This is a genomic window from Marilutibacter spongiae, assembly GCF_014145325.1.
Lineage (GTDB): Bacteria > Pseudomonadota > Gammaproteobacteria > Xanthomonadales > Xanthomonadaceae > Marilutibacter > Marilutibacter spongiae.
Genome location: NZ_JACHTF010000006.1, coordinates 54,596 through 110,514 on the forward strand (window position 1 = coordinate 54,596; position 55,919 = coordinate 110,514).

General features: G+C 70.2%; 52 protein-coding genes (1 of these 52 cut by a window edge). 29 read left to right on the plus strand and 23 right to left on the minus strand.

Going from position 1 to position 55,919, the window contains the following annotated elements; all coding sequences use genetic code 11:
• The 8 genes from H4F98_RS06790 to H4F98_RS06825 all read right to left on the minus strand — a co-directional run.
• Positions 1-201, minus strand: partial view of a Rieske (2Fe-2S) protein gene (locus H4F98_RS06790; RefSeq protein WP_182686138.1) — the 5' portion only. It extends 120 nt beyond the left edge of the window; the window shows 201 of its 321 coding nt (coding positions 1-201); its start codon is at positions 199-201; its stop codon lies off the left edge, out of view.
• A gap of 68 nt (positions 202-269) precedes the next feature.
• Complete coding sequence (locus H4F98_RS06795) at positions 270-803, minus strand: GNAT family N-acetyltransferase (protein ID WP_182686141.1); 534 nt, start codon at positions 801-803, stop codon at positions 270-272.
• Positions 800-2,044, minus strand: coding sequence for a cysteine desulfurase (locus H4F98_RS06800; RefSeq protein WP_182686143.1), 1,245 nt, complete (start codon positions 2,042-2,044; stop codon positions 800-802). The genes H4F98_RS06795 and H4F98_RS06800 overlap by 4 nt, the downstream gene beginning before the upstream one ends.
• Positions 2,041-3,342 (minus strand): Fe-S cluster assembly protein SufD, encoded by a 1,302-nt coding sequence (sufD, locus tag H4F98_RS06805; protein WP_182686145.1) that lies wholly within the window; start codon positions 3,340-3,342, stop codon positions 2,041-2,043. Before sufD ends, H4F98_RS06800 begins: the two co-directional genes overlap by 4 nt.
• 1 nt (position 3,343) lies before the next feature.
• Positions 3,344-4,108: a Fe-S cluster assembly ATPase SufC gene (gene sufC, locus H4F98_RS06810; protein WP_182686147.1), complete on the minus strand. Its 765-nt coding sequence runs from the start codon at positions 4,106-4,108 to the stop codon at positions 3,344-3,346.
• A 152-nt stretch (positions 4,109-4,260) separates the two neighbouring features.
• Complete coding sequence (gene sufB, locus H4F98_RS06815; RefSeq protein ID WP_182686149.1) at positions 4,261-5,733, minus strand: Fe-S cluster assembly protein SufB; 1,473 nt, start codon at positions 5,731-5,733, stop codon at positions 4,261-4,263.
• A 16-nt stretch (positions 5,734-5,749) separates the two neighbouring features.
• Entirely contained in the window at positions 5,750-6,220 is a 471-nt protein-coding gene (locus tag H4F98_RS06820) for an SUF system Fe-S cluster assembly regulator (protein WP_182686151.1), read from the minus strand.
• A gap of 116 nt (positions 6,221-6,336) precedes the next feature.
• The gene (locus H4F98_RS06825; RefSeq protein WP_182686153.1) at positions 6,337-6,921 is read right to left on the minus strand and encodes a cytochrome C; all 585 of its coding nucleotides are present in this window, start codon (positions 6,919-6,921) and stop codon (positions 6,337-6,339) included.
• Between the two features lie 121 nt (positions 6,922-7,042).
• Here H4F98_RS06825 and H4F98_RS06830 point away from each other — a divergent pair, with 121 nt between their 5' ends.
• The 4 genes from H4F98_RS06830 (at position 7,043) to H4F98_RS06845 (ending at position 12,096) form a co-directional block, all read left to right on the plus strand.
• Positions 7,043-7,531, plus strand: coding sequence for an SET domain-containing protein (locus H4F98_RS06830; RefSeq protein ID WP_182686155.1), 489 nt, complete (start codon positions 7,043-7,045; stop codon positions 7,529-7,531).
• Positions 7,532-7,724: 193 nt separating this feature from the next.
• Positions 7,725-8,525 carry a 3-hydroxybutyrate dehydrogenase gene (locus tag H4F98_RS06835; protein WP_182686157.1) on the plus strand — a complete coding sequence of 267 codons (801 nt, stop codon included), beginning with the start codon at positions 7,725-7,727 and terminating at the stop codon, positions 8,523-8,525.
• Positions 8,526-8,539: 14 nt separating this feature from the next.
• Positions 8,540-9,712 carry a DUF3734 domain-containing protein gene (locus H4F98_RS06840; protein ID WP_182686159.1) on the plus strand — a complete coding sequence of 391 codons (1,173 nt, stop codon included), beginning with the start codon at positions 8,540-8,542 and terminating at the stop codon, positions 9,710-9,712.
• Positions 9,713-9,861: 149 nt separating this feature from the next.
• Entirely contained in the window at positions 9,862-12,096 is a 2,235-nt protein-coding gene (locus H4F98_RS06845) for a DUF5916 domain-containing protein (protein WP_182686160.1), read from the plus strand.
• On the opposite strand, the gene H4F98_RS06850 is transcribed toward H4F98_RS06845, so the two are convergent.
• The 3 genes from H4F98_RS06850 to fusA form a co-directional block, all read right to left on the minus strand.
• Positions 12,093-12,554: a putative toxin-antitoxin system toxin component, PIN family gene (locus tag H4F98_RS06850; protein ID WP_182686161.1), complete on the minus strand. Its 462-nt coding sequence runs from the start codon at positions 12,552-12,554 to the stop codon at positions 12,093-12,095. The genes H4F98_RS06845 and H4F98_RS06850 overlap by 4 nt on opposite strands.
• A gap of 34 nt (positions 12,555-12,588) precedes the next feature.
• A complete protein-coding gene (locus tag H4F98_RS06855) occupies positions 12,589-12,921 on the minus strand; it encodes a helix-hairpin-helix domain-containing protein (RefSeq protein WP_182686162.1) in 333 nt (110 codons plus the stop codon).
• A gap of 123 nt (positions 12,922-13,044) precedes the next feature.
• Positions 13,045-15,108 (minus strand): elongation factor G, encoded by a 2,064-nt coding sequence (gene fusA / locus H4F98_RS06860; protein WP_182686163.1) that lies wholly within the window; start codon positions 15,106-15,108, stop codon positions 13,045-13,047.
• A gap of 345 nt (positions 15,109-15,453) precedes the next feature.
• On the opposite strand from fusA, the gene H4F98_RS06865 reads away from it, so the two are divergent.
• Together H4F98_RS06865 and H4F98_RS06870 are read left to right on the plus strand one after the other, a co-directional pair.
• A complete protein-coding gene (locus H4F98_RS06865) occupies positions 15,454-15,906 on the plus strand; it encodes an OsmC family protein (RefSeq protein WP_182686164.1) in 453 nt (150 codons plus the stop codon).
• 11 nt (positions 15,907-15,917) lie between these two features.
• Positions 15,918-16,649: an alpha/beta hydrolase gene (locus tag H4F98_RS06870; RefSeq protein ID WP_182686165.1), complete on the plus strand. Its 732-nt coding sequence runs from the start codon at positions 15,918-15,920 to the stop codon at positions 16,647-16,649.
• Here H4F98_RS06870 and H4F98_RS06875 read toward each other — a convergent pair.
• Complete coding sequence (locus H4F98_RS06875; RefSeq protein WP_182686166.1) at positions 16,618-17,502, minus strand: PhzF family phenazine biosynthesis protein; 885 nt, start codon at positions 17,500-17,502, stop codon at positions 16,618-16,620. The genes H4F98_RS06870 and H4F98_RS06875 overlap by 32 nt on opposite strands.
• A 194-nt stretch (positions 17,503-17,696) precedes the next feature.
• Between H4F98_RS06875 and H4F98_RS06880 the strand changes: the two genes are divergently transcribed.
• The 4 genes from H4F98_RS06880 to H4F98_RS06890 all read left to right on the plus strand — a co-directional run bounded on the left by H4F98_RS06880 (position 17,697) and on the right by H4F98_RS06890 (position 23,979).
• Positions 17,697-20,279, plus strand: a complete 2,583-nt coding sequence (locus tag H4F98_RS06880; RefSeq protein ID WP_343064740.1) for a bifunctional aspartate kinase/diaminopimelate decarboxylase — start codon at positions 17,697-17,699, stop codon at positions 20,277-20,279.
• The gene (murL, locus tag H4F98_RS16835; RefSeq protein WP_246372956.1) at positions 20,276-21,679 is read left to right on the plus strand and encodes a UDP-N-acetyl-alpha-D-muramoyl-L-alanyl-L-glutamate epimerase; all 1,404 of its coding nucleotides are present in this window, start codon (positions 20,276-20,278) and stop codon (positions 21,677-21,679) included. Before H4F98_RS06880 ends, murL begins: the two co-directional genes overlap by 4 nt.
• Positions 21,660-23,102, plus strand: a complete 1,443-nt coding sequence (murD, locus tag H4F98_RS06885; protein WP_343064741.1) for a UDP-N-acetylmuramoyl-L-alanine--D-glutamate ligase — start codon at positions 21,660-21,662, stop codon at positions 23,100-23,102. The genes murL and murD overlap by 20 nt, the downstream gene beginning before the upstream one ends.
• Before the next feature lie 79 nt (positions 23,103-23,181).
• A complete protein-coding gene (locus H4F98_RS06890) occupies positions 23,182-23,979 on the plus strand; it encodes a dienelactone hydrolase family protein (RefSeq protein ID WP_182686171.1) in 798 nt (265 codons plus the stop codon).
• Between the two features lie 10 nt (positions 23,980-23,989).
• Here H4F98_RS06890 and H4F98_RS06895 read toward each other — a convergent pair whose 3' ends face one another.
• Complete coding sequence (locus tag H4F98_RS06895; RefSeq protein WP_182686173.1) at positions 23,990-24,985, minus strand: polyprenyl synthetase family protein; 996 nt, start codon at positions 24,983-24,985, stop codon at positions 23,990-23,992.
• Between the two features lie 241 nt (positions 24,986-25,226).
• Between H4F98_RS06895 and ssb the strand changes: the two genes are divergently transcribed.
• The 6 genes from ssb to H4F98_RS06925 all read left to right on the plus strand — a co-directional run bounded on the left by ssb (position 25,227) and on the right by H4F98_RS06925 (position 31,333).
• The gene (gene ssb / locus H4F98_RS06900; RefSeq protein ID WP_182686174.1) at positions 25,227-25,724 is read left to right on the plus strand and encodes a single-stranded DNA-binding protein; all 498 of its coding nucleotides are present in this window, start codon (positions 25,227-25,229) and stop codon (positions 25,722-25,724) included.
• A gap of 68 nt (positions 25,725-25,792) precedes the next feature.
• Positions 25,793-26,845, plus strand: coding sequence for a dTDP-glucose 4,6-dehydratase (rfbB, locus tag H4F98_RS06905; RefSeq protein WP_182686176.1), 1,053 nt, complete (start codon positions 25,793-25,795; stop codon positions 26,843-26,845).
• A gap of 12 nt (positions 26,846-26,857) precedes the next feature.
• Entirely contained in the window at positions 26,858-27,742 is an 885-nt protein-coding gene (rfbA, locus tag H4F98_RS06910; protein WP_182686178.1) for a glucose-1-phosphate thymidylyltransferase RfbA, read from the plus strand.
• A complete protein-coding gene (rfbC, locus tag H4F98_RS06915) occupies positions 27,739-28,296 on the plus strand; it encodes a dTDP-4-dehydrorhamnose 3,5-epimerase (RefSeq protein ID WP_182686181.1) in 558 nt (185 codons plus the stop codon). Before rfbA ends, rfbC begins: the two co-directional genes overlap by 4 nt.
• Positions 28,293-29,192: a dTDP-4-dehydrorhamnose reductase gene (rfbD, locus tag H4F98_RS06920; protein ID WP_182686183.1), complete on the plus strand. Its 900-nt coding sequence runs from the start codon at positions 28,293-28,295 to the stop codon at positions 29,190-29,192. Before rfbC ends, rfbD begins: the two co-directional genes overlap by 4 nt.
• Positions 29,193-29,344: 152 nt before the next feature.
• Positions 29,345-31,333, plus strand: a complete 1,989-nt coding sequence (locus H4F98_RS06925) for an alpha/beta hydrolase family protein (protein WP_182686185.1) — start codon at positions 29,345-29,347, stop codon at positions 31,331-31,333.
• 84 nt (positions 31,334-31,417) lie between these two features.
• Here H4F98_RS06925 and H4F98_RS06930 read toward each other — a convergent pair whose 3' ends face one another.
• Positions 31,418-33,145, minus strand: coding sequence for a peptide MFS transporter (locus H4F98_RS06930; protein WP_343064742.1), 1,728 nt, complete (start codon positions 33,143-33,145; stop codon positions 31,418-31,420).
• Between the two features lie 201 nt (positions 33,146-33,346).
• Between H4F98_RS06930 and H4F98_RS06935 the strand changes: the two genes are divergently transcribed.
• The 5 genes from H4F98_RS06935 to H4F98_RS06955 all read left to right on the plus strand — a co-directional run bounded on the left by H4F98_RS06935 (position 33,347) and on the right by H4F98_RS06955 (position 39,983).
• Entirely contained in the window at positions 33,347-35,419 is a 2,073-nt protein-coding gene (locus tag H4F98_RS06935) for a S9 family peptidase (RefSeq protein ID WP_182686189.1), read from the plus strand.
• A gap of 164 nt (positions 35,420-35,583) precedes the next feature.
• Entirely contained in the window at positions 35,584-36,846 is a 1,263-nt protein-coding gene (locus H4F98_RS06940) for a DUF819 family protein (RefSeq protein WP_182686191.1), read from the plus strand.
• A 159-nt stretch (positions 36,847-37,005) separates the two neighbouring features.
• A complete protein-coding gene (locus tag H4F98_RS06945; protein WP_182686193.1) occupies positions 37,006-38,682 on the plus strand; it encodes a carbon starvation CstA family protein in 1,677 nt (558 codons plus the stop codon).
• 1 nt (position 38,683) lies between these two features.
• Positions 38,684-38,962, plus strand: a complete 279-nt coding sequence (locus tag H4F98_RS06950; RefSeq protein ID WP_182686195.1) for a cory-CC-star protein — start codon at positions 38,684-38,686, stop codon at positions 38,960-38,962.
• A 10-nt stretch (positions 38,963-38,972) separates the two neighbouring features.
• Complete coding sequence (locus H4F98_RS06955) at positions 38,973-39,983, plus strand: ArsA family ATPase (RefSeq protein WP_182686197.1); 1,011 nt, start codon at positions 38,973-38,975, stop codon at positions 39,981-39,983.
• A gap of 21 nt (positions 39,984-40,004) precedes the next feature.
• Here the strand turns inward: H4F98_RS06955 and H4F98_RS06960 are convergent, their stop codons facing one another.
• The 6 genes from H4F98_RS06960 to H4F98_RS06985 all read right to left on the minus strand — a co-directional run bounded on the left by H4F98_RS06960 (position 40,005) and on the right by H4F98_RS06985 (position 45,009).
• Entirely contained in the window at positions 40,005-40,994 is a 990-nt protein-coding gene (locus tag H4F98_RS06960; protein ID WP_182686199.1) for a magnesium and cobalt transport protein CorA, read from the minus strand.
• A 40-nt stretch (positions 40,995-41,034) separates the two neighbouring features.
• A complete protein-coding gene (locus H4F98_RS06965) occupies positions 41,035-42,222 on the minus strand; it encodes a lipoprotein N-acyltransferase Lnb domain-containing protein (RefSeq protein WP_246372957.1) in 1,188 nt (395 codons plus the stop codon).
• Between the two features lie 25 nt (positions 42,223-42,247).
• Complete coding sequence (locus H4F98_RS06970; protein WP_182686204.1) at positions 42,248-43,132, minus strand: CorC family transporter; 885 nt, start codon at positions 43,130-43,132, stop codon at positions 42,248-42,250.
• 91 nt (positions 43,133-43,223) lie between these two features.
• Positions 43,224-43,706, minus strand: coding sequence for an rRNA maturation RNase YbeY (ybeY, locus tag H4F98_RS06975; protein ID WP_182686206.1), 483 nt, complete (start codon positions 43,704-43,706; stop codon positions 43,224-43,226).
• A gap of 9 nt (positions 43,707-43,715) precedes the next feature.
• The gene (locus H4F98_RS06980) at positions 43,716-44,711 is read right to left on the minus strand and encodes a PhoH family protein (protein WP_182686208.1); all 996 of its coding nucleotides are present in this window, start codon (positions 44,709-44,711) and stop codon (positions 43,716-43,718) included.
• 76 nt (positions 44,712-44,787) lie between these two features.
• Positions 44,788-45,009: a hypothetical protein gene (locus H4F98_RS06985; RefSeq protein ID WP_182686210.1), complete on the minus strand. Its 222-nt coding sequence runs from the start codon at positions 45,007-45,009 to the stop codon at positions 44,788-44,790.
• Between the two features lie 135 nt (positions 45,010-45,144).
• Between H4F98_RS06985 and H4F98_RS06990 the strand changes: the two genes are divergently transcribed.
• The 5 genes from H4F98_RS06990 to H4F98_RS07010 are packed head-to-tail and all read left to right on the plus strand — an operon-like array spanning position 45,145 to position 49,090.
• On the plus strand, positions 45,145-45,864 hold the full coding sequence (locus H4F98_RS06990) for a TetR/AcrR family transcriptional regulator (RefSeq protein ID WP_182686212.1): 720 nt from the start codon (positions 45,145-45,147) through the stop codon (positions 45,862-45,864).
• Positions 45,861-46,835 (plus strand): HlyD family secretion protein, encoded by a 975-nt coding sequence (locus H4F98_RS06995; RefSeq protein ID WP_182686214.1) that lies wholly within the window; start codon positions 45,861-45,863, stop codon positions 46,833-46,835. Before H4F98_RS06990 ends, H4F98_RS06995 begins: the two co-directional genes overlap by 4 nt.
• A complete protein-coding gene (locus H4F98_RS07000) occupies positions 46,832-46,999 on the plus strand; it encodes a hypothetical protein (RefSeq protein ID WP_182686216.1) in 168 nt (55 codons plus the stop codon). Before H4F98_RS06995 ends, H4F98_RS07000 begins: the two co-directional genes overlap by 4 nt.
• 40 nt (positions 47,000-47,039) lie before the next feature.
• Complete coding sequence (locus tag H4F98_RS07005; protein WP_182686414.1) at positions 47,040-47,993, plus strand: ATP-binding cassette domain-containing protein; 954 nt, start codon at positions 47,040-47,042, stop codon at positions 47,991-47,993.
• Positions 47,990-49,090, plus strand: coding sequence for an ABC transporter permease (locus tag H4F98_RS07010; protein ID WP_182686217.1), 1,101 nt, complete (start codon positions 47,990-47,992; stop codon positions 49,088-49,090). The genes H4F98_RS07005 and H4F98_RS07010 overlap by 4 nt, the downstream gene beginning before the upstream one ends.
• A 9-nt stretch (positions 49,091-49,099) precedes the next feature.
• Here the strand turns inward: H4F98_RS07010 and msrB are convergent, their stop codons facing one another.
• Positions 49,100-49,546, minus strand: coding sequence for a peptide-methionine (R)-S-oxide reductase MsrB (msrB, locus tag H4F98_RS07015; protein ID WP_182686218.1), 447 nt, complete (start codon positions 49,544-49,546; stop codon positions 49,100-49,102).
• Positions 49,547-49,634: 88 nt separating this feature from the next.
• On the opposite strand from msrB, the gene H4F98_RS07020 reads away from it, so the two are divergent.
• Both H4F98_RS07020 and H4F98_RS07025 read left to right on the plus strand, forming a co-directional pair.
• Positions 49,635-50,864 carry a bifunctional alpha/beta hydrolase/OsmC family protein gene (locus tag H4F98_RS07020; RefSeq protein ID WP_182686219.1) on the plus strand — a complete coding sequence of 410 codons (1,230 nt, stop codon included), beginning with the start codon at positions 49,635-49,637 and terminating at the stop codon, positions 50,862-50,864.
• 85 nt (positions 50,865-50,949) lie between these two features.
• Entirely contained in the window at positions 50,950-52,614 is a 1,665-nt protein-coding gene (locus H4F98_RS07025; RefSeq protein WP_182686220.1) for an amidohydrolase, read from the plus strand.
• 25 nt (positions 52,615-52,639) lie between these two features.
• On the opposite strand, the gene H4F98_RS07030 is transcribed toward H4F98_RS07025, so the two are convergent.
• Both H4F98_RS07030 and miaB read right to left on the minus strand, forming a co-directional pair.
• A complete protein-coding gene (locus tag H4F98_RS07030; protein ID WP_182686221.1) occupies positions 52,640-53,308 on the minus strand; it encodes a phosphatase PAP2 family protein in 669 nt (222 codons plus the stop codon).
• Positions 53,309-53,320: 12 nt separating this feature from the next.
• On the minus strand, positions 53,321-54,745 hold the full coding sequence (miaB, locus tag H4F98_RS07035; RefSeq protein WP_182686222.1) for a tRNA (N6-isopentenyl adenosine(37)-C2)-methylthiotransferase MiaB: 1,425 nt from the start codon (positions 54,743-54,745) through the stop codon (positions 53,321-53,323).
• A 142-nt stretch (positions 54,746-54,887) separates the two neighbouring features.
• On the opposite strand from miaB, the gene H4F98_RS07040 reads away from it, so the two are divergent.
• Positions 54,888-55,826 carry a lytic transglycosylase domain-containing protein gene (locus H4F98_RS07040; RefSeq protein WP_182686415.1) on the plus strand — a complete coding sequence of 313 codons (939 nt, stop codon included), beginning with the start codon at positions 54,888-54,890 and terminating at the stop codon, positions 55,824-55,826.
• Positions 55,827-55,919 lie beyond the last annotated feature (93 nt).

Consider the following 55,919-nt stretch of genomic DNA (forward strand, 5'->3'; position numbering starts at 1 on the left):
CAGCACGCACTCGATGGTCGCCGCCTCGCCGTCGAAGGGGCCGGCCGACAATTCGAAGTCCTCGTGCGAACACATGTCTTCGAGCGCGTAATAGTCGCCGTCGTAGTTGCACACGAAGATCGGCGTGTCGCCATCCCAGGCGACGGTGGACTCGCCGGGCAGCAGTTCCGAGGTGGCGCAGACGCGGATCCAGTCGCTCATGTGGACGTCCAGGGGGGCGTGGGTCGGGTCAGGATGGCGGCGCGCCGGGCGCTTGTCACCCCCGCCGATCACAAGGCCTTTTCGAGGACCTCGAAGCGCAGGTCGGGGCGAAGCGGGATGCCGAAGCGCTCGTCGCCGTACGGGAAGGGCTTCTTGACCCCGGTGCGGCGGTAGCCGCGGCGCTCGTACCACGCGATGAGCTCCTCGCGCACGTCGATGACCGTCATGCGCATCGCCGGCAGCCCCAGGGTCTCGCGCGCAACGCGTTCGGCTTCGGCCAGGACCACGCTGCCCAGGCCGCCGCCCTGGCGGATGGGGGCGACCGAGAACATGCCGAAGTAGCCGGCGCCATCGACGTCGGCGACGTGCGCGCAGGCTTCCATGGCACCGTCCACCTCGGCCACCAGGACGTGGCTGCGCTCGCGCTGGATGTCGGCATGCAGGACCAGCGGGTCGATGCGCTGGCCTTCGAGCAGGTCGGCCTCGGTCGTCCAGCCGGCGCGGCTGGCGGTGCCGCGGTAGCAGGAGGTGACCAGGGCGACGAGTGCGGGGATGTCCGCCTCGGTGGCGAAGCGGAAGCGGGGCGCGGTCGATGCGTTCATGCGAGCAGCTTGCGGACTTTTTCGATGGCGGCGACGAAGGCATCCACCTCGTCGTGGGTGTTGTAGAAGGCCAGGGACGCGCGGCAGGTGGCCGCGACGCCGAAATGCTGCATCAGCGGATGGGCGCAGTGGTGGCCCGAGCGGATCGCCATGCCCTCCAGGTCGAGCAGGGTCGCCAGGTCGTGCGCGTGCGCGCCCTCGACCAGGAAGCTGATCACGGCGGCCTTCTCGTTGGGCGCGCCGAAGATGCGCAGGCCTTCGATGCCCGAGAGCGCCTCGGTGGCATGGGCGAGGAGGGCCTGTTCGCGCGCTTCGATGTTCGCCATGCCCAGCGCCGAGAGGTAGTCGACGGCGGCGCCGAGGCCGACGAAACCGGCGATGTTGGGCGTGCCGGCCTCGAACTTGTGCGGCGCGTCGTTGAAGACGGTGCCTTCGAAGCGGACTTCCTTGATCATCTCGCCGCCGCCGAGGAAGGGCGGCATCGCCTCGAGGTGCTCACGACGCGCCCACAGCGCCCCCGTGCCCGTCGGGCCGCTCATCTTGTGGCCGGTGACGGCATAGAAGTCGCAACCGATCGCGGCGATGTCCAGCGGCCGGTGCGGCGCGGCCTGCGAACCGTCGACCAGGGTCGCGATGCCGCGCCTGCGCGCTTCGCGGCAGATCTCGCGGACCGGGTTCACGGTACCCAGCACGTTGGACACGTGGGTCAGCGCGAGCAGCTTCACCTCGGGCGTCAGCAGGCGGTACAGGGCGTCCAGGTCGAGGTCGCCGCGGGCGTCGAGCTCGGCGACCCTGATCGTCGCGCCGGTGCGTTCGGCCACCAGTTGCCAGGGCACGATGTTGGCGTGGTGCTCCATGCGGGTCAGCACGATCGCGTCGCCGGGCTTCAGGCGCGGAAGCGCCCAGGAATAGGCGACCAGGTTGATCGCGAACGTGGTGCCGCTGCACAGCACCAGTTCGTCGGCGCGCACGTTCAGGAACTTCGCCAGCTTGCCGCGCGCACCCTCGTAGGCCTCGGTCGCCTCGGTGCCGAGCGCGTGCACGGCGCGGCTGACGTTGGCGTTGTGGCGGCGGTAGAAGTCGTCGGTGGCCTCGATCACCGCCGAGGGCTTCTGCCCGGTGTTGGCGGAGTCGAAGTAGACCAGCGGCTTGCCGTGGACCCGGCGTTCGAGCACGGGGAAGTCGCGGCGGACCGCCGCCCAGTCGATGCCGGTGTGCGTGCTGGCCGTCGTGGCGTTCATGCGGCGTCCCCGTCGAGGCGCGCAAGCGCCGCATCGAGCCGTTCGGCAAGCGCGTCGCGCAGGCCGGCCTCCTCGATCACCGACAGGGTCTCGCGGCAGAACGCCGCCGTCAGCAGGGCGCGGGCCCGGTCGGCCGGCAGGCCGCGGCTGCGCAGGTAGAACAGTGCGGTGGGGTCGAGCTGGCCGACCGTCGCGCCATGCGCGGCCTGCACTTCGTCGGCATGGATCTCGAGTACCGGCTGGCTGTCGATCTCGGCGCCTTCGGACAGCAGCAGGTTCTTGTTCGACAGCATGGCCTCGGTGCCGTCCGCGCCCTCGCGGATCAGGATGCCGCCATGGAAGGCCGCCCTGGAGCGTCCCGTGCCCAGGCCGCGCCAGGTCAGTTCGCAACGGCTGTCGCGACCGCCGTGGTCGATCCCCAGCCGGGTATCCAGGTGGCGCCGGCCGGTCGCGAGCAGGACGCCGTTGGCGTGCGCGGTCGCGCCCTCGCCCTGCAGCGCGATGTTGAGTTCGTGGCGGGACAGCGAGGCGCCCAGCTCCAGGTCGATGCGCTCGTAGCGTGCCCCGCGCGCGAGCACGGCATCGGTACGGGCGAGCAGGGTCGCGCCGTCGTCCTCGTCCTGCACGCGGGCATGCGCGAGCGTGGCGTCGATGCCCAGGTGGACGTGGGCCAGGTGGTTGCACAGGTGGCGGTGGGCGCCTTCGCCGAGGTGGTGCTCGACCACGGCCAGGCGCGCGCCCTCGCGCAGCTCGACCAGGTGGCGCAGGTGGCTGGCGCGCTCGGCGCCGTCGGCGGTACCGACGAAGACCAGGTGGACCGGCGCGTCGACCGCGACGCCGGCATCGACGCGCAGCACAGCGCCCTCGACCGCCAGCGCGGCGTTGAGCCGGGCGAAGATCTCGTCGTCGCGCTCGAAGCGGCGGGCGAGGAAATTGGCGTCGCGCGGGTCGTCGGAGGCCAGCACCGCGGAAAGCGGCTGCAGGGTCGCGCCGGCGGGCAGGCCGCTGGCGTCGCTGTGCGCGGCGTCCAGCACGCCGTTGACGAATACCAGGCGCGGCGCGGGCAGCGCGGCGATCGCGGCGGGGTCGAAGGCGGCCGGCGATGCGGCGGGCGCGGCGAAGGCGCGACGCTCGAGCGCGCGCAGGGGCGTGTATTTCCAGGCTTCGACGCGGGCATGCGGAAGGCCCGCGCCGAGCGCGGCGTCGAGCGCGGCGCGGCGGCTCGCGCCCAGGCCCGCCCGGTCGCGGTCGGCCAGGGCGTCGAAGCTGTCGCGGAAGGAGTCGAGGAGCGCGCCCATGTCAGGCCGAGGCCTCCGGTGCGATCCGGTCCTTGATCCATGCGTAGCCGTGCTCTTCGAGTTCAAGCGCCAGCTCCGGGCCGCCGGTCTCGACGATGCGGCCGTCGGCCAGCACGTGGACCACGTCGGGCTTGATGTAATCGAGCAGGCGCTGGTAGTGGGTGATGACCAGGAAGGCGCGGTCCGGCGAGCGCAGCGCATTGACGCCTTCGGCGACGGTCTTGAGCGCATCGATGTCCAGGCCCGAATCGGTCTCGTCGAGGATCGCCAGCTTCGGTTCGAGCAGCGCCAGCTGGAAGATCTCGTTGCGCTTCTTTTCGCCGCCGGAGAAGCCTTCGTTGACGCCGCGATGGAGCAGCTCGTCCTTCAGGTGCAGCACCGCCAGCTTCTCGCGCACGCGCTTGAGGAACTGCATGGAGTCGAGTTCCTCCTCGCCGCGCGCCTTGCGCTGCGCGTTGAGGGCCGCGCGCAGGAAGTAGGTGTTGTTCACGCCGGGGATCTCGACCGGGTACTGGAACGCCAGGAACATGCCGGCGGCAGCACGCTCCTCGGGTTCGAGCGCGAGCAGGTCGCGGCCCTCGAACTCGACGCGGCCGGCGGTGACCTCGTAGCCCTCGCGGCCGGCGAGGATGTTGCCCAGGGTCGACTTGCCGGCGCCGTTGGGGCCCATGATCGCGTGCACCTGGCCCGGCTGCAGGTCGAGCGTGAGGCCCTTGAGGATTTCGCGGCCGCCGATGGAGGCGTGGAGGTTTTCGATCTTCAACATGGTCGTTTCCGTGTGGTTCTTGAGCCCCGCCGCCATCTCGGGAGAGGGATTGGGGAGAGGCTGCGGCGGCGCGGCGGTCGGGTGTGCCGTCGCTCCGGGGTTCCTCGTCCGGTCTTTCGGGTCCCCTTCTCCCGCCGGGAGAAGGGATAAAATCAGCCGACGCTGCCCTCGAGGCTGACCTCGAGCAGTTTCTTGGCTTCCACCGCGAACTCCATCGGCAGCTCGCGGAACACGCTCTTGCAGAAGCCGTCGACGATCATCGACACCGCGTCCTCCTCGCCGATGCCGCGGCTGCGGCAGTAGAACAGCTGGTCCTCGCTGATCTTGGAGGTGGTGGCCTCGTGCTCCACCGTCGCGTCGGGGTGCTTGACCTCGATGTAGGGGAAGGTGTGCGCGCCGCACTTCTTGCCGATCAGCAGGCTGTCGCACTGGGTGTGGTTGCGCGCGCCGGCGGCGCCGCGATCGACCTTGACCAGGCCGCGGTAGGTGTTCTGCCCGTGGCCGGCGCTGATGCCCTTGCTGATGATCTTGCTCTTGGTGCGCGCCCCGACGTGGATCATCTTGGTGCCGGTGTCGGCCTGCTGGCGATGGTGGGTGAGGGCGACGGAGTAGAACTCGCCGACCGAGTCGTCGCCCAGCAGCACGCAGGAGGGATACTTCCAGGTGATCGCCGAACCGGTCTCGACCTGGGTCCAGCTGACCTTGCTGCGTGCGCCCCGGCATTCGGCGCGCTTGGTCACGAAGTTGTAGATGCCGCCCTTGCCGTTCTCGTCGCCGGGGTACCAGTTCTGCACGGTGGAGTACTTGATCTCGGCGTCCTCGAGCGCGACCAGCTCGACCACCGCGGCGTGGAGCTGGTTCTCGTCGCGCATCGGCGCGGTGCAGCCCTCCAGGTAGGACACGTAGGCCTGGTCCTCGCAGATGATCAGCGTGCGCTCGAACTGGCCGGTGTGGCCGGCGTTGATCCGGAAATAGGTGCTCAGTTCCATCGGGCACCGCACGCCCCTGGGGATGAAGACGAAGCTGCCGTCGGAGAACACCGCCGAGTTCAGCGCGGCGAAGAAGTTGTCGCCGGTGGGCACGACGCTGCCCAGGTACTGGCGCACCAGTTCGGGGTGCTCCTTGATGGCTTCGGACATCGAGCAGAAGATCACGCCCTTCTCGGCAAGCTCCTTGCGGAACGTGGTCCCGACCGACACCGAGTCGAACACGGCGTCGACCGCCACGCCGGCCAGGCGGGCGCGTTCGTGCAGGGGCACGCCGAGCTTCTCGTAGGTGTCGAGCAGCTCCTGCGGCACCTCGTCCAGCGAGGCGTACTTGGGGCCCTTGGGCGCGGAGTAATAGCTCAGCGCCTGGAAGTCGATCGCGGCGATCTTCAGCTTGGCCCATTGCGGCACCGGCATCGTCAGCCAGTGGCGATAGGCCTCCAGGCGCCATTCGGTCATCCACTCGGGCTCGTCCTTCTTGGCCGAAAGCGCGCGGATGATGTCCTCGTCCAGGCCCGGCGGCAGGCTGTCGGACTCGATGTCGGTGATGAAGCCCGCGTCGTACTTGCGGCCCAGCTGCGCATGGATGTCGCGGTTGGTGTCCGGGAGGACGGGGGCGTCGGTGATCTCGGTGGCCATGGGGCTGCCTACTGTCTCAAGCGTTGGCGAGGCGCAGGTCGATGCGCCTCGGGTCGGGTGGGGGCGAGGCCGGTCCGGCCGCCGTCGGCGGGGCCAGCATCTGCGCCAGGGTCACGCTGCGCAGCGCGGCGACGACCACGTCGTTGATGTGGCGCCAGTTGGCGCGCACGCCGCACTGGGCCTCGATGCTGCAGTGGCTGCCGTGCACGCTGCACTCGGTCATGCCCAACGGTCCTTCCATGGCCTCGACCACTTCGATCAGGCCGATGCCGTCGGCCGGGCGCGCCAGCCGGTAGCCGCCGTTGGCGCCGCGGAAGCCTTCGACCAGGCCGGCCTGCGCCAGCGGCTTGAGGACCTTGGACACCGTGGGCGCTTCCAGGCCCGCGCGATCGGCGAGCCCGGAGGCGCTGAGCACCTCGTCCGGGCAGGCCGCGAGCACGGTCAGCACGACCGTCGCGTAGTCGGTGAGTTTGGTGACGCGGAGCATCGTGGGGGCGCTCGTGAATCAGTACCGGAATTGTACGGATTCGAGCCGCCCGCGCCAAGTCCGCGCGCGCATCGGTTCAGGCTGGGAGGCGGCGCGGTTGGCCGCCGCCGCGAGGTTCAGCGACCGCCGGGGCTGGCGGCGACGGCCGGGCCCTCCTGGGGCGCGGCGGGCAGGACCAGCTGCATGTAGGGCGGGTCTGGCCGTTGCCCCGGGGGCAGGTACGCCGGGGCCGGTGCGCCGGCCGGGCCCAGCGACTTCACGAAGCGGTAGATGGCGCGGCGATCGTCCTCGGCCATCGCGCGCAGGAGGAAGTCCGGCATGATCGGGCGGGTGCGCAGGTTGGCCGTGTAGGCGAGCCAGCCAGCCTCGTCCATGCCGTCCACGCGCATGCGCAGGTTGCTCGCGTAGGTGGTGCCCCAGGGACCGGCGTAGCCCAGCGGCGAGCCCGTCAACCACTCGGCCTTGTCGACCTCGCCCTGGCGCTCGGCGTAGCCGGCGGTGTGGCAGTCGTTGCAACCGGACATGCGGACCAGGTATTCGCCGCGCTCGAGCAGGGGATCCTCGCCGTGCGGCGCGGCGGGCGCCGGCGGATCGACGGGAGTGGCGCCCGCGGTGGCCTCGGGGGGCGTCGGCTGGCAGGCGGCGAGGGCGGCGAACAGGCAGGACAGGGACACGATGGGCAGGAGGGAGCGGTGGCGCATGGCGGCGATCCGGTGTGTGGGCCTGGATTCCACAACGCCGGCCGGGGTCCGTGGCGGCCAGGGGTTGGCCGTCGACGGGTGTTCCGGGTCAGAATGCAGGCAAGCCAACCTGGACACCCCCATGCCGAGCAAGATCGTCGCCCGCCGTTCCCAAATCCATGGCAATGGCGTTTTCGCCAAGGCCGCCATCAAGAAGGGCGAGCGCGTCGTCGAGTACAAGGGCAAGCGTCGCACCCACGCGGAAGTCGACGCCGGCGATACCGGCGATGTCGATTCCGGGCACACCTTCCTCTTCACGCTCAACGACGAGTACGTCATCGACGCCAACGAGTCGGGCAACGTCGCGCGCTGGATCAACCACAGCTGCAAGCCCAACTGCGAGGCGATCCTGACCGAGCACGAGGGCGACGACCGCCGCCGCGACCAGGTCTTCATCGAGGCGATCCGCGACATCGAGCCGGGCGAGGAGCTGTCCTACAACTACGGCATCACCCTGGCCGAGAAGCACACCCGCGAGCTCAAGGAGATCTGGGCCTGCCGCTGCGGTGCGAAGAAGTGCACGGGCACGATGCTGCAGCCGAAAAAGAAGAAAAAGAAGAAGAAGCGGTGATTCGTGATTGGCAATTGGCAATTGGTGATTGGTGATTGGTGATTGGTGATTGTCGCAGGGGGGGTAGTCGCTCCTGTCCGTGTCGCTGGTTCTCGCGCCAATCACGAATCACGAATCCTCCAATGGCCAAAAGTGCGATGGCATCGTCACGGCGCATCGGCATACTGGGCGCTCCCCTCGACAGGAGCCCGACATGAGTTCGATTGAAGGCAAGGTGGCGGTCGTGACCGGCGCCGCCAGTGGCATCGGCAAGGAGATCGCACACGAATTGTCGCGCGCTGGCGCGGCGGTGGTGATCGCGGACCTCAACCTCGAGGGTGCCGGGGCCGTGGCCGATTCGATCACCGGGGAAGGTCGGCGCGCGATGGCGGTCGCGATGGACGTCACCGACGAGACCGCGGTCGAGGAGGGCATCGCGCGCGCGGTGGAAACCCTGGGCCCGATCGACATCCTGGTCTCCAACGCGGGCATCCAGATCGTCAACCCGATCGAGGAGTACCGCTTCGACGACTGGCGCAAGATGCTCGCGATCCACCTCGACGGCGCCTTCCTGACCACGCGCGCGGTTCTGCCGCACATGTATGCCGAGGGGGCGGACGGCAAGGCCCGCGGCGGCACGGTGGTCTACATGGGCTCGGTCCATTCGCACCAGGCCTCCAAGTTGAAGTCGGCCTACGTGACCGCCAAGCATGGCCTGCTCGGCCTGTCGCGCACCTTGGCCAAGGAAGGCGGCGACCGTGGCGTCCGCAGCCACGTCGTCTGCCCGGGCTTCGTGCGAACGCCGCTGGTCGACAAGCAGATCCCCGAGCAGTCGCGCGAGCTGGGCATCAGCGAGGAGGAGGTCATTCGCAACGTCATGCTCGGCCAGACGGTGGACGGCATCTTCACCACCGTCGAGGACGTCGCGCAGACCGTGCGCTTCCTGTGCGAGTTCCCCAGTGCCGCGCTGACGGGACAGAGCATCATCGTCAGCCACGGCTGGCACATGCAGTAGCCACGGCCAGCGCCATGCCCGCCGCCACGGCCGCGCCGCTCCCCGACAACATCGCCCTGGTCCTGCAGGGCGGCGGTGCCCTGGGGGCCTACCAGGCGGGGGTGTACCAGGGCCTGCACGAGGCCGGCGTGGCCCCGGGCTGGCTGGCGGGCATCTCGATCGGCGCGTTCAACACCGCGATCATCGCCGGCAATCCGCCGGGGCAACGCGTGGAGGCCCTGCGCACGTTCTGGGAGACCATCTCCCAGCCCTACCTGTTGCCGGCGACGACGCTCGGCCAGGAGGCGCGCCTGGAAGGCCTGGGCGAGCATGCGCGCGCCTGGCTCGATACCTGGGAGGCCTGGCGCGCGCTGGCGGAGGGCCAGCGTGGCTTCTTCCACCCGCGCGGCTGGGACGCAGGACTGAGCGGGCAGTCCCCGTTCGATGCCGCCGGCCCGCAGTCGGCGAGCTGGTACGACACCCGTCCGATGGTCGAGACGCTGGAGCGGATGGTCGACTTCGACCGCCTCAACGATGGCGGCGTCCGCGTCTCGGTGGGCGCGGTGAACGTCGCCACCGGCAACCTGGAGTACTTCGACAACACCCGCATGCGCCTGGACGCGCGGCACATCCTGGCGTCCGGGGCACTGCCGCCAGCCTTCCCCGCCGTCGAGATCGACGGCGCCTTCTACTGGGACGGGGGGCTGGTCTCGAACACGCCGCTCTCCTACGTGCTGTCCGACCCGCGCCGGGCGGACACCCTGGTCTTCCAGGTCGACCTGTGGAGCGCCCGTGGCGACCTGCCGCAGAACCTGCTGGACGTCGCCGAGCGGCAGAAGGAGATCCAGTACTCCAGCCGTACCCGGATGGTGACCTCGGTGCAGCGCGTCGACCAGCACTACCGGCGGCTGCTGCGCGAACTGCTGGACGCCATCCCGGCCGAGGCGCGCCAGTCCAACCCCTGGGCCCGGCACGCAGCGGACCTGGCCTGTGGCAACCGCATCTCGGTGATCCAGTTGATCTACCGCGAGCGGGCCCGGATCGGCCATTTCAAGGATTACCAGTTCGGGCGCGTGGCCCTGCGCGAGCACTGGAAGTCGGGGCTGGTCGACGTCAACCGGGCGCTTGCGCACCCGGAGTGGCTGCGCCTGCCGACCGGCGAGGATGCCTTCGCCAGCCACGACGCGACCGCGATGGACGCCGACTGAGCGTCCCGCGGGCCGGACCGGTGGCGACCTGCATCCCCGGCCATTGGGCTTCGATGCAGGCGGGACGCGAAGGGTTGCCATGACTTGTGCCAGTCGGCGCGGGCGCCGGGCGCCGGTAGTCTGCGCGGCATTCCCCGACCGTCGATCCCATGCGCCCCCTCCAGACCCTCGTCCTGCCCTTGCTCTTCCTGCTGCCCGTCCTGCAGGCGCGTGCCATCGAAGTGGACGGCCGCATCGATCCGGACGAGTGGGCAGGCGCGACGCGGGTGACGGACTTCCGCAAGGTGCAGCCGCTGAGCCTGGCGCCGGGGTCGCTGCCGACCGAGGCCTGGGTGCTGGCCACGCCCGAGGGCCTGGCGGTCGGCTTCCGCAACACGCAGCCGCAGTCGGTCACCTGGACCCGCCAGCGCGTGCAGCGCGACTTCAGCGCGCAGGTGGACCGGGTCAACCTGATGGTCGACTTCGATGGCGATGGCCGCACCGGCTACAACTTCACCGTCGCCTCCACCGGCGGCATCACCGACGCGGTGATCACCAACGAGAACCAGTTCAACGACGACTGGGACGGCAACTGGCGCCACGCCGTCTCCGAGGAGGCGGACGCGTGGTCGGTGGAGATGCTGATCCCGTGGTACATCGCCCCGATGCGCGCCGGCGAGGACGGCACGCGGACGCTCAAGCTGCAGCTCGACCGCGTGGTCGGCTCCACCGGCGAGCGCATGGCCTGGCCGGGCGCGAGTTTCGAGCGTCCGCGCTACCTGTCCGAGTTCGCCCCGCTCGAGATGCCCCAGTACAGCCAGTCGCTGCTCGCGGTGACGCCCTATGCCTCGGGCCTGTACGACAACATCGGCGGCGAAAGCGACTTCGAGGCGGGCTTCGACCTGTTCTGGAAGCCCAACGGCCAGTTCCAGCTGACCGCGACGGTCAACCCCGACTTCGGCCAGGTCGAGAGCGACGACCTGGTGATCAACTTCGGCGCCACCGAGACCTTCATCAGCGACAAGCGCCCGTTCTTCACCGAGAACCAGGGCATCTTCGAGTTCACCACCCCGTCCGACTACAGCCAGCTGCTCTACACCCGCCGCGTCGGCGGTCCGGCCGACGACGGCGACGGGGCCGGCGACATCGACGCCGCGGTGAAGCTCAACGGCAGCCTGGGCGCGACCAAGTACGGGCTGTTCCTCGCCGACGAGGCCGACGAGGCCGGGCGTAGTTTCGGCGCCCTGCGCGTGGTGCGCGATTTCGACACCCAGAACCTGGGCGCGATGCTGACCCGGGTCGAGCGGCCCTGGCTCGACCGCGAGGCCACCGTGCTGGGCGTCGACCACGACTGGCGCCCCGGCGAGCGCCTGATCGTGCAGACCCGCCTGATCGGCAGCCAGATCGAGCAATCGGGCGACACGCGGCGCGACAACGGCGCGACGGTGTTCGCCAACTACGAAATGGACGACGGTTGGCGGCAGCAGTGGCTGGCGATGCACTTCGGCAACGGCCTGCAGATCAACGACTTCGGTTACCTGTCGCGCAACAGCCTGAACTACGCGCACTGGGAGCTGCGACGCCGCTTCACCGGGCTGCCGGAGGCCTCGCGCTACGCATCGAAGGAATGGCGCGGGCGCATCAGCGGCACCGACAACGACCACGGCGACCGCCTGCAGCGGCAGTTCCGGCTCAGCCGGCAGGGGCAGCTGCGCGACGGCAGCGCCGAGTACGCGCAGATCAATGTCAACTCGTCGGGTTACGAGGACCTGCTGACCCGCGGCAACGGCATCCTGCGCGTGCCTTCCAACTTCAACGCGTATTACGAGTACGACCGCCCGCGCAAGGGCAACTGGGCCTGGGAGCTGGACGTCAACATGTTCAGCGGCGGCCTGGCGGGCAACGACGAGGTCGGCTACGACTTCAGCCTGGAGCCGCGCTACTTCTTCAGCGACGCCTTCGCCGTCTATGCGGGGATGTTCTACCAGCACCGGCCCGACTGGCTGGTCTGGCAGCAGGACAACCTGATCGGGTCCTTCGACCAGGAGCGCCTGCAGTTCAGCGCCGGACTGGACTGGACCATCGACGGTCGCCAGGAATTGCGGGTGAAGCTGCAGGCCATCGGCCTGGACGCGGAACTGCTGCAGGCCTATCGCGTCCAGCCGGGCGGCGAGGCCGTGGCCAGCAACGATCCGGTCGACGACTTCAACGTGCGCAACCTCGGCTTCCAGGTCCGCTATCGCTACGAACTGGCCCCGCTTTCCTACCTGTACGTGGTCTATGGCCGCGGCGGCTACGAGCAGGCGCCCTACTCGGACGGGACCTGGCCGTTGCTGGAAGACAGCTTCGGCCTGCACGACGACGAACAGTTGCTGGTCAAGCTGTCCTACCGTTTCGAACTCTAGCCGGGCGGGACGGCCTCGCCGGGCCGCCAGGCCTCCGGCACCAGGACCGAGAATCCGTGGTCGCGCACCGTCTTGCGGTTGAGCCGGAGCAGGGCCTTGTCGCGACTGACCAGCCAGCGTGCCCCGCAGGCGCGGGCCAGTTCGAGGAACTTCTGGTCGTCCGCGTCGCGGCAGCGCGGTAGCGGCGGCGCGTCGATGGCGTGGCCGTCGTACGGCCGCGTGAGCGTGTCGAATTCGCGCAGCAGTGCCGCCTGCCGCGCCGGGTCCAGCGCGAGCACGGGATAGTCGAGTACGCGGCGCCATTCCTCGCGGCAATCGGCGTCGGTGAATGCCGCCAGACGGTCCTCGCCGAGCGCGGTCCGGATCGCGCCGATGCGCGGGTCCTCGAACACCAGCAGGTCCAGCCAGGCATTGGTGTCGAGGACGATGGGCGTCGCGCCGGCGGCCGTTGGACTCATGCGGCGCACACGTCGAAGGACGGGGGCGTGCCGCTCATCGCGTGGGCGCGTCGTCGGGCACGAGTGTGCGGCGGCGGGCTTCGACGGCAGGCCAGTCGCGCTTGCGCGCTTCGGTGAAGGCCCACCATGGCCGCGCATCGTCGTTCTCGGCGAAGGCCACGGCGGCCATGAAGGTGTCCAGCACGCAGGGGTCCTGGCGCAGGCCGCTCAGCCGGCACAGCTGCAGGTAGAGCCCGGCAGGGTCCTTGCCCTTCAGGTCGGCGGGGGCATCGATGCCAAGGGCGCGCAGGTCGCCGGCCATCGCCGGCCCGATGTTGGGGATGTCGACGAGGCGGTGGGCCTGCGCAAGCGTGCGTGCCTTGGGCATGGTTCAGCTCCGTGGTCGAAGGGCGGGGCGCAGGCCCGCCCGCGGCGCCGTCGCGGCGAGGACGGCGGGCAGCGTGGGCGCGTCGAGCAGCGGCATGGGGCGACCTCGGCAGGGCAGGTCAGTCTACTCGTCGTCGTGCCGCGGCTTGTAGGCCTCGACCAGTTTCTGCTGCACCTGCGTGGGCACGGGCTCGTAGTGGCTGAAGTCCAGCGAATAGCGGCCGCGCCCGGCGGTCACCGACTTCAGCTCGGCCGCGTAGCCTTCCAGTTCCGACAGCGGCACCTGCGCCTTGACCACGATTTCGCCGCCGCGCAGCGCGTCGGTGCCATGGATGCGCGCGCGCTTGGCCGCCAGGCCCCCGCTGATGTCGCCCATGTGCTGCTCGGGTGCGTTGACCTCCAGCTCGACGATCGGCTCGAGCACCTGCGGCCGTGCCTTCCCGACCGCGTCGAGGAAGGCCTTGCGGCCGGCCGCCACGAAGGCCACCTCCTTGCTGTCGACCGGGTGGTGCTTGCCGTCGTAGACGATCACCCGCACGTCCTGCATCGGATAGCCGGCCAGCGCACCGCCATCGAGCACCTGGCGCACGCCCTTCTCGACCGCCGGCAGGAACTGGCCGGGAATCGTGCCGCCCTTGACCTGGTCGACGAACTCGAAGCCCTCGCCCCGCGGCAGCGGCTCCACCCGCAGGAACACCTCGCCGAACTGGCCGGCGCCGCCAGTCTGCTTCTTGTGGCGGTGGTGGCCCTCGGCGCGGGCACCGATGGTCTCGCGATATGCGATGCGCGGCGGCCGCGATTCGACGTCCACGCCGTGCCGTTCGCGCAGGCGGTCGAGGTTGATCCGCAGGTGCAGGTCGGACAGGCCGCGCACGACCGTCTCGTTGGTCTCGCTCTCGTGCTCGACCACGAAGCAGGGATCTTCTTCCGCGAGCTTGTGCAGGGCCGACGCCAGCTTCTGCTCCTGGCCCTTGCGGGTCGCTTCGACGGCCAGGCCGAACATCGGGCGCGGGAAATCCAGCGGTGCGAGGTGGATATGGTCCTCGTCGTGGCTGTCGTGCAGGACGGCGTCGAAGTGCAACTCGTCGACCTTGGCGACCGCCGCGATGTCGCCGGGGACGGCCTGGTCGACCTCGGCGTGGTCCTTGCCGGCGAGCTTGAACAGGTGGCCGACCTTGAAAGGCTTCTTGCCATCGTCGATGAACAGCTGGCTGTCGCGGCGGACCGTGCCCTGGTAGACACGGAACACCGCGAGCTTGCCGACGAAGGGATCGTTGACGATCTTGAAGACGTCGGCGATCACGTGCGCGGCGGGGTCGGGGCGGGGCTCCAGCGGGGTCGCGTCGGGCCCGGTGCCCTTGGCGAAGGGCGGGGGATTGGCCTCGCCGGGGTGCGGGAACAGGCGCTCGGCGACGTCGAGCAGGGCAGGCACGCCGACGCCGCTGCGCGCGGAGCAGAACAGCACCGGGACCAGGTGGCCTTCGCGCAGGCACTGTTCGAAGGCATCGTGCAGTTCCTCGCCGGACAGGCCGCCCTCGCCGAGGTCCAGGTAATGCTCCATCACCGACTCGTTGACCTCCACGACCTGGTCGATGATCTTCTGGTGCCAGTCGGCGACAGGCCCGAGATCGCTGTCGCCACTGGGCGAGGCGAAGCAGTCGACCACCGCGCGGCCGCCGTCGGCGGGGAGGTTGAGCGGCAGGCATACCGGGCCGAAGGCCTCGCGCAGTTCGTCGAGCACGCGCCCGCAGTCGGCGCCTTCGTGGTCGATCTTGTTGACGACGATCGCGCGGCAGAGCTTGCGTGCGCGGGCGTACTCCATCATCCGCCGGGTCCCGTACTCGACGCCGTGGTCGGCGTCGACGACCAGCAGCACGGTCTCCACCGCCGCCAGGGCCGACAGCGCCGGGCCGCGGAAGTCCGGGTAGCCCGGCGTGTCGAGCAGATTGACGTGGACGCGCCGCCCGGACGCCGACTTGTGGTCGATGGACGCGATCGCGGCGTCCAGCGAGTGGCCGCGCGCCTTCTCCATGGGGTCGAAGTCCGAGACCGTGTTGCCGCGCTCGACGCTGCCTGCCGTCTGGAGGGTGCCGCCGGCGTGCAGCAGGGCTTCGAAGAGGGTGGTCTTGCCGGCGGCGGGGTGGCCTGCGAGGGCCACGTTGCGGATGTCCTGCGTACTGTACGACATGGGGCCGTGCCTCCCGTTCGAGGTGGGAGTCCGGCCATCGACGGCCGGGCTCCTGCGGAAATACCGCAGTTCGGGCGTCATGGCTGTCCGCGTCGGAAGCGCTGCCATCCGAGGGCGGTGTGCGCTCGGCGGGCGGTCATGGCGGGATCCGGCCGAAGCCGGGCCCCAAGGCTCGCGCCAACCGGGCGCCGGGTCAAGGGGGCGGGCGCCGGGGCGCGCAGCCGCGTCCCCTCACGTGCCGCCCGCGCCGCGCGTGCCACCATGCGGCGGCATCGGGCCGAGGGGCTCCGGCCCCGGCGCGCGCGCATGCGACCCCCGGAGAGTCCTCCCACGGAGACACGAGACATGGCATTCAAGCGATACGCCGACGCGGTCTGGCAGGGCGACCTGCAGGCCGGCGCGGGCACCATGAGCACCCCCCAGAGCGGCCTGTTCGCCGACCAGGCCTACTCCTTCAAGACCCGCTTCGGCGAGCCCGGCGAGTCCGGGAGCCGCGGCACCAACCCCGAGGAACTGCTGGCCGCCGCCCATGCCGGCTGTTTCAGCATGGCCTTGTCGGCCGTGCTGGGCAAGGAAGGCTTCACGCCCGAGCGCATACAGACCCGTGCCGAGGTGTCGATGGACCCGGGCATGGACCCGGGGCCGACCGTGACCGGCGTGAAGCTGGTCGTGGAAGCCGCCGTCCCGGGCATCGATGCCGAGCGCTTCCAGTCGATCGCCGAGGCGGCCAAGGCCGGCTGTGTGATCTCGCGCGCGCTGTCGGTCCCGGTCAGCCTCGACGCGACGCTGGCGTCCTGAGCCTGCTGCGCATGCCGAACCCGCGAGCCGGCCATGCGCTGCTGTTGCATGGCGCCGGCGGAGGCGGCTGGGAGTGGGCGGTCTGGTCCCGGGTGTTCGAAGCTGCCGGGCTGGTGGTGTCCGCGCCCGACCTGCTGCCGGTGGGCGACGGCCTGGCGGCGACGGGCCTGGACGACTACCGTTCCCAGGCCGATGCAGCCCTGCGCGCGTTGCCGCGGCCGCGGCTGCTGGTCGGCGCCAGCCTCGGCGGCCTGCTCGCGGCCGCGATCGCGCCCGACAGCGCCGATGCCCTGGTCCTGGTCAATCCCTTGCCCCCGGCACCCTGGGCCGCGGCGCTGCCGGCGCGCGACTGGGCCGGGCGGGTGAGTTGGGGTCGCTTGGCGCGCCTGGACTCGACCCGTCGCGCGATACCCGATGCCGAGCCGGCCACGGCGCTGTTCGCGTTCCGCCGCTGGCGCGACGAGTCCGGCCAGGTGCTGCGGCAGGCGCACGCCGGCCTGGCCCTGTCCAGGCCCGATTGCCCGGTGCTGTGCATGGCGTCGATCGACGACGACGACGTGCCCCCGGGCCTGACCGGCGCGCTGGCCCATGCCTGGGGGGCGGACATGGTCACGCTGCCCGGTGCGAGCCACGTGGGTCCGCTGCTGGGCCGGGAGGCGGCGGCCTGCGCCGAAACGGTGCTGGCGTGGTGGGCGCGGTCGGCGCCCGGCGTCAGGTCCCCGGCCAGTCCAGCTCGCCGCTGAGCACGTCGCAGGCCTGGCCGCCGGACCAGATGTCGCCCGCCGCGTCGATGCGCAGGTGCAGGCGCGCGTCGTAACCCACCTCGCGTCCCTGGCTGGCGACGTAGCGACCGCCCTGGCCCGGGACGGTGTCGTTGTGCCCCAGCCAGGCCGCGAGCGTGGCATTGGCGGCGCCGGAGGCCGCGTCCTCGAAGCGGGCACCTGCGCCGACGAAGGCGCGCACGGCGAGGTCGTGCTCCTGCCCGGCATCCGCATGGGCGAAGGCGAACACACCCATGCTGTCGGTCGCGGCGGCCAGGGTGGCGACCGCGTCCCAGTCGGGCGCGGCGGCGCGAAGCGTCGCCTCGTCGGCCAGTTCCACGACCCACCAGCGACGGCCGCCGTCCATCAGCGCGGGCGGCAACCGCCCGGGGGCGACGCCCGGCAGCGCGGCGGCGATGCGGCCGTCCCCGTGCGCGGCGGTTTCGGCCACCCGGGCACGCGGTGCCCGCACCGCGATGCGGCGTTCGCGGCCCGATCCGGTCACCGCCAGCGGCAACACGCCCGTCGCGCCTTCCTGCCACAGCAGGCCGTCGACGGGGGCGGCGATGCCGGCCTCCATCACCACGTGCGCTGTGCCCACGCTGGGGTGCCCGGCGAAGGGTACTTCCCGTTGCGGGCTGAACATGCGGATGCGGTAGCTCGCGCCGGCTTGTGTCGGAGGAAAGACGAAGGTCGTTTCAGGCAGTCGGGTCCAGCGGGCGATCGCCTGCATGGTCGCCGCGTCCAGGCCTTCGGCATCGGGGATCACGCCCAGGGGGTTGCCGGCCCCCGGGCGATGGGCGAAGACGTCCAGCTGGAGATAACGACGGGGCATATCGAAAGAGGGTCCTGGGGCGATGCGGGGGAGGGAGTTCGACTAGAATCGCGGTTTGGCGTCGCTTCGCTGGCGACGCCGGGCGCCGGCGCGGTGCGGTCCCGAGGGGATGCCGCCGACCGGTGATTTTAAGGGCTACGGGCGGAGCGCGCCCGATCCCATCGAACCTATCCATATAACTCAGAGGCATGGTGGTGGCACAAGGACAGCGTTGGGTCGTACTCAAGTTCGGCGGGACCTCGGTATCGCGCCGCAATCGTTGGGACACCATCGGACGCCTGGCCGCCAAACGCATGGCCGAGGAAGACGCGCGCGTGCTCGTCGTGGTCTCGGCCCTGTCGGGCGTGACCAACGAGCTCACCGCGATCTGCGCGGGCGACGGCGTCCCCGCGCGCATCGAGGCCCTGGTCGAGCGCCACCGCGCGTTCTGCGGCGACCTCGACCTGGACGCCGACGATGTCCTGGGCGAGCGCTTCGGCGTGCTGCGCGCCCTGGGCGCCGACCCGCGCGCGGCTGCGCTGGCGCTGGACTGGCAGGCCGACGTGCTGGCCCAGGGCGAGCTGATGTCGTCCACGCTGGGCGCGGCGTACCTGCGCGCGCAGGGCCACGACTTCGGCTGGTGCGATGCCCGCGACTGGCTCGACGCGGTGTCCCTGCCCAATGCCAGCGAGTGGTCGCAGCGGCTCTCGGTCAACTGCCAGCGCGAGGTCGACGCCGGCTTCGGCGAGCGATTCGCCGCCCAGCCCACCGCGATGTTGATCACCCAGGGCTTCATCGCCCGGCATCGCGACGGCAGCACCGCGGTGCTCGGACGCGGCGGCTCCGATACCTCGGCGGCCTACTTCGGTTGCCTGCTCAGGGCGCAGCGGGTCGAGATCTGGACCGACGTGCCGGGCATGTTCAGCGCCAACCCGCGCGAAGTGCCCGATGCACGCCTGCTGACCCGGCTGGACTACGCCGAGGCGCAGGAAATCGCCACCACCGGCGCCAAGGTCCTGCACCCGCGCTCGCTCGGCCCCTGCCGCCACGCGGGCGTGCCGATGGCGATCCTCGACACCGAGCGCCCCGAGCTGCCGGGCACCCGCATCGACGGCGCCGCGGCCACCCTGCCCGGCGTCAAGGCGATCAGCCGTCGCAACGGCATCGTGCTGGTGTCGATGGAAAGCGTCGGCATGTGGCAATCGGTGGGCTTCCTGGCCGACGTGTTCGAGCGCTTCCGTCGCCATGGCCTCTCGGTGGACCTGATCGGCTCGGCGGAAACCAACGTCACCGTGTCGCTGGACCCCAGCGAGAACCTGGTCAGCACCAACGTGCTCGAGGCGCTGTCGGCCGACCTGGAGGAGATCTGCCGGGTCCGGGTCATCGTGTCCTGCGCCGCGATCACCCTGGTCGGTCGTGGCATGCGCTCGATGCTGCACAAGCTGTCCGGGGTCTGGGCCGCGTTCGGCAAGGAGCGCGTGCACCTGATCTCGCAGTCGTCCAACGACCTCAACCTGACCTTCGTCATCGACGAGGCCGATGCCGACGGCATGCTGCCGTTCCTGCACGCCGAGCTGATCGACAGCGGCGCGATGCCGGTGCACGAGACCGAGGTGTTCGGTCCGCGCTGGCGCGAGATAGAGGGGCAGTTGCGGCCCAAGCCCACGCCCTGGTGGATCGGCGAGCGGGACCGCCTGCTGGGACTGGCCGAAGGCCCGACCCCTCGCTATGCCTACCACCTGCCGACGGTGCGCGAGCGTGCCCGCCAGCTTGCCGCGATCGACGCGATCGATCGCCGCTACTATGCGATCAAGGCCAATTCCCACCCGGAGATCCTCAAGGCCCTGGTCGCCGAGGGCTTCGGCCTGGAATGCGTGTCGCTGGGCGAGTTGCGGCACGTGTTCGCGGTCCTGCCCGGCATGGATCCCGCGCGGGTGCTGTTCACCCCCAGCTTCGCCCCGCGCGAAGAGTACGAGGCCGCGCTTGGCATGGGCGTCACCGTCACCCTCGACAACGTCGAGGCGCTGCGCAACTGGCCCGACGTGTTCCGTGGCCGGCGGCTGTGGCTGCGCATCGACCTGGGCTTCGGCGACGGCCACCACGAAAAGGTCACCACCGGCGGCAAGACCTCCAAGTTCGGGCTCGCGGCGGGCCGCGTCGACGAGTTCGTGGAGGCCGCGCGCGCGCTCGGCATCGGCATCGTGGGCGTGCACGCGCACCTGGGCAGCGGCGTGGAGACGCGCGCGCACTGGCGGCAGATGTACGACGACCTCGCCGGCTTCGCGCGCCGGATCGGCACGGTCGAAGTGCTGGACATCGGCGGCGGCCTGCCGATCCCGTACGGCGCCGACGACGAGCCCTTCGACCTGCGCGACTGGGCCGAGGGCCTGGCCGAGGTCAAGGCCATCCATCCGGCGTTCCAGCTGACGATCGAGCCGGGGCGCTTCCTGGTCGCCGAGGCCGGCGTGCTGCTGTCGCGGGCCACCCAGGTGGTGGAGAAGGACGGTATCCGGCGCGTTGGGCTGGACGCCGGCATGAACGCCCTGGTGCGCCCGGCGCTCTACGATGCCTGGCACGAGATCGTGAACCTGCAACGCCTGGATGCGGCGAAGGACGGCGCGTTCGACGTCGTCGGGCCCATCTGCGAATCCAGCGACGTGTTCGGCCACCGCGTGCAGCTCCCCGACGGCACCGCGCCCGGCGACGTGATGCTCGTCGCCGACGCCGGAGCCTACGGCATGAGCATGGCCAGTACCTACAACCTGCGGGCCTTGCCGGCCGAGGACGTGATTGAATGAGTGACACCGTGGACACACCGGCCAGCGGATCCTGGAAGTTCCAGCGCGACGCGATCGAAGCCTTCCGGTTCGTGCGCTGCGAATTCGATGCCGATACCGGCGTCGCGCGCCTGGTCTATGCCTTCGACGACGGCCCCGAGCTGGTCGAGACCGTCACCGTGCCCGGCGCGCCGTTCGCGCTCGAGGGCGAACGCGCACGGGCGGTGGAGCAGGCCCTGCGCCTGCTGCACCTGGTCGCGGGCGTGAGCTACTACAAGGCGGCGGTGCCGCGCGCGATCCGCATCGAAGGCTACGGCATCGACGCGGCGACCGCAGCGTTGCTGGACGACATCTATCTCAATGGCCTGGGCGAATTCGCCTACCGCAACGGACTGGACCTGCACGGCCACATCCGCTTCCCGGCCGACGGTGAGGCGCACACGCCTGCGCCCGCGCTCGGCCTGCGCCGGCATGCGCTGGTCGCGATCGGCGGCGGCAAGGACTCGCTGGTCAGCATCGAGGCCCTGCGCGGCCTGGGCGTGGAACAGACCGTCAGCTGGATTGGCGGCTCGCAATTGATCCGCGCCTGCGCCGAACGCACCGGCCTGCCGATGCTCAACATCGGGCGCGCGCTGGCCCCGGCCCTGTTCGAGTACAACCGGCAGGGCGCCTGGAACGGACACATCCCGGTGACGGCGGTGAACTCGGCGATCCTGGTGCTGGCCGCGCTGCTGAATGGCGTCGACCAGGTGGTCTTCTCCAACGAGCGTTCGGCCAGTTACGGCAGCCTGATCCTCGCGCCCGACGGCAGCGTCACCGGCGAAGTGAACCACCAGTGGTCGAAGGGCTGGGCGTTCGAGAAGACCTTCGGCGAGTACGTCGAGCGCCATGTCGCCGCCGACCTGTCCTATTACTCGCTGCTGCGGCCGCTCAGCGAGCTCGCGGTGGCGCGCCAGTTCGCGCGCGGCGACCGCTACGACGGCCATTTCTCCAGCTGCAACCGCAACTTCCACATCCTCGGCGAGCGACCGGCGAACCGCTGGTGCGGCGTCTGCCCGAAGTGCCATTTCGTGTTCCTGGCCCTGGCGCCGTTCATGCCCAAGACGCGACTGGTCGGCATCTTCGGCCGCAACCTGCTCGACGACCCGGCGCAGACCGCCGGCTACGACGCCCTGCTCGAGTTCCGCGAGCACAAGCCCTTCGAGTGCGTGGGCGAGGGGCGCGAGTCCCGCGCGGCGATGGCCTGGCTGGCCACGCGCGCCGAATGGCGTGGCGATGCGCTGGTGGAACGCTTCATCCGCGAGATCCTGCCGCAGCTCGATCCCGAGGCGCTGCGCATCGAGCCCCTGCTGGTACCCGACGAGGAACACCGGATCCCGGCCCCGTTGGCGGAGCGCCTGGGTGCGTATTTCGCAGCTTGAGTCGCTCGTCGCCGCGGGCGGCCGCCTGGCCCTGTGGGGCTGGGGGCGCGAAGGCCGCGCGACCCATGCCGCGCTGCGGGCGAGCGCCACGCGGTTCGGCGCGGTCAACGACGCGCCGCTGCCGCTGACGGTGTTGTGCAACGCTCAAGAGCGCGAGTCCATCCTCGCACTGGCCGATCCCGCATTGCAGGTGGAGGTCGACGTCGACGCCGAGCGCCTGTCGCGCTTCGACCTGGTGGTGAAGTCGCCCGGTATCAGCCCGCACCGCCCGGAGGTGATCGCCGCCCGGGCGGCCGGCACGCGCTTCACCGGCGCCACCGCGATCTGGTTCGCCGAGCATGCCTCCGGCACGGGCATCGTCGAGCATGCCGTATGCGTGACCGGCACCAAGGGCAAGAGCACCACCACCGCGCTGCTGGCGCACCTGCTCAGGGCGGGCGGGCACCGTACCGCGCTGGCGGGCAACATCGGCATGCCGCTGCTCGAGTTGCCGGCGCACGTGCCGGTACCGGCCTACTGGGCGATCGAACTGTCGAGCTACCAGACCGGCGACGTCGCCGACAGCGGTGCGCGCCCGGACGTGGCGGTGGTGACCAATATCTTCCCCGAGCACCTGGACTGGCACGGCTCGGAGGCGCGCTACATCGAGGACAAGCTGCGACTGGTGACCGACGCGCGGCCCAGGATCGCCGTCCTCAATGCCGCCGACCCGCGCCTGTCGCGCCTGTCCTTGCCCGAAAGCGACATCCACTGGTACGGCGACGCGCGCGGCTGGCACCTGCGCGACGACATGCTCTGCCATGGCCAGGCGCGGATCCTCGACACCGCCGGCCTGCCCTTGCCGGGGCGTCACAACCGCAGCAATCTCTGCGCAGTCCTCGCGGCAATCGACGCGCTGGGCCTGGACGCGCGCGCGCTGGCGCCGGCCGCGGCGGGCTTCCAGCCCCTGCCGCACCGGCTGCAGTCGCTGGGCGTGCGCGAGGGCATCGAGTTCGTCAACGACTCCATCAGCACGACGCCGCACGCCACCCTGGCGGCACTGGAGTGCTTCCGGGACCGTCGCGTGGCGGTCCTGGTGGGCGGCCATGACCGCGGCATCGACTGGGGTGACTTCGCCGATGCAATGGCCAGGCAGGCGCCCATGGCGATCGTCGCGATGGGGCAGAACGGGCCGCGGATCGCCGCCCGCCTGGCTGGATTGGCCACTGGAGGCCGCTTCCGGCTGGCCGAGGCCGAGTCGCTCGCGGACGCGATGGCCATGGCCGTCCGCGCGCTGGAGGGGGAGGGCGTCGTGCTGCTCTCGCCCGGCGCGCCCAGCTTCGGCCCGTTCCTCGACTACGTCGATCGCGGTCGCCGCTTCGCCGCCCTGGCCGGGTTCGACCCCGAGCGCATCAGTACCATCCAGGAACTGGGCATCCACTGAAGGCGGCGCGGCGGCGCCCTCCACCCGGCGCTCGCGACAGCCGCGCTATCCTCGGGATCCCTTCGCCCGGAGACGTCCCATGCGCCGCATCCTCCTTACCCTCGCGGTCTCGCTCGCCACCCTGCCGGCCGTGGCCGCGATCCAGCAGGCGCCCCTGGAGTGGGCGAGCGGCGACAAGACGTTCAGCGGCGTGCTCGTCTACGACGACGTCGGCAAAGCCCGGCCCGGCGTGCTGATGGTGCCCAACTGGATGGGCGTCACCGATGCGGCGATCGCGCAGGCGCGCGAGGTCGCCGGCGCCGGCTACGTCGTCCTGGTCGCGGACATGTACGGCAAGGGCATCCGGCCCGCCGACAGCGACGAGGCGCGCAAGCAGGTGCAGGCCGTGTTCGCCGACGGCGGCGTGACCGCCCGGCAACGGGCGGGCGACGCGCTGGCGGCCCTGCGTGGACAGGCCGGGCGACTGCCGCTCGACGCCGGGCGCGTGGCCGCGATCGGCTACTGTTTCGGCGGCACGGTCGCGCTGGAGATCGCGCGGGCGGGCGCCGACGTCGACGGCGTGGTCAGCTTCCATGGCGGCCTGGGCTCGCCCGCGCCGGCCGGTGCGCAGTCGCCGGTCGCCACCTCGATCCTGGTCCTCAACGGGGCCGACGACACCTCGGTGCCCGACGAGGCCATCCTCGCCTTCGAGCAGGAGATGGATGCCGCCGGGGCCGACTGGCAACTGGTCAACTTCAGCGGCGCGGCCCACTGCTTCACCCATCCCGAAGACGCCGGCAAGACCGGCAACTGCCGGTACGACGCGCGCTCGGCCCGGCGCGCGTTCGAGATGATGCGCGACTTCCTGGGCGAGCGTTTCCAGGCCCCGGGCGGCTGAAGCCCCGGACTCAGTGGTCGCGGCTGACCGCGTAGCGCGCCAGCCCGCGCAGGGCGGCGACGTACGCGTTGTCGGCCAGCCCCGACAGGCTGGCCTCGGCGGCATCGGCATACGAAGCGGCGCGACCGCGGCTGTAGCCCAGGCTGTCGTGCGCGCGGATCGCGTCGAGCACCTCGGGCAGGGCGCCGGTGTCGCCGTGTTCGACCGCCTCGCGCAGGCGCTGGCGGGTGGCGCCATCGGCATGGGCCATCGCATGGATCAGGGGCAGGGTGGCCTTGCCCTCGGCGAGGTCGTCGCCCAGGTTCTTGCCCAGCGTGTCCGCGTCCGAGGCGTAGTCGAGCACGTCGTCGGCGATCTGGAAGGCATAGCCCAGCTGCAGGCCGTAGTCGTGAAGGGCGTCGCAGGTGGCCGCGTCGGCGCCGGCGATGAGCGCCCCCAGGCGTGTCGCGGCGGCGAACAGCACCGCGGTCTTGCGCTCGATGACCCGCAGGTAGGCGGCCTCGTCGGTATCGGGATTGCGCACGTGCAGCAGTTGCAGCACCTCGCCCTCGGCGATTCGGTTGGTGGTGTCGGCGAGGATGCGCATGACCTCCATGCGGTCGAGCTCGACCATCAGCTGGAAGCTGCGCGAATACAGGAAGTCGCCGACCAGCACGCTGGCCGCGTTGCCCCAGACCGCGTTTGCCGTGCGGCGGCCGCGGCGCAGGTCGGATTCGTCGACGACGTCGTCGTGGAGCAGGGTCGCGGTATGGATGAACTCCACCACGGCGGCAAGCTGGTGCGCGTCCGGCCCGCGGTGGCCCAGGGCGCCGGCGGCCAGGAGCAGCAGCATCGGCCTCAGGCGCTTGCCCCCGGCACCGACGATGTACTCGGCGACCTGGTTGATCAGCACCACGTCGGACGCCAGCCGGCGGCGGATCAGCGCGTCGACCGCGCCCATGTCCTCCCGGGCGAGCGACTGGATGGCGGCGAGGTCCGGCGACGCGGCCTGGGCTTGGACTGACATGGAGTTCCGCTGGCTTGGAGTCGGCGAATTATAAGCGGAGTGGTCGACTGGACGGGCGTGGGCTGCGTGCGCGACGGCCCCTCGCGGGGACGTGAGGGGCACCGGGCCAGCGGCGATTCAGGAAAATCCTACAGTGCTGCAGGCGCCCGCCTGATGGCGCGGGAGGGGAGGGTATACTGCAATGTCGGTCCCCGGTGGCACGAGCGGGGGCATTCCCGGACTTCAAATTAGGACCCATCCCATGGCACGCGGCATCAACAAGGTGATCCTGGTCGGCAACCTCGGCAACGACCCCGAAATGAAATACACGCAGGGCGGCATGGCCATCTGCACCCTCAGCGTGGCGACCAGCAGCGTGCGCAAGGATCGCGACGGCAACAGCCAGGAGCGGACGGAGTGGCACCGGGTCAAGCTGTTCGGGAAGCTGGGCGAGATCGCCGGCGAGTACCTGCGCAAGGGGCGCCAGGTCTACATCGAAGGGTCCATCCGGTACGACAAGTTCACCGGCCAGGATGGCGTCGAGAAGTACTTCACCGACATCATCGCCGACGAGATGCAGATGCTCGGTGGTGGCGGTGAAGGTGGCGGCGGTGGCGGCGGTGGTCGTGGCGAGTATCGCGGTGGTGGCGACCGTCCTTCCGCGCCGCGCCAGCAGGCATCGCAGCCGCGCCGCGAGGCGCCGCCGGCCAAGTCCAACGACTTCGCCGACGACTTCGCCGACGACGACATCCCGTTCTGAGCGCGGCCGCCCTGGGCGCTGGCCCGCGCGACCGTACCGATTGCATCGAATCCCAGGGGAGTGCCCGAGTGCCCACATGGCTTGTGACTGGCGGTGCCGGTTTCATCGGGGGTAATTTCGTCCTGGGCGCCGTATCGCGCGGCGTCCGGGTCATCAACCTCGACGCGCTGACCTACGCAGGCAACCTGGACACGCTGGGCCGCCTGGAAGGCAACGACGATCACGTCTTCGTGCGCGGCGACATCGGCGACCGCGACCTCGTCCAGCGCCTGCTCGCGGAGCACCGGCCCGACGCCATCGTCAACTTCGCGGCGGAAAGCCACGTCGACCGTTCCATCGACGGCCCCGCCGCCTTCGTCCAGACCAATGTCGTGGGCACCCTGGGATTGCTGGAGTGCGCGCGCGACTACTGGAAGGGCCTGGAGGGCGAGCGGCGCGACGCGTTCCGCTTCCTCCATGTCTCCACGGACGAGGTGTACGGCAGCCTGGGCGAGTCGGGCCGCTTCAGCGAGACGACGCCTTATGCGCCCAACTCGCCGTATTCGGCGTCGAAGGCCGCCTCCGACCACCTGGTGCGCGCCTTCCACCACACCTACGGGTTGCCGGTCCTGACGACCAACTGCTCGAACAACTACGGTCCGTACCAGTTTCCGGAGAAGCTGGTGCCGCTGGTCATCGCCAAGGCGCTGGCCGGCGAGCCAATCCCGGTCTACGGCGACGGCCTGAACGTGCGCGACTGGCTGTTCGTCCAGGACCACTGCGACGCGATCGAACGCGTGCTCGAGAAGGGACGTCCCGGCGAGACCTACAACGTGGGCGGCAATGCCGAGCGCGAGAACCTCGTCGTGGTCAGGACGATCTGCCGCCTGCTCGACGCGCGCCGCCCACTCGCGGACGGGCGCGCGCGCGAGTCGCTGGTCACCTTCGTGGCCGATCGTCCGGGACACGACCGGCGCTACGCGATCGACGCGGGCAAGCTGCGCGACGAACTCGGGTGGGAACCGGCCGTGGGCTTCGACGAAGGCATGGCCCGCACGATCGACTGGTACCTGGCCAACGGCGACTGGGTCCAGCGCGTGCTGGACGGCAGCTACCGGCTCGAACGCATCGGCCAGGGCTGAGGAGCACGACACATGGCACGCAAGGGCATCATCCTCGCAGGCGGCTCCGGCACCCGCCTGTATCCGGTCACGCAGGCCGTCAGCAAGCAACTGTTGCCGATCTACGACAAGCCGATGATCTATTACCCGCTCAGCGTGCTGATGCTGGCGGGGATCCGCGACGTGCTGATCATCAACACCCCGCACGAGCAGCCGTTGTTCCGGAACCTGCTCGGCGACGGCTCGCAGTGGGGCATGCGCCTGGAATACGCGGCGCAGCCCAGCCCCGACGGCCTGGCGCAGGCGTTCCTGATCGGGCGCGAATTCCTGGCCGGACAGCCCAGTTGCCTGGTCCTGGGCGACAACATCTTCCACGGCCCCGGACTGACCGCCCTGCTCAGGCGCGCGGACGAACGCCAGGCGGGCGCAACGGTCTTCGGATACTGGGTGAGGGATCCCGAGCGCTACGGCGTGGCCGAGTTCGACAGCCAGGCCCGCGTCGTCAGCCTGGAGGAGAAGCCGGCCCAGCCGCGTTCGAACTACGCGGTCACCGGCCTGTACTTCTACGACGGTCGCGCCAGCGACTTCGCCGCCGAACTCAGGCCCTCGCCGCGGGGCGAGCTCGAGATCACCGACCTCAACAAGCGCTACCTGGCGTCGGGCGAATTGCACCTGGAGCCGTTGGGCCGTGGCTACGCCTGGCTCGACACGGGGACCCACCAGTCCATGCTCGAGGCCAGCAACTACATCGAGACGATCGAAGCACGACAGGGCCTGCGCGTGTGCTGCCCGGAAGAGATCGCCTGGAACAACCGCTGGATCAGCGATGCCGACCTGGTCGAACTCGCCAGGCCCTTGTCCAAGAACGGCTATGGCGAGTACCTGATGGGCCTGGCCCGGCGGGGGTTCGTGCCATGAAGGTCATCGACACCGACCTGCCCGGGTGCCTGGTGATCGAACCGCAGGTGTTCGGCGACGAGCGTGGTTTCTTCTTCGAGTCGTTCAACCACGACAAGCTGGCCGCGCATGGGCTGTCGCCCGCCTTCGTCCAGGGCAACGTATCCGCCTCCAGCCGCGGCGTGTTGCGGGGGCTCCACTACCAGTGGCCCAACCCCCAGGGCAAGTACGTTTCGGTCGTGGAGGGCGAGGTCTGGGACGTCGCGGTCGACATCCGCCGCGGCTCACCACACTTCGGGCAATGGACCGCGGTCCACCTGAGCGCGGAGAACAAGCGCCACTTCTGGATCCCGGAAGGCTTCGCGCATGGCTTCGTCACGCTGAGCGAGCGCGCGGTGTTCACCTACCTGTGCACCGCCACGTACGATCGCGACGCCGACGCGGGGATCCGCTGGAACGATCCGACGCTGGGGATCGACTGGCCCGTGAGCGAGCCGCTGCTTTCGCCCAAGGACGCGCACGCACCCTTCCTGTCCGGACTCGACGAACACCGGCTCCCGGTCCACGCGCCATGAAGTCGCTGGTGATCGGCGCGAATGGCCAACTCGGCCATGCGCTCGTGCGGAGCCTCTCGACGCTGGGAACGGTGGTCGCGGCGACCCGCGATGGCGAGCGGGTCGGGGGCGGTCGTTGCGAGGCTGTGGACCTGGCCGATGGTGCCGCGATCGGCTCGCTGATCGAGCGCGTGCGGCCGGACGTGGTGGTCAATGCGGCTGCCCATACGGCCGTCGACAAGGCCGAACAGGAGCCCGACGTGGCGTTCCGGATCAACGCCCAGGCCCCTGCGGCGATGGCGCGTGCCTGCGCGAGGCAGGGCATCGCGCTGGTCCATTACTCGACCGATTACGTATTCAACGGCGGCGCCCATCGCCCATACACCGAGGCCGACCCCACGGATCCGCTGGGCGTGTATGGCGAAAGCAAGCGTGCCGGCGAGCGGGCGCTGGCCGAAAGCGGGGCCCGCTACCTGGTGCTGCGCACCGCGTGGGTCTATGGCCTGCATGGCCACAATTTCCTCAGGACCATGCTGCGCCTGGGCGCCGAGCGCGACGAACTGCGCGTCGTCGACGACCAGGTCGGCACCCCGACGCCCGCCTGGCTGATCGCCGACACCACCGCCGCCATCCTGGAGAAAGGGATCCAGGCCGATGGCATTCGCCACCTGACCGCACGCGGGCAGTGCAGCTGGTGCGATTTCGCGGTCGCGATCATGGACGAGGCCACCGCGTCGGGAATCCTGCCCCGCAAGCCCCGCGTGGTGCCCATCCGCACCTCGGAATACCCGACGCCGGCCCGTCGCCCCGCCTATTCAGTCATGGACGTGGGCCGTCTCGAGCAGGAATACGGTCTCGAACTCCCTGACTGGCGCGACGCGCTTTCGCGCACGCTCGCGCCCCAAGCGGCGCCCTGATCGGGACGGGCGCCGGCTCACCGGCGCCCGTTTTCCGCTAATCTCCGGTTCGGGCCGCGGGGAGCGGCATCATCGAAACGGGCCGGGTTGCCGGGCGCGCCCGCATGCCGCGCGCGTCCAGTCGAAGGTTCCACGGAGACAGGGGTAAAAGGATGAAGAAGTGGATTGCGGCGTCGATGCTCGCACTGGTCGCCACGACGGCGTCGCCGGTCCGGGCGGTCGACCTGGATGCCTACGTGAAGCGCGACAGCTTCACGGACATCAAGATTTCGCCGAACGGCGATTACTACGCGGCCACGGTGCTGCTGGAGGATCGCACCGCGCTGGTCGTCCTCAATCGCGAGACGCTCGAGGTGACAGGCAACTTCACCCTCGAGCGCAATACCCATGTGATCGGTTTCCAATGGGTGAGCCCGGAGCGCCTGGTCATCAGCACGGCACAGAAGTTCGGCCTGCTGGCCCAGCCCCTGCCCGATGGCAACCTGTATGCGATCAATGCCGATGGCAGCCGCGCCGAGATCCTGGCGGGCCAGTCGGTCGCCAGCCCCGGGCCGGGCACGACCATCAAGCCCAAGAAGGTCGAGCCGGTGCAGGCCTACCTGGTCGACGACTTGCCGGCCGAGGACAAGTTCGTCGTGGTTTCGATCACGCCATTCAACCAGGATCCCTTCACCCGCGCTGACCGGATGGACGTGTTCACGGGCCGTCGCATCCAGCTCGCCGCCGCGCCGGTGCGCAATGCGAGGATGACGACCGACAACGCCGGCGAGGTCCGGTTCGCGATCGGCGCGGACGTCGACAATGCGCTCAAGCTCTATTACCGCGCCAAGGCCGGTGCCGACTGGGAGCTGATCCGCGACGAGGACGTCAATCCGCTCATCGAACGTCCCGTCGGCTTCTCCGCGGACGACAACGTGGCCTATTTCATCGCTGAACGGTCCCAGGGGCCAGATGCCATCGTCGCCTACGACGTCGGCAAGTGGGATGCTCCGCGCGAGGTTGCGCGCGATGCCTCCGTGGACCCCGATCACCTGATCTACCGCAACAACACCCACCAGCCAGTGGGCGTGATGTTCATGGGCGGCACGCCGCGGACCGCGTTCTTCGACCCGGAGTCGAGCGAGGCCCGCCTGTACAAGAGCCTTGAGGCAGCATTCCCGGGCCAGGCGGTGTCGGTGACATCGACGACCGACGACAACCGCCTGGTCCTTGTCGCCGTATGGAGCGATACCTCACCCGGGGATTACTTCCTCTTCGACACCGTTGCGAAAAAGGCGAACCACGTGGTGAGCCGGGCGCAGTGGATCGACCCCGACGCCATGGCGCGCATGCGCTCCGTCACCATACCCGCACGCGATGGTCTGCCGCTCCAGGCTTACCTGACCGTACCCGCGGGAAGCGATGGAAAGTCGCTGCCGACGATCGTGCTGCCCCATGGGGGACCCTACGGCATCCGCGACTACTGGACCTTCCAGCCCGAAGTACAGATGCTTGCCGACGCCGGATACGCCGTGCTGCAGGTCAACTTCCGCGGGTCGGGGGGCTTCGGCAAGGCATTCAAGCAGGCCGGCGCCCGGCAATGGGGCAAGGCCATGCAGGACGACCTGACCGATGCCACGCGCTGGGCCATCGAGCAGGGTCATGCCGACCCCGCGCGCATCTGCCTGTATGGCGCCAGCTACGGCGCGTACGCTTCACTGATGGGCGTCGCCAAGGAACCCTCGCTGTACCGTTGCGCCGCGGGTTACGTGGGCGTCTACGACCTCCCTGCCATGCAGAAGCAGGATGCGCGCGACAGCAGCAGCCTCGGCAACTGGTCGAAGGACTGGGTCGGCGATGTCGATACCCTCGGCGACGTCTCGCCCAACCGGTTCGCCGAGCGGATCAAGGTGCCGGTGTTCCTGGCCGCCGGCGGCGAGGACGAGGTCGCGCCGGTGACCCACACCGAGATGATGGAACGCGCGCTCAAGCAGGCCGGCGTGCCGGTCGAGTCGCTTTACTACCGCGACGAAGGCCACGGCTTCTACAAGGAAGAGCACCGCCGCGAGTTCTACACGCGGCTGCTCGCCTTCTTCGCCCGGAGCCTGGGCGGCGAGGTCGCGACCACGGGGTCGACGCAGCAGGGCGCCGCCGGCAACTGATCGCCGGCCTGCCGCTCGCGGCGCGCCATTGCCGCAAACAGGAAGGGCGCCCCGCGGGGCGCCCTTTTTTTCGCTGCCGGCGTCCTATTTGACGCCGTGCATCCAGCGCCTGGCCAGGGGCGTGAGCAGCAGGAACACCACACCCGAACCCACGCCGACCCAGACCATCAACCAGAACAGGTCCGAGTACTTGCTGGCGGCCTCGGCCATGTCGAGGGTGGCGCCTTCGGCGACCTCGATCGACGCCAGCTTGCCGAAGCCGGCCGCGAGTACCTCCGAATAAGCGGTCGCCAGCCAGAAGGCACCCATCATCAGGCCGACGACGCGGGCCACCGACAACTGGGTGACCGCGGAGAGGCCGATCGGCGACAGGCACATCTCGCCGATCTCCAGCACGAAGTACGCCAGCACCAGCCACCACACGCTGGCCATGGCGTCGCTGGCACCGGCGTACTGCGCAGCGGCGACCATCGGCAGGAAGGCCAGGCCGGCGAAGACCAGGCCGATGCCCATCTTGGCCGGCTTGCTGGGGTTGAGTCCGCGCTTCTCCAGCCACGGCCAGAACCAGGAGAAGATCGGCGCCAGCACGACGATGAAGAACGCGCCCAGGAAGGTCAGCGAGCCGGCGGTCTGCTTGACGAGCACGATGTCGTGCGCAATCGCCACGAACAGGCCCACGCCCATCAGCACCACCAGGCCCTTGGCGACGTCGCCGCGGCCGCGGTCGCTGGCCATCAGCGCGGCGATCATCAACGGCGGACTTGCCGCGAGCGCGTACACCGCCCAGGGCAGGGCCGGGACGTAGGCGTTGTCGGCCGCGCCGAACAGGTCCTTGGTCAGCAGGCGGTCGGTGAACGTCACCCAGGAGCCGTAGGTCTGCTCGTAGAGGGTGAAGAAGATCAGCACGCCGATGATCAACAGCACCAGGGTGATCATCTGCTGGCGCTGCACGCGGTTGCACTGGGTGACCAGGAAGTAGACGAACCACACCGCGAGCAGGAGGGCGATGATGTGCATCGCGCCGTGCACCGTCCAGGTGCGCTGGATCAGCTGCCAGACGATGGCGACGCCGCCCAGGCTGCCCAGGTAGATCCACCATTCGCGGCTGAGCGGGCCGACGCGTTCGCGCAGCTTGTCCGGGTCGTTGGGCTCGGCGTGGCCATGCAGGTACTTCTGGCCCCAGACGAACATCACCAGGCCGGCCAGCATGCCGACGCCGGCGGCACCGAAGCCGTAGCTCCAGCCGTAGGTTTCGCCGAGGAAGGCGCAGATGAGCGATGCGAACAGGGCCCCGACGTTGATGCCGGCGTAGAACAGGGTGAAGCCCGAATCGCGGCGCGGATCGTTCTCCGGATAGAGGCGGCCGACGATGGTGGAGATGTTCGGCTTCAGGAAGCCCACGCCCATGATGATCAGCGCCAGCGAGAGGTAGAACACCTGCAATGCGCCTTCGTCGCGGACCACCTCGCCGGCGACGATGCGCGCCTGCTCGCCCTCGAAGGCCATGCCGATGTGCCCCAGTACCAGCAGGATGCCGCCCAGCAGCACCGCCTTGCGCATGCCCAGGTAACGGTCCGCGAGCAGGCCGCCGATCACCGGGATCGCGTACACCAGGCCGCCGTAGGCACCGAGCAGGTCGTAACCGGCGTCGTCGCCGAACAGGTGGTACTTCAGCAGGTACAGCAGGAGGAGGGCCTTCATCCCGTAGAAGGAGAAGCGTTCCCACATCTCGGTGAAGAAGCAGACGAACAGGCCTTTCGGGTGGCCGAGGAATTCGTCGCGATCGTGCGCGACGGCTTGGGCTTCTGGCACTGGGCACCTTGTGGATGGCAAAGCTCGGCCGAGTATAGCGGCCCGCCGACGGCACGCCCGGGCGGTCCGGGCATGGCGTCGGGCGCCGCCGCGATGCTGTGCTGCAACATCGAAAGCGGCCGTCGGCGGCATGACGCCCGGCCTTTGCCCCGGCGCGCGCGCCGGCCTACCATCGGGACTTTCGTCCTGTCGGAGTCGTCCATGGTCCTGCGTCACGCCTTACTCCCGCTGCTGGTCGCCGCAGCCTCGTCGGCCACCGGATTCGGCGCCCATGCCGCCGAACGCGGCTTCGACGTGCGCGACATGGCCGGGCTCGACCGTTACGCCTCGCCCGTGCTGTCGTCCAATGGCCGGCACCTGGTGTTCGCCAAGCGCGTCGCCGACCTCGACGCCAACAGCGCCACCAGCAGCCTGTGGATCGAGGACCTGTTCGCGCGCGACGCGGCGCCCCCTGTGCGCCTGACCCCCGAAGGCTGGAACGTGAATTCGCCGGCCTTCTCGCCCGATGGACGGACGGTCTACTTCCTCAGTGCAAAGTCGGGCTCCTCGCAGCTCTATGCGATCGATGCCGGCGGCGGCACGCCGAGGCAGGTCACCGACCTGCCGGTCGATGTCGGCGGTTTCAGGCTGTCGCCCGGTGGCGACCGCGTGGCGGTCAACGTCGAGGCCTTCGCCGACTGCGCGGGCGACCTGGCCTGCACCGCCGCACGGCTGGACAGCCGCGCGGCATCCAAGCAGAGCGGCGTCGTCTACGACCGCATGTTCGTGCGCCACTGGGACACCTGGAACGACGGCCGCCTCAACCGCGTCTTCGTCGCGCCGCTGGGCAAGGCGCCGGTGAAGAGCGCCACCCTGGTCGGTGCCGACCTGGTCGCCGACGTGCCCTCCAGGCCCTTCGGCGACAGCAGCGAATACACCTGGGCGCCGGACGGAAATACGCTGGTGATGAGCGCGCGCCTGGCCAACGCCGGTGAGCCGTGGTCGACCAATTTCGACCTCTACCAGGTCGCCGCCGACGGGTCGGGCAGCGCGAAGAACCTGACCGCCGCGAACAAGGCCTGGGACACCGGCGCGACCTTCAGCCAGGACGGCGGCACCCTCTACTACACCGCGATGAAGCGTCCGGGCTTCGAGGCCGACCGCTTCGGCCTGATGGCGATGGACATGGCGACCGGCGCCACCCGCGAGATCGCCCCCGACTGGGACCGCTCCGCCGGTGGCATCGCCCTGTCGGCCGACGGCGGGACCATCTACACCGCCGTGCAGGACATGGGCGAGCATCCGCTCTACGCGGTCGACGTCGCCAGCGGCGAGGCGCGCAAGCTCGTGGGCGGCGGCACCGTGTCATCGGTGCAACTGGCCGGCCCGACGCTGGCGTTCACCCGCAATGGCCTCAAGACCGGCGACGTGATCTACGCCGCCACCCCGGAGGGCGAATCGCTTCGCGCGATCACGCCGTCGGCGGGCGAGATGCTGGAGGACGTGCGCTTCGGCGACTTCGAGCAGTTCAGCTTCAAGGGCTGGAACAACGACACCGTGCATGGCTACGTGGTCAAGCCGTGGAACTACCAGGAAGGCCGCGACTATCCGGTCGCCTTCCTCATCCACGGCGGGCCGCAGGGCAGCTTCGGCGACGGTTGGAGCTACCGCTGGAACCCGCAGACCTACGCCGGCCAGGGCTACGCGGTGGTGATGATCGACTTCCACGGCTCGACGGGCTACGGCCAGGCCTTCACCGACGCCATCAGCGGGCACTGGGGCGACCGGCCGCTGGAGGACCTGCAGAAGGGCTGGGCCGCCGCCCGGGCGAAGTACGACTTCCTGGACGGCGACAAGGCCTGCGCCCTGGGTGCCAGCTATGGTGGCTACATGGTCAACTGGATCGCAGGCAACTGGAACGCGCCCTGGAAGTGCCTGGTCTCGCACGACGGCGTGTTCGACCAGCGGATGATGGGCTACGCGACCGAAGAACTGTGGTTCACCGAATGGGAGAACGGCGGCACGCCGTACGAGAACCCCGAGGGCTACGAGCAGTTCAATCCGGTCAACCACGTGAAGGACTGGAAGGTGCCGATGCTCGTGATCCACGGCCAGCTCGACTACCGCATCCCGGTCGAGCAGGGCCTGGGCGTGTTCACCGCGCTGCAGCGACAGGGCATCGAGTCGAAGTTCCTGTACTTCCCGGACGAGAACCACTGGGTCCTCAAGCCGCAGAACAGCGTGCAGTGGCACGATACGGTCAACGCCTGGCTGAAGCAGCACATCGGCGACTGACGCCGCGCACGCCCGGGCATGCGTCGCGCCACCGGCGCCGGCGCATGGCAAGGGACGCCATGCCCGTGTCCCCATCGCCTCCCGCCACCGGCGGGAGGCAGCGACATGGCCAGCGCCGCGGGGCGCTGGCCGGGTCGACACCCTGACCGACAACGGGAGCCTCCATGGCCGCAGCCACCGACCCGACCACCAGCGCCGCCCTGATCACCAACGACGCCGTCGTCATGGGCCTGCTGGCCATCACCCTGGGCCTGATCTTCTGGACCTCCTCGCGTCCCGACGGCTTCTGGAAGAAGTTCTACACCTACGTGCCGGCCCTGCTGCTGTGCTACCTGGTGCCGGCGATCTTCAACAGCATGGGGCTCATCGACGGCAACGCCTCCGGTCTGTATCCCGTCGCACGGGACTACCTGCTGCCCAGCGCGCTGGTGCTGCTGTGCATCGCCATCGACCTGGGCGCGATCCTGCGCCTGGGGCCCAAGGCGGTGATCATGTTCCTGACCGGCACGATTGGCGTCATGCTGGGGGCGATCGTCTCGTTCGCCGTCATGGGCCTCGTCCACCCGGAGACCGTGGCGGGCGACACCTGGCGCGGCATGACCACGGTGGCCGGCAGCTGGATCGGCGGCGGCGCCAACCAGGCGGCGATGAAGGAAGTCTTCGAGGTGGACAGCGACCTGTTCGGCCAGTTCATCGCGGTCGACGTGCTGGTGGCCAACGTGTGGATGGCGATCCTGCTGTTCCTGGCCGCGCGTTCGGAGGCCTTCGACCGCTGGACGCGCGCGGACACCTCCGCGATCGAGGACATGAAACGGCGCATCGAGGCCTACCAGGCCGAACACTCGCGCATTCCCAGCCTGGCCGACCTGATGATCATCCTCGCGGTGGGGCTCGGGGCGACGGGCCTGGCGCACTTCCTCGCCGATCCGCTGGTGGCCTGGATCGGCACGTTGCCGGCGGAGTGGCGGCTGGCCGACTACAGCCTAACCTCGGGCTTCTTCTGGATGGTGGTATTCGCGACCACCATCGGCCTGGCGCTGAGCTTCACCCGTGCGCGGACGCTGGAAGGCGCGGGCGCATCGAAGGTGGGCTCGGCGATGCTCTACGTGCTGGTCGCGACGATCGGCATGCACATGGACATCGGCGCGCTGCTGGACAAGCCGGGTCTCTTCGCGCTGGGGCTGATCTGGATCGGCGTGCATGCCGGCCTGCTGCTGCTGGTGGCCAAGCTGATCCGCGCGCCGCTGTTCTTCATGGCGGTGGGGTCGCAGGCCAACGTCGGCGGCGCGGCCTCCGCGCCGGTCGTCGCCAGCGCCTTCCACCCGGCGCTGGCGCCGGTGGGCGTGCTGCTGGCGGTGCTCGGATACGCGCTGGGAACCTACTGCGCGTACCTCACCGGACAGATGTTGCGCATCGTGGCGACTTGATCGGCGTGTCCGTGCTGCATCGCAACACCCGGGTCGCGCGCGCTGCAACTTTAGTCGCAATGCGCGTTTAGCGGGGCGCTGTCGGCTTCCAATCCCGTCGCCGAGGTTCCATCCTCGACCGGGCACCGCCACCGCCGGTGCCCAAGAGGAGGGTCCGCCATGAATGCCGTTGTCCTGATGCTCGTTGGCCTCGCCACCATGGCGCTGGGCTTCTTCTTCTACTCGAAGTTCATCGCCGAGAAGATCTACCGGCTCGATCCCAACTACCGGACCCCGGCGCACGAGTTGCGCGACGACGTCGACTTCGTGCCGACCAACAAGTTCGTGCTGTGGGGGCACCACTTCACTTCGGTCGCAGGTGCGGCGCCGATCGTCGGGCCCGCCATCGCGGTGATCTGGGGCTGGCTGCCGGCCTTCCTGTGGGTGACGCTGGGCACGGTGTTCTTCGCCGGCATCCACGATTTCGGCGCGTTGTGGGCCAGTGTCCGAAACAAGGGCAAGTCGATCGGCACGCTGACCGGCACCGTGATCGGCACGCGCGCGCGCAACCTCTTCCTGGTGGTGATCTTCCTGCTGCTGCTGATGGTCAACGCCGCGTTCGCGGTGGTGATCGCCAACCTGCTGGTCGCCAACCCGGCTTCGGTCATCCCGACCTGGGGCGCGATCGTGGTGGCCCTGTTCATCGGCCAGGCGATCTACCGCTTCAAGGTGCCGCTGCTGTGGCCCTCGATCATCGGCGTGGTGGTGCTGTACGCGCTGATCTTCGTCGGCCAGTCCTACCCGATCACCCTGCCCGAGTCGGTGATGGGCTTCGGCCCGAAGGCGCAGTGGATCATCCTGCTGTTCGCCTACGCGGGCATCGCGTCGCTGCTGCCGGTCTGGGTGCTGCTGCAGCCGCGCGACTACATCAACGGCCTGCAGCTGTTCGTCGGCCTGGGCCTGATGTACGCGGCCACCCTGTTCTTCCACCCCACCATCGTGGCACCGGCCATGAACGCCAACGTGCCCGACGGCACGCCGGGCATCGTACCCCTGCTGTTCGTGACCATCGCCTGCGGCGCGATCAGCGGCTTCCACGGCCTGGTCGCCTCCGGCACCAGCTCCAAGCAGCTCGACAAGGAAACCGACGCGCGTTTCGTCGGCTACTTCGGCGCGGTGGGCGAGGGCATGCTGGCGCTGGCGGCGATCATCGCCTGCACCGCGGGCTTCGCCACGCTCGGCGAATGGGAAGGCGTCTACGACAAGTTCGGTTCCGGCGGCGTGGTCGCCTTCGTCAACGGCGGCGGCAACATCCTCGCCAACGGCCTGGGCCTCGATCCGGGCCTGGGCAGCACGATCCTGTCGGTGATGGCGATCCTGTTCGCCGCGACCACGATGGACACCGGCCTGCGCCTGCAGCGCTACGTGGTCCAGGAAGCGGCGGAGATCGTCGGCGCGCGCCCGGTGCAACAGGGATGGGTCGCGACCCTGGTGGCGCTGGCGACCTGCCTGGCGCTGGCCTTCGGCGCCGGCGGCGACGGTTCCGGTGGCATGGTCATCTGGCCGCTGTTCGGCACCACCAACCAGCTGCTGGCCGGCCTCACGCTGTGCATCCTGTCGGTGATCCTGATCAAGCAGCGCAGGCCGGTCTGGTTCACCGCGATCCCGCTCGCCTTCCTGCTGGTCATGTCGCTGCTCGCCCTGCTCGTGCAGCTGGGCAAGTTCTACGCCGACCAGAACTGGCTGCTGCTGGGCATGGACATCGTCATCCTCATCGCGGCCCTGTGGGTGGCGTTCGAGGCCATCATGGCGATGGCGCGCGGCGCGGGCGGCGAAGCGGTGGCGGAGTCGTCCTGACATGGCAGGCGGGACGCCCGGCGAGGATTCCCTGCTGCAGAAGCTGGCGGCGGGGCTGCAGGAGTTCTACGCGGCCCCCTACCGGCGCACCTTCGCCCGCGCGCGTCGCGACGAGGACGACCTGTTCATGCTGCTGGTGTTCGCCGAGACCCTGGGCGTGCCCAATCCCGCGGCCTGCTACACGATGGAGCTGATGCCGGTGATGTACGAACGCTTCCACGACTGGCATCGCCGCATGGGCCTGGAGCGCTCGCCGCTCGACCACGTCGGCTGCTGCTGAGGCCGGGGGCATGCTGCGGAGCCTGGCGCGCGCGCGACGCGTCCTCTTCATCGGCGGCAAGGGCGGCGTCGGCAAGACCACGGTCGCCACCGCCACGGCGCTGGCCGCGGCGCGCGAGGGCCGCCGCGTGCTGCTGGTCTCGACCGATCCTGCGCACAACCTCGGGCACCTGTGGGGCTGCGGGATCGGCGCGCGCGTGCGGCGGCTCGCGCCCAACCTCGACGGCCTGGAGCTCGACCCCGAACAGACCGCGCGGGCCCACCTGGAGGAAGTCGGCGCGGCCCTGCGCAAGCTGATGCCCGAGCACCTGGGCAGCGAGGTCGACAAGCACATGGCGCTCTCGCGCGAGACGCCCGGGATGCACGAGGCCGCCATGCTCGAGCGCATCGCCGAACTCGTCGAGCAGGGCGACCGCGAGCACGACCTGCTGGTGTTCGACACCGCGCCTTCCGGCCACACCGCGCGCCTGATGGCCTTGCCTGAGATGATGTCGGCGTGGGTCGACGGCATGCTGCACCGCCAGTCCCGGAGCCGTCATTTCGGTGAGGTGTTGCGCGGACTGGGTCGCGACGACGACGTCGGTCGCCAGGCCATCGGGCCCATGGAAGGCACGCGCGCCGGGGCGACGGGCGACCCCACGGACGCGCGCGACGACCGCATCCGCAGCCTGCTCAACCGCCGGCGCCATCGCTTCGAGCACCTGCGCGGGGTCCTGGCCGATCGCGAGCGCACCGCCTTCGTCATCGTCCTGACCGCCGAACGCCTGCCGGTGCTCGAGACGCTGGAGCTGCACGCGCAACTGCAGCGCTCGGGCATCCACGTCGGGGGGCTGGTAGTGAACAAGCGATCACCGCTCGATGCCGGCGAGTTCCTGGCCCATCGCGCGGCCCTGGAGGCCGGGCACCTGGGGGAACTGGCGCGTTCGTTGCCGGGGGTGCCGCTGCTGGAGCTGCCGCTGCTGCCGGGCGAGCCGGTTGGCCGCGATGCCCTGGAAGCCTTCTCGGCCCGGCTCCCCGGCTGATCGTCGCGCGCGGGCGCGCGCCTAGAGCCAGCCCACCCGCTTGAACAGGCGGTACAGCAGGTAGCTGGTGGCGGCGAGCACGCCGATCAGCACGGCGTAGCTGTAGCGTCCCTGCAGCTCGGGCATGTGCACGAAGTTCATTCCGTACCAGCTGGTGATCAGCGTCGGCGCGGCCAGCAGGGCCGCCCACGCGCCGAGGCGCTTGACCGTCTCGCCCTGCTGCACGGTCACCAGCGACAGGTTCATGCTGACCGCCGCGGTGAGCATCTCGCGCAGCATGTCGGTGATCTCGTTCATCCGCAGCACGTGGTCGAGCACGTCGCGGAAGTAGGGCTGCAATTCGTCGTGGATCAGTGCGTGGCGCGAACGCGTGAGTTGCCCCAGGACGTCCTGCAACGGCGAGACCGACATCCGCAGGCGGGTGAGTTCGCGCTTGAGCACGTACAGCTTTCGCACGGTGCCGTGGTGGAAGCCGTCGCCGAGGATGTCGCGCTCCAGGCGGTTGAGCTCGTCGTCGAACTCGTCGACGATCGGCCGGTAGTTGTCCACGATCATGTCCAGCACCGCGTACAGCGCGGCGCCGCTGCCGTGCTGCAGCAGTTCCGGCTCGCGTTCCATCCGCGCCCGCGCGGGCGCGTAGCTGATCGAGGCGCCATGGCGCACGGTGACCAGGTAGCGTTCGCCGACGAACATCTGGGTCTCGCCGAAGCGGATCGCGTCGTCGATCCGTTGCGCGGTGCGCACGGCGATGAACATGGAGTTGCCGTAGCCCTCGATCTTCGAGCGCTGGTGGGCGTTGTGCGCGTCCTCGACCGCGAGGTCGTGCAGGCCGAAGACGTCCTGCAGCTGTTCCAGCAGGGCTTCGGGCGGCTGGTACAGGCCCACCCAGACGAAGCTGCCGTCGTCGCGGGCGAGCACCCCCTCTATCTCGTCGAGGCTGATCTCGCGCCGCTCGCCGTCGCGTCCGTACGCGACGCAGTTCATGAGGCTGCTCGGGGTGCCCAGGGTCATGCGGCCATCCTGCCCGCTGCGACGATGGGCGGCAACCGGCTTATGCCGCCCGCGGCGCTGCCTTCGATCGCAGCGCCACCCACAGGCCGGCGTGGATCGGTCCAAGCAGGACGATCCAGTGCAGGTTCTGCTGCGGACTCACCGGCAGCCAGTAGAAGAACAGGCCGACCACCGGCAGCAGCGCGACCGCGGCGAGCACGAGGTCGAACAGGCGACCCGCCGGGCGGCCGCGTGCGATCCGCCAGCCGCCGGGCAGCAGCAGCCAGCACAGCGGCGAGAGCAGGAACAGGTTGCGGTTGGCCCAGCCGAAGCGGTGTTCGGTCCCGAACCAGATGAACAGCATCAGCGCGCCGAGCGTGCCGGCAAGCGTCCACACGGGCAGCGCGCCGGCGGCGACCAGGCGCGGTCGACGCCGGGCCAGCCAGGCCGCGCCGTAGCCGAGCAGGGCGCCGGCCAGCGCCCACGGCCACCACGCGCGCGACTGCTCGACCGGCTCGGGCGGCAAGCGCTGCGGCAGCACGTCCTGCTCGGCCGCGACCAGCGGCTTGCCGGTGGCGGGATTGTCGACCTCGCGCAGCGCGCTCGACAGGCGCATGGGCACGAACGACTCGCCCCAGAGCGGCTGCGGCACGTCAGCGGCCGGGCCCAGGCCGATGTCGAAGCCCAGCCACATCCACGGGGCCGGCGAGGCCAGCCGCAGCGCCTCGCTGCGGAAACTGGTGCCGTGCGAGCGCCCCTGCGTCTGCCGGGCCAGGCCGCCGTCGAGGGTGGCGTCGAGCGCATCGCGCACGCGGGTGGAGCAGTTGTCGGTGAAGTAGTCGTAGCGGTAGTGGGCGTTCTCGGGGCGGGCGTTGTCCGCCAGCGACGCGGCCAGGGCGCGCGCCTGCGCATCGGTCAGGGCCAGCCATTGGATGGACACGCCGCGGCCGACCTGTTCGTAGTAGCGCAGGTCCTGGGCGAGCGGCAGCGCCACCAGCTGGTAGCGCATGCGGCCCTTGACGAAGCGGGCCACGAAATCCGGCTCGGTCGGGTCGAAGTAGCCGAAGTTGTAGGCCGTCGCCTCGCCGCTGTCGGGATCCTCGACGAGGATGGCGTTGTGCCCGAAGCGCTCGAAGAAGATCTCGCCCGGCTGCATCGTGACCACGCCGATCCGCGGCGCGTGCCCGGCCTGCGCCCAGGCGCCGGCGCTGAAGACCAGGAGCAGCCAGAGCAGCGGCAGGCGCAGCATGGCCCGCCGCCGGGCCCGGCGGCCGTCACGCATCGCCGAGGATGCCCACGTGGAAGGCATGCACGCGACGGGCGTCGGCGCTGGAGACGCGGAACACGAAGCGACCCAGCGTGAGTTCCTCGCCGGCCTCGGGCAGGTGCCCGATCGCCGCGATCACCAGGCCGCCGATGGTGTCGTACTCGTCGTCGTCGAAATCGGCGCCGAATCGTTCGTTGAAGTCGTCGATCGGGGTCAGGGCATCGACCACGTACTGGCCGTCGGCCTGCGCCGCGATCAGCGCGTTGGGGTCCTCGGCGTCGTCGTGCTCGTCGTCGATCTCGCCGACGATCTGCTCGAGCACGTCCTCGATGGTCAGCAGGCCGGCGACGCCGCCGTATTCGTCGATGACGATGGCCATGTGGTTTCGGCTGAGCCGGAACTCGCGCAGCAACACGTCCAGGCGCTTGGATTCGGGGATCAGGACCGCCGGGCGCAGGAGCTCGTGGATGCCGATGGGGCCCTCGTCGTCGCCGGCGACCACCGCGCGCAGCATGTCCTTGGCCAGCAGGATGCCGAGGATCTCGTCCTTGTCCTCGCCGTGGACCGGGAAACGGGAATGGCCCGACTCGACCACCTGCTTCATCAGCCCGGGCAGCGGCTCGTCGGCCGGCAGCACCACCATCTGCGAGCGGGGGATCATCACGTCGCCGACGCTGAGGTCGGACACGCCGATCGCGCCTTCCATCATCGCCAGTGTGTCGGCCGCGATCAGGCCGTCGGCCTGCGCGTCGCGCAGCAGTTCGACCAGGTCCTCGCGGGTGGTGGGTTCGCCCGACAGCGCCGAGCTGATCCGGTCGAGCCAGGAGCGCCGCTTCTCGTGCGGCTTGTCGCTGGCGTCGCTGGGGTAGGTACTACTGTCGTCCTCGGACATTGCATCTGTTCAAACGCCCGCGGGGGTTGGGCGTCGGGGCGAGTCTACCGCGGAAACGGGGGCTTGCGCCTCTCCCGGCCGGTCGGCCGGCTCACGCCACCCGGTACGGGTCGGCGATACCCAGGGAGGCGAGGATCTCGCGTTCGAGCTGCTCCATGCATTCGGCCTCGCGTTCGTCCTCGTGGTTCCAGCCCAGCAGGTGCAGGGCGCCGTGGACGGTCATGTGGGCGTAGTGCGCGGCGAGCGGCTTCTTCTGGTCGCGGGCCTCGCGGGCGACCACGGGCGCGCAGATCACCAGGTCGCCGAGCAGCGGGAACCTGACGTCGCTGGGCAGGCCTTCGGGCAGCTCGGCGGGGAAGCTGAGCACGTTGGTGGCGTAGTCCTTGCCGCGGAAGTGGCGGTTCATCGCGCGCCCTTCGCGGACGTCGACGATGCGCACGGCCAGGTCGGCCTCGCGGATGCGGCCGGCGAGGGCGGCCGCCACCCACTTGCGGAAGCTCACCGCGGCCGGGATCCCGGTGCGCGGGAGCCCGTAGGTGACGCTGACATCGAGTCGTACGGGACCTTGGGTCATGGCCTGTGTTCAGCCCTTGGCGCCGGACTGGGCGTCCGTCGCATCACGTGCATCGTAAGCGTTGACGATGCGCGCGACCAGCGGGTGGCGGACCACGTCGCGCGACTCGAAGAAGGTGAACGAGATGCCATCGACCTCGTGCAGCACCTCGATGGCGTCCTTGAGCCCCGACTTCTGGTGGCGCGGCAGGTCGATCTGGGTCATGTCGCCGGTGACGACCGCCGTGCTGCCGTAGCCGATGCGCGTCAGGAACATCTTCATCTGTTCGATGGACGTGTTCTGGGCTTCGTCGAGGATGACGAAGGCGTCGTTCAGGGTGCGGCCGCGCATGTACGCCAGCGGCGCGATCTCGATGACGTTCTTCTCCAGCAGTTTGACGACCTTCTCGACCCCCAGCATCTCGTAGAGCGCGTCGTAGAGCGGGCGCAGGTAGGGATCGACCTTCTGGGTGAGGTCGCCGGGGAGGAAGCCCAGCTTCTCGCCAGCCTCCACCGCCGGGCGCACCAGGATCAGGCGGTGCACGCGGCCTTCGTTCAGGGCCTCGACCGCGCTGGCGACGGCGAGGAAGGTCTTGCCGGTACCGGCGGGCCCGATGCCGAAGTTGATGTCGTGGGTGGCGATCGCGTGGAGGTACTTGGCCTGGTTGGCGCCGCGGCCGCGCACGGTGCCGCGCTTGACCCGGATGGCGACCTCCTGGGGCGCGTAGTCCTGCGCCATGCGGTCGGCGCCGGCTTCGGCCAGGCGCAGGTGGATCGCCGGCTCGTCCAGGGTCTCGTGGACGGCGTCCTGCCACAGGGCGTGCAGGAGCTTTTCGGTGCGCTTCACCGCGCCCTTGGCGCCGGTGACCTTGAAGATGTTGCCGCGATTGGCGATCTCCACGCCCAGGCGGAGTTCGAGCAGGCGCAGGTGCGCGTCGAACGGGCCGGCCAGGTTGGCCAGGCGTTCGGCGTCGGCGGGATCGAGGGCGAATTCGGACGTGGTGGCGCGGGAGGCGGAGTCGTTCAATGCGTGCTCGGCAGGGAAGGGGGCGGGACGGGCTGATCGGGAAGATCAGGGCGAAACCCGGGAAGGACAAGGGGCACTAGGCCGATGTCGACCGGCGACGCCATGCCCACGCGCCGCACAGGGCGACCAGGATGCCGCCGACCAGATAGGTCCAGGCCACTGCGTCGGCTCCCCCGGCGCCGTCGCGGTACGCGCGCATCGCGAAACGGAGCATGCCCAGCAGGCCGAGCGCGAGCAGCCAGAGGGCCAGGGCCTGGTCGCGGAGGCGGAGAGTCGGTCTGGGGGCGTCCTGGGGCATCGTGGCGGCGGCGGCGGGAGGGCGGGCTGGCAGGATAGCGCCGCCGGCGTTCGGCCGGCGTGACCCGACGCGGCGGGCCATGGGGCGGGCGGCGAGGCACTTGCAATTAAATTAACTGTTTAATTAAATATGAGCATGACCCCGCCCCCGCACCCCCCGCATCCCCAGGCCCGCCCCCGTCGCACCGCGGACGCGGCGCCCGGCAGGCGACAGCCCGGTCGTCCCGGCGCCGACGCGCCCGACCAGCGCGAGCGCGTGCTCGACGCGGCGATCGCCTGCTGGGTCGAACACGGCATCGCGGCGACCACGCTGCGCCGGATCGCCGACCGGGCCGAAGTCAACCCGGCGCTGTTGCACTACTACTTCGGCGACAAGGCGCAACTGCGCGAGGCGGTGATCGAGGCGCGCATCCTCCCGGCGTTCGAGGGCCTGCGCGCGCGCATCGCCGGTGAAGGCAACGACGTCGCCGGCCTGGTCGCGGGCTTCGTGCAGGGCGTCGGCGCCCTGGTCGCCGCCCATCCCTGGTTGCCGGCCCTTTGGGTGCGCGAGGTCCTGTGCGAAGGCGGCGGGCTGCGCGACGTCCTGTTCGAGCGGCTCGGGCCGCAGTTGCCGCTGATGATGGCCGGGCGCTTCGCCGAGGCGCGCGCGCGCGGCGAGCTCAACGCCGACCTCGATCCCCGCCTGCTGATGGTCTCGCTGGTGGGCCTGACGCTGTTCCCGATCGCCGGAGCGCCGGTATGGCGGCAGTTGTTCGGCGCCGGCGACCTGGACTTCGACGCCTTGCGCCTGCATACGCTGGCGCTGCTGGACCGCGGGCTCGAATTGCCCGCCATGCCGAGTGAGGAAACCCGATGAGGCATCGCACCCTGTTGGCCTGCCTGTTGGCCACCGCGACGCTGGCCGCCTGCGGCCGGGACGCCCCGCAGGCGCTGGGCACGCTCGAGCGGGACCGCATCACCCTGCCGGCACCCGCGGCCGAGCGCATCGTCGCGATCGACGTGCGCGAAGGCCAGGTCGTCCGCGCCGGCGAACGCGTGATGCAGTTGGAGACCACGCGGACCCGGTCGCGGCTGGAAGCCGCACGGGCGCAGGCGCGGCAGGCCGGCGAGGCGCTCGCCGAACTCGAGGCCGGGCCGCGGAGCGAGTCGATCGAGCAGGCCCGGGCGCAGCTGGCGGCTGCCCGTGCGCAGGCCGCCGACGCGCAGGCCTACTACGCGCGGCTGCAGCCGCTGGGCCGCCGCCAGCTCGTCGCCGCGGCCGACGTCGACCGCGCGCGCGCCGCCGCCGGCAATGCCAGCGCCGCGGTGCGCCAGGCCGAGGCCGCACTGCTCGAGCTCGAGCATGGCAGCCGCAGCGAAGCCATCGCCCAGGGCGTCGCCGCCGAAGCCGCGCGCCGGGCCGAAGCCCGGGCCCAGGCCGTCGACCTGGCCAAGCTCGATGTCCTCGCGCCGCGCGATGCGTTCGTCGAGCAACTCCCCTACGAACTGGGCGACCAGGCCCCGGTCGGGGCGCCACTGGCGGTCCTGCTCGTGGGCGATGCGCCGTTCGCGCGCGTCTACGTGCCCGAGCCGATCCGCGCCTCCATCCGCGTGGGCCAGAAGGCGCGGGTGCGGATCGAGGGCCGCGACGACGCCCTCGACGGCGAAGTCCGGATGATCCGCGGCGAGCCGAATTTCACGCCGTACTACGCACTGACCGGCGAGGACGCCGCGCGCCTGAGCTATGTCGCCGAGATCAGCCTCCACGGCGAGGGCGTGCAGGCGCTGCCGGTCGGCGTACCCGTGACCGCGACCTTCCCGGGGGCGCGCGATGGGGGCGGGGAATGAGGCGCGAATGCCTGCCCGAGGTGCTGTACGCGACCTTCACCCGCCGGGCCAACGGCACCTTCGGCCATGTCGTGCCGGAACCGGGCCGACTGCGTGGGTGGCGCTGTCGTCGCGCGGAGGCCGGGTCGCTGCCGCCCGTCCTGCTCCCGGACCATGCCTGCTGACATGACCGGCGCGAAGTCCGACGACGACACCCCGATGGCGATCCGCGCCCGCGGACTGACCAAGCGTTTCGGCGATCTGGTCGCCGTGGACGCGGTCGATCTGGGCGTGCCCAGGGCGCAGGTGTACGGTTTCCTGGGGCCGAACGGATCGGGGAAGTCCACCACCATCCGCATGCTGTGCGGCCTGCTCACGCCGACCAGCGGCGACATCCGGGTGCTGGGCCTGGACATTCCCGCGCAGGCCGAGGCGCTGCGGCAGCGGATCGGCTACATGACCCAGCGCTTCTCGCTGTTCGAGGACCTCTCGGTGCGCGAGAACCTTGAGTTCATGGCCGCCGCGCAGGGCGTGCCGCGAAAGCGCACGCGCGCGCGGATCGACGACCTCGTCGAGCAGTACCACTTCGGCGACCGGCAAGCGCAGTTGGCCGGCACCATGAGCGGCGGACAGAAGCAGCGCCTGGCGCTGGCCGCGGCGGTGATCCACGAGCCCGAGCTGCTGTTCCTCGACGAACCGACCAGCGCGGTGGATCCGGAGTCGCGCCGCGACTTCTGGGAGAAGCTGTTCGAACTGGCCGATGCCGGCACCACGCTGCTGGTGTCGACCCACTACATGGACGAGGCCGAACGCTGCCACCGCCTCGCGATCCTGGACCGCGGCGCGCTGGTCGCCGATGGCACCCCCGCCGAGCTGACCGCACGGCTGGCGGGCCGGACGCTGGAGGTGCAATCGTCGCGGCCGCGCCGAGCCAAGCGCCTGCTCGCGGGGGTGCCGGGGATCCTGAGCGTCGCCCAGATCGGCAACGCGCTGCGGGTGCTGGCGGGCGATGGCGAGGATGCGCAGGCACGCATCCGCGACGCCCTGCGCGAGCAGGACGGCGAAGCCGGAGTCGAGCGGGTCGAGCCGAACCTGGAGGACGTGTTCGTCGATGCCACGCGCGGCAGCGAGACCCATCGCGAGCTCCATCCGGCGCGTGACGCGGGGGGCGGGGCATGAACTGGCGCCGCTTGTGGGCGATCGTGGTCAAGGAACTGCGGCAGATGGGCCGCGACCGCGTCACCCTGGCGATGATCATCGGCATCCCGGTGATGCAACTCGTGCTGTTCGGCTATGCGATCAACCTCAACCTGCGCGGGCTCGACGCCGCCATCGTCGACGAGTCGGGCACGCGAGCGTCGCGCGAACTCGTCATGGACATGCTGGCGACCGGCGTGATCGAACCGGTCGCCCGCGCCGACACGCCCCGTGAACTGGTGGACATGCTGCGCCGGGGCGAGATCAGCGTGGGCGTGGCGATCCCCCGCGATTTCGAGCGTCGCCGCATCGAGGGGCGCGAGCTGGTCCAGGTGATGGTGGACGGCAGCGACACCGTGGTGCAGAGCGCCGCGGTGCAGCTGGCGCAGATGCCGGTCGCCGCGCCCACCGCCGGGGCCGCCGCCGCACCGGGGCGGGTGGCGCCGATCGGCGTGGTGGCCTTCTACAATCCCGAGCGGCGGTCGGCGGTGAACATCGTCCCGGGCCTTATCGGCGTGATCCTGACCATGACGATGGTGCTGTTCACCGGCGTGGCGATCGTTCGCGAGCGCGAGCGCGGCAACATGGAACTGCTGATCGCCACGCCGATCAGCCGGGCCGAACTGATGATCGGCAAGGTCCTGCCCTATGCGGTGATCGGCCTGGTGCAGACGAGCGTCGTGCTGTTGCTTGGCGTCCTGCTGTTCAAGGTGCCCGTGCTGGGCAGCGTGCTCGACGTCTACGTGGCCTCGATCCTGCTGATCCTGGCCAACCTCACCCTGGGCCTGCTGATTTCCACGCGCGCCCGGTCGCAGTTCCAGGCCATGCAGATGACCTTCTTCGTGTTCCTGCCCTCGATCCTGTTGTCGGGCTTCATGTTCCCCTTCGCGGGCATGCCGCGGCCGGTGCAGTGGCTGGCCGAGGTGCTGCCGCTGACCCATTTCCTGCGCCTGATCCGCGGGGTCATGCTGCGCGGCGCCAGCCTGTGGGAACTGTGGCCCGACGTGCTGGCGCTGCTGGGTTTCACCGCCGTGATGATGACGCTGGCGATCCACCGCTTCCGCAAGCGGCTCGACTGAGGCCGTGCTTCAGTCGGCGGCCTTGCGCAGGGCGACCGCGTTCATGCAGTAGCGCAGGCCGCTGGGCGGCGGGCCGTCGGGGAACACGTGGCCCAGGTGGGCATCGCAGGTGTTGCAGACCGTTTCCACCCGCTGCATGCCATGGCTCTCGTCCAGCCGGTAGGCGATCGCCTCGACCGTCGCCGGTTGCGTGAAGGAGGGCCAGCCGGTCCCGGAGTCGAACTTCTCCCCGGCGTCGAACAGCAGGCTGTCGCAGCCGATGCAGTGGTAACGGCCCGGCTCGAGCAGGCCGCACATCGGATTGCTGAAGGCCCGCTCCGTGCCCGCCTCGCGGGTCACGCGGTACTGTTCGGGGCTCAGTTGCGCGCGCCATTCGGCCTCGCTCTTCTCGATCCGGCGCGCGGGCCTGGGGTTGCCCTCGCGGGCGAATGCGATCACGTCCTGCCACTTGAGCATCGGGGCTGTCCAGGGAAAGGGATGCCCACTACTTTGTCACAGCGCCCCGGCTACCGTGCATGCACCACCGTCACCCGGGTGCCTGTCGATGCCGCGCCAGAAGTTCGAGTTCGCCAATGCAGTCGGCCAGACCCTGGCCGGCTTGCTCGAGACCCCGCTGTCGGGGCGTCCGGAAGACTGGCGCTACGCCGTCTTCGCCCATTGCTTCACCTGCGGCAAGGACATCGCCGCGGCCACCCGCATCAGCCGGGGCCTGGCGGCGCGCGGCATCGCGGTGCTGCGCTTCGACTTCACCGGACTGGGCGGTAGCGACGGCGATTTCGCCAATACCGATTTCTCGTCCAACGTGGCGGACCTGCTGGCGGCCGCGCGGGCGCTCGAGGCACGTCATTCGGCCCCCAGCCTGCTGGTGGGCCACAGCCTGGGCGGTGCGGCGGTGCTGGTGGCGGCGCAGTCCCTGCCCGCAGTGAAAGCGGTGGCGACGATCGGGGCCCCGGCCACCGCCGATCACGTCAAGCACCTGTTCGCCGACGTGGAGGCCCGTGTGCGCCGCGATGGCGAGGCGACCGTCGCCCTCGGTCCGCGGCACTTCAACATCCGCAGGCAACTGCTCGACGACCTCGACGCGCATGCGTCGGCGGCCCACATCAGGGCGCTCGGGCGCCCGCTGCTCGTGTTCCATTCGCCGCTCGACGCGGTGGTCCCCATCGAACAGGCGGCGCGCATCTACGACGCGGCCCTGCATCCCAAGAGTTTCATCTCGCTCGACCGCGCCGACCACCTGCTGTCGAAGCAGGAGGACGCGGAGTACGTGAGCGCGACGCTGGCCGCGTGGGCTGGACGCTACCTGGGCCTCATGGCGCCGCCGGCGCGGCCGCCAGGGACCGTGGAGGAGGGCGAGGTGCTGGTCACCGAGCTCGACAAGCACTTCCTGCGCGGGCTCTACAGCGCCTCGCACGCGCTGCTGGCGGACGAGCCCTTGGGTGCCGGCGGCAGCAACCGCGGTCCCACGCCCTACGACCTGCTGCTGATGAGCCTGGGCGCCTGCACGTCGATGACCCTGCGTCTGTACGCGGAGCGCAAACGCTACCCGCTGGATGACGTCGACATCGAACTCGTCCACGAGCGTGTGCACGCCCGGGACTGCGCCGAGTGCGCCGAACGCGATGGCCATGTCGAACGCATCACCCGGCGCGTGCGCCTGGTCGGCGAGCTCGACGCGGCCCAGCGCGAGGACCTGCTTCGCATCGCCGATCGTTGCCCGGTCCATCGCACCCTGGCCAGTGCGCCGGCGATCGTGACGCACCTCGTCGACTGAGGCCGGAGCGGCGGGTCCGGGCGGGGCTTGATCCGGCGGCAGCCCGTCGCGCACAGTCGCAGGCCTGTCCGGAGGGAGATCGAGGATGCGTATTCGTTGCCTGGCCCTGGCGGCCGCCCTGGCGATGACGGCAGGCGCCGTGCACGCCGCCGACGTGACCGTGTTGAGTGCACGCAGCATCCACACCATGGAAGCCGACGCGCCCCACGTGCAGGCGATCGCCTTCGACGCGGGCGGACGGATCCTCGGGACCGGTTCGGTCGAAGCGCTCGCGGCACGCTATCCCGATGCCCGACGGCTGGACCTGGGCGACGCCACCGTGGTCCCCGGCCTGATCGACGCACATGGCCATGTCGCGGGACTCGGGATGACGCACCTGACCGCCGACCTGGTCGGCACGCGCGACAAGGACGAGGTACTGGCGAGGTTGCGGGCCTTCGCCCGCGACCTGCCCGCCGGGGCCTGGCTGGTCGGTCGCGGCTGGGACCAGAACGACTGGCCCGAGCGCGACTTCCCGACCGCCGCCGACCTCGACGCGGCATTCCCCGACCGCGCGGTCTGGCTGGAGCGGATCGACGGCCACGCCGGCTGGGCCAACAGCGTGGCCATGCGCCAGGTGACGCGCGACCTCGCGGGCGACTGGCAACCCGAGGGCGGGCGCATCGTCCGCGACGCGACCGGCCAGCCGACCGGCATCTTCGTCGATGCCGCCGCGTCGCTGGTCGACGATGCGCGGCCGCCGCTGGACGAAGCGCTCGCCGAACGCGCGCTGGTGCTGGGCATGCAGGATGCAGTGGCGCATGGCCTGACCGGGGCCCACGACGCCGGCGTCGACCTCGCGGGGCTCGACCGCTACCGGCGCCTGGCCGACCGTGGTGCGTTGCCGATGCGCATCACCGCGATGGCCGCGGGCGACGGCGACGCACTCGACGCGCTTTGCCGCGACGGCGTCTACCGTCACCCGGCCGGACGGCTGCGGATGCGCACGGTGAAGGTCTACGCCGACGGCGCCCTCGGCAGCCGCGGGGCGGCCCTGCTGGCCGACTACAGCGACGACCCCGGCAATCGCGGCCTGATGGTGACCTCGCCCGAGGGCCTGCACGCGGTCGCCCGCAAGGCGATGGCCTGCGGCGTGCAGGTGGCCACCCATGCGATCGGCGACCGCGGCAACCACGAGGTGCTCGAGGCCTATGCGGACGTCCTGGGCGATCGCCGCGACGGCGACCATCGCTGGCGCATCGAACACGCGCAGGTGCTCGCCGCCGACGACCTGCCACGACTGGCGCGGATGCACGTGATCGCCTCGATGCAGCCGACCCATGCCACCAGCGACATGCCCTGGGCCGAGGACCGGCTGGGGCCCGTGCGCATCGTCGGCGCGTATTCCTGGCGCCAGCTGCGCGACAGCGGGGCGCGCCTGGCCCTGGGCTCGGACTTCCCGGTCGAATCGGTCGACCCCCGCCTGGGCCTGCATGCCGCCACCACCCGCGCCGATTCGCAGGGCCTGCCTGCGGGCGGCTGGCGCCCGGAGGAAAAGCTCACCGCCTTCGAAGCCCTGCGCGGCTTCACGATGGACGCCGCGTTCGCCGGCTTCGCCGAGAACGAGGTCGGCAGCCTGGCCGCGGGCAAGCGCGCGGATTTCGTGGTGTTGGCCGAAGACCCGCTGGCGATCCCGCCCTCGGGCCTGCGCGATCTGACCGTGCTGGCGACCTATGTCGACGGGCGGGCGGTGTACCGCCGGCCCGAGTAGGCCGTGCCGGTCCGCGTCCCCCGGCTCAGGGGCGCGACACGCCGGCCGCGACGGCCCCCGGCGCATGCGCGCGCCGCGGCCCCCAGAGCCCGGCCCACCACGTCCCGGCCAGCGCGGTGGCCGCGCCGCCGAGCAAGTCGATGGCGTAGTGCTGCCCGGTGGTCATGATCGTGGGGAACAGCAGCGCGGGCAGCCAGATCCAGCGCCGCGAGGCCGGGTGCTGCGCCGCGAAGGCGATCATCACCACGACCGGGATCGTGATGTGCCCCGAGGGGAAGCAGGTATAGGGTTCGTCCAGCGCGTACAGGAGCTCCCATGCCCATCGTGTCGCGCCGTCCAGCGCGTCGGGCAGGGCATGGCGCAGGATGCGCGTCGGCCAGGCCAGCCAGACCAGCATGTTCAGGCCCATGGCGAGTGCGTAGGACTTGAACGTGGCCCACAGCACCGCCTTCGAGCGCAGGCCCAGGGCGAGGAACGGGTTGATGCACAGCAGCAACCAGTACGGCCAGATCGTCCACGCATGCCAACCCACCGCCTGGTCGAGCGCGGTGACCGGCAGCAGCGTGGGCGGCCGCGTGGGATGGGCATTGATGAGCAGGTAGAGCGCGGTGTTCAGGCAGACCACCGCCACGATCGCAAGCAGGCGGTGGCGGACGTCCAGGTCCGCGTCCGCTGCGCTTGCGTCGTCCGTCATCGATGCGTCGCCTCAGGCCTGCGCGTCTTCGTCGATGGCGACGACCCGGCCGCGCAGCGAGTTGCTCAACGCCCCGGTGATGGCCACGTCGACGAAGCGGCCCACCAGGCGCGGGTCGCCGGGGAAGTTCACCGAGCGCATGTTCTCGGTCTTGCCGGTCAGCTCGTTGGCATCCTTCTTCGAGGCGCCGACCACCAGCACCTTCTGCACGCTGCCGACCATCGCCTCGGAGATGCGCCTGGCATTGGCGTTGATCGCGGCCTGCAGGCGCGACAGGCGGGCATGCTTTTCCTCGCTCGACACGTGGTCCTCCAGGTCCGAGGCCGGCGTGCCGGGGCGCCGCGAGTAGATGAAGGAGAACGACTGGTCGAAGCCCACGTCCTCGATCAGCTTCATCGTCTTCTCGAACTCCGCCTCGGTCTCGCCCGGGAAGCCGACGATGAAGTCGGAACTGATCGAGATGTCCGGGCGGACCGCGCGCAGCTTGCGGATCTTCTGCTTGAACTCCAGTGCCGTGTAGCCGCGCTTCATCGCCGACAGGACGCGGTCGGAGCCGGACTGCACCGGCAGGTGCAGGTAGTTCGCCAGCTCGGGCACGTCGCGGTAGGCCTCCACCAGCGAGTCGCTGAACTCCAGCGGGTGCGAGGTGGTGAAGCGGATGCGGTCGACGCCGTCGATCTCGGCGATCGCGCGGATCAGCAGGCCCAGGTCGGCGACGTCGGCCTCGTCGCCCTCGCCATAGGGGCCCCGGTACGCGTTGACGTTCTGGCCGAGCAGGTTGATCTCGCGCACGCCCTGCGCGGCGAGGTCGGCGACCTCGACCAGGACGTCCTCGAAGGGACGGCTGATCTCGGTGCCGCGGGTGTAGGGCACGACGCAGAAGGAACAGTACTTCGAGCAGCCCTCCATGATCGACACGAACGCGCTGGGGCCTTCGGCGCGCGGCTCGGGCAGGCGGTCGAACTTCTCGATCTCCGGGAAGCTGATGTCCACCTGCGGCTGCCGCTGCTCGCGCCGGGCGCGGATCAGTTCCGGCAGGCGGTGCAGGGTCTGCGGACCGAAGACCAGGTCCACGTAGGGCGCGCGCTTGATGATCGCCTCGCCCTCCTGGCTGGCGACGCAGCCGCCGACGCCGATCAGGACGTCGCGACCGCCTTGCTTGAGCGCTTTCCAGCGGCCGAGCTGGCTGAACACCTTCTCCTGCGCTTTTTCGCGGATCGAGCAGGTATTGACCAGGATCACGTCGGCTTCTTCGACGTTCGCGGTCAACTCCAGGCCGTCGGAGGCGGCCAGCACGTCGGCCATCTTGGCCGAGTCGTACTCGTTCATCTGGCAGCCGTGGGTCTGGATGAAGAGCTTGCCGGAGGGCTTCGCCGGCGCGGGGCGCACGGGCGAGGAGGGGGCCGAGGCGGTCGGCAGGGTATGGAGGTCGGACATGTGGGATCCCGGGGGTTCGGTGGTTATTCCGTGCCGGACAGCACTGCAGGGGCGGTGATTGTAGCGGCCGGAACGGGCCCGAAGTCGCGTTTTGTTGGACAGGTATTGGCAATTCAGGCGATTTGGAGTGACACTCGCGCCCATGAAGGGGGGCTTCACACTACTGGGGATGATCTGCCTGTTCGCGGCCATGCCGGCCGTCGCGGGCACGATTTACCGTTGCGAAGGCGCCGATGGCGTCCCGAGCTATGTCAGCAAGAAGGTCGCCGGCGCCCGCTGCTCGGCGGTCACCAGCTACCGGCCGGGGCGCAGCTCGCCCTCGGTGCCGGTGACGTCCTCCAGCCTTTCCCAGCCCTCGCGCCCGGCCACGGTGGGCAGCGCGACCCCGGCCAACCCGGTCGCGGGCTCCCCGGCCTCCGGGACCGTGCAGGCCAGCGACAGCCCGGCGATGACCAATGCCGCCCCCATCCAGGCCGTCAACCGGGGCGCGTCCGGCTCGCGCGTGGTCTCCGGCCAGGTGTACTCGTACATCAAGGACGGCGTCCGCCACTACACCAGCCGCAAGCCGGCCGGCGTGGCCAACGCCAGCGCCGTGCGGACCATCAAATACAGCTTCATCGAGACCTGCTACGCGTGCTCGGCGAGCAGTGGCGTCAACTTCGGCTCCATTCGCCTCAACACCTCGGCCTACAGCAACGAGATCGCGGCGGCGGCGCGGCGCCACGGCGTCGACGAGGCGATCGTGCGGGCGGTCATCCACGCCGAGTCGGCGTTCAACCCCAACGCGCTCTCGCATGCCGGCGCCCAGGGGCTGATGCAGCTCATCCCCGCCACGGCCCGGCGCTTCGGGGTCAGCAATCCCTTCGACGCCAGCCAGAACATCGAGGGCGGCGTGCAGTACCTGGCGTGGCTGCTAAAGCGCTTCAACGGCGACCTGACCCTGGCCGCGGCCGGCTACAACGCCGGCGAGGGCGCGGTGGACAAGTACAACGGCGTCCCGCCCTACAGCGAGACCCAGCGCTACGTGCAGCGCGTGGGCGTGCTGGCAGAGCGCTACCGCGCGGCCACCCTGCAGCGCTGAAACCCCCTGTTCGTCGCCGGAAGGCCGTCGCAGCGGCCTTTGCGCCCGTCCGTGCGCGCGCCGGGAGCGTGACGGGCATCGCGGATGCATCCA

Bases quoted from the DNA above. Each gene is read 5' to 3' on its own strand.
- H4F98_RS06795 (WP_182686141.1), bottom strand. From the start codon at position 803: ATGAACGCATCGACCGCGCCCCGCTTCCGCTTCGCCACCGAGGCGGAC.
- H4F98_RS06800 (WP_182686143.1), bottom strand. From the start codon at position 2,044: ATGAACGCCACGACGGCCAGCACGCACACCGGCATCGACTGGGCGGCG.
- sufD (WP_182686145.1), bottom strand. From the start codon at position 3,342: ATGGGCGCGCTCCTCGACTCCTTCCGCGACAGCTTCGACGCCCTGGCC.
- sufC (WP_182686147.1), bottom strand. From the start codon at position 4,108: ATGTTGAAGATCGAAAACCTCCACGCCTCCATCGGCGGCCGCGAAATC.
- sufB (WP_182686149.1), bottom strand. From the start codon at position 5,733: ATGGCCACCGAGATCACCGACGCCCCCGTCCTCCCGGACACCAACCGC.
- H4F98_RS06820 (WP_182686151.1), bottom strand. From the start codon at position 6,220: ATGCTCCGCGTCACCAAACTCACCGACTACGCGACGGTCGTGCTGACC.
- H4F98_RS06825 (WP_182686153.1), bottom strand. From the start codon at position 6,921: ATGCGCCACCGCTCCCTCCTGCCCATCGTGTCCCTGTCCTGCCTGTTC.
- H4F98_RS06830 (WP_182686155.1), top strand. From the start codon at position 7,043: ATGCCGAGCAAGATCGTCGCCCGCCGTTCCCAAATCCATGGCAATGGC.
- H4F98_RS06835 (WP_182686157.1), top strand. From the start codon at position 7,725: ATGAGTTCGATTGAAGGCAAGGTGGCGGTCGTGACCGGCGCCGCCAGT.
- H4F98_RS06840 (WP_182686159.1), top strand. From the start codon at position 8,540: ATGCCCGCCGCCACGGCCGCGCCGCTCCCCGACAACATCGCCCTGGTC.
- H4F98_RS06845 (WP_182686160.1), top strand. From the start codon at position 9,862: ATGCGCCCCCTCCAGACCCTCGTCCTGCCCTTGCTCTTCCTGCTGCCC.
- H4F98_RS06850 (WP_182686161.1), bottom strand. From the start codon at position 12,554: ATGAGTCCAACGGCCGCCGGCGCGACGCCCATCGTCCTCGACACCAAT.
- H4F98_RS06855 (WP_182686162.1), bottom strand. From the start codon at position 12,921: ATGCCCAAGGCACGCACGCTTGCGCAGGCCCACCGCCTCGTCGACATC.
- fusA (WP_182686163.1), bottom strand. From the start codon at position 15,108: ATGTCGTACAGTACGCAGGACATCCGCAACGTGGCCCTCGCAGGCCAC.
- H4F98_RS06865 (WP_182686164.1), top strand. From the start codon at position 15,454: ATGGCATTCAAGCGATACGCCGACGCGGTCTGGCAGGGCGACCTGCAG.
- H4F98_RS06870 (WP_182686165.1), top strand. From the start codon at position 15,918: ATGCCGAACCCGCGAGCCGGCCATGCGCTGCTGTTGCATGGCGCCGGC.
- H4F98_RS06875 (WP_182686166.1), bottom strand. From the start codon at position 17,502: ATGCCCCGTCGTTATCTCCAGCTGGACGTCTTCGCCCATCGCCCGGGG.
- murL (WP_246372956.1), top strand. From the start codon at position 20,276: ATGAGTGACACCGTGGACACACCGGCCAGCGGATCCTGGAAGTTCCAG.
- H4F98_RS06890 (WP_182686171.1), top strand. From the start codon at position 23,182: ATGCGCCGCATCCTCCTTACCCTCGCGGTCTCGCTCGCCACCCTGCCG.
- H4F98_RS06895 (WP_182686173.1), bottom strand. From the start codon at position 24,985: ATGTCAGTCCAAGCCCAGGCCGCGTCGCCGGACCTCGCCGCCATCCAG.
- ssb (WP_182686174.1), top strand. From the start codon at position 25,227: ATGGCACGCGGCATCAACAAGGTGATCCTGGTCGGCAACCTCGGCAAC.
- rfbA (WP_182686178.1), top strand. From the start codon at position 26,858: ATGGCACGCAAGGGCATCATCCTCGCAGGCGGCTCCGGCACCCGCCTG.
- rfbC (WP_182686181.1), top strand. From the start codon at position 27,739: ATGAAGGTCATCGACACCGACCTGCCCGGGTGCCTGGTGATCGAACCG.
- rfbD (WP_182686183.1), top strand. From the start codon at position 28,293: ATGAAGTCGCTGGTGATCGGCGCGAATGGCCAACTCGGCCATGCGCTC.
- H4F98_RS06925 (WP_182686185.1), top strand. From the start codon at position 29,345: ATGAAGAAGTGGATTGCGGCGTCGATGCTCGCACTGGTCGCCACGACG.
- H4F98_RS06935 (WP_182686189.1), top strand. From the start codon at position 33,347: ATGGTCCTGCGTCACGCCTTACTCCCGCTGCTGGTCGCCGCAGCCTCG.
- H4F98_RS06940 (WP_182686191.1), top strand. From the start codon at position 35,584: ATGGCCGCAGCCACCGACCCGACCACCAGCGCCGCCCTGATCACCAAC.
- H4F98_RS06945 (WP_182686193.1), top strand. From the start codon at position 37,006: ATGAATGCCGTTGTCCTGATGCTCGTTGGCCTCGCCACCATGGCGCTG.
- H4F98_RS06950 (WP_182686195.1), top strand. From the start codon at position 38,684: ATGGCAGGCGGGACGCCCGGCGAGGATTCCCTGCTGCAGAAGCTGGCG.
- H4F98_RS06955 (WP_182686197.1), top strand. From the start codon at position 38,973: ATGCTGCGGAGCCTGGCGCGCGCGCGACGCGTCCTCTTCATCGGCGGC.
- H4F98_RS06960 (WP_182686199.1), bottom strand. From the start codon at position 40,994: ATGACCCTGGGCACCCCGAGCAGCCTCATGAACTGCGTCGCGTACGGA.
- H4F98_RS06965 (WP_246372957.1), bottom strand. From the start codon at position 42,222: ATGCTGCGCCTGCCGCTGCTCTGGCTGCTCCTGGTCTTCAGCGCCGGC.
- H4F98_RS06970 (WP_182686204.1), bottom strand. From the start codon at position 43,132: ATGTCCGAGGACGACAGTAGTACCTACCCCAGCGACGCCAGCGACAAG.
- ybeY (WP_182686206.1), bottom strand. From the start codon at position 43,706: ATGACCCAAGGTCCCGTACGACTCGATGTCAGCGTCACCTACGGGCTC.
- H4F98_RS06985 (WP_182686210.1), bottom strand. From the start codon at position 45,009: ATGCCCCAGGACGCCCCCAGACCGACTCTCCGCCTCCGCGACCAGGCC.
- H4F98_RS06990 (WP_182686212.1), top strand. From the start codon at position 45,145: ATGACCCCGCCCCCGCACCCCCCGCATCCCCAGGCCCGCCCCCGTCGC.
- H4F98_RS06995 (WP_182686214.1), top strand. From the start codon at position 45,861: ATGAGGCATCGCACCCTGTTGGCCTGCCTGTTGGCCACCGCGACGCTG.
- H4F98_RS07000 (WP_182686216.1), top strand. From the start codon at position 46,832: ATGAGGCGCGAATGCCTGCCCGAGGTGCTGTACGCGACCTTCACCCGC.
- H4F98_RS07010 (WP_182686217.1), top strand. From the start codon at position 47,990: ATGAACTGGCGCCGCTTGTGGGCGATCGTGGTCAAGGAACTGCGGCAG.
- msrB (WP_182686218.1), bottom strand. From the start codon at position 49,546: ATGCTCAAGTGGCAGGACGTGATCGCATTCGCCCGCGAGGGCAACCCC.
- H4F98_RS07020 (WP_182686219.1), top strand. From the start codon at position 49,635: ATGCCGCGCCAGAAGTTCGAGTTCGCCAATGCAGTCGGCCAGACCCTG.
- H4F98_RS07025 (WP_182686220.1), top strand. From the start codon at position 50,950: ATGCGTATTCGTTGCCTGGCCCTGGCGGCCGCCCTGGCGATGACGGCA.
- H4F98_RS07030 (WP_182686221.1), bottom strand. From the start codon at position 53,308: ATGACGGACGACGCAAGCGCAGCGGACGCGGACCTGGACGTCCGCCAC.
- miaB (WP_182686222.1), bottom strand. From the start codon at position 54,745: ATGTCCGACCTCCATACCCTGCCGACCGCCTCGGCCCCCTCCTCGCCC.
- H4F98_RS07040 (WP_182686415.1), top strand. From the start codon at position 54,888: ATGAAGGGGGGCTTCACACTACTGGGGATGATCTGCCTGTTCGCGGCC.